This window comes from Aminobacter sp. 01T433 (assembly GCF_056398585.1).
Map to the genome: position 1 here is coordinate 1 of NZ_JBFTPR010000003.1, position 55758 is coordinate 55758.

The window sequence follows — 55758 nt, forward strand, 5'->3', positions numbered from 1 at the left end:
CCGCGAGTCCACCACATGTCACCCGGCCCAGACCGCTGGCGCGAGCGCAGCCGGTTCTTCACCGGCATTGCCGAAGCCATGGCCGATCAATGGTCGGATCACGTCGAGCAAGCGAGGTCCGCAGCATGACCGCCCTCCCCACCGACAGCACGAGAACAGCAATGACCGCTGAGAAGATCGCCGAGGAACGAGAGACCGCGTGGCTAGCTGCCAAAGCGGAAGCCCGGAAGGCTATCTATGACACAGGCCGGGGCATGATCGGTCGCGAACGCAACTACCTCGAAGATCGCGTGGCTCGGGCGATCCGCGCAGCTGAGAAGCGCGCCGACGACCGCCTGAAAGCGCGTGTAGCGGAGATGGAGCGCAAGCTTCTGCTCACACCAATGGCCGAGCGCGTTGCCGAGCTTCCCGACTTCATGGCCGCGATGTCCGAATGGGGCTGCGAAGACCCGAACGAGCAGGCCGACGCGATCACTGCGTTTCTCAACTCGGCGGTTGGTCTTCGCGAATACCTGGAAGACCAGAGCAAGGCAGGAGGTCGCGATGGTCACTGACCTCCCTCCCGTCCCCTCCCCACCAAAGGAGACTCGAATGAATGAGCGCGTGACCATTGCACAAACGATGGCCGCTCGGATGGGCGAGCTTCGGGCATCCCATGGGCTAACCCTTCAACAGGTGGCCGACCGCGCAAACACCGGGAAATCCCATATCTGGGAACTTGAGAACGGTCGCTCGAAAAACCCTTCCATTGAAATGGCTGTCAGTCTTTCCCGCGCCTTCGGTGTGTCGCTCGAATATCTGATCGGATTGTCGCCGGCCAAGCCAAACCTGCACCCGGAGGCCCTTCGCATCGCCGCCGAGATCGACGCGCTGCTAACCCCAAAGTACGCGCCTGGATCTATCCGCGAGATGATCCAGATCGGCCATCTAAGTGGCGACGAGCCCTGCGAATGCGGCGAAACGACTGTCGAAGAATGTGACGACTGCTGCGCCCTTCCCGCCCGCCCCGCAGCGAAGGACGAGGCATGACGAGAGCAGCCGACATCAAAAGCGTGTACACCCCGACCACGCTAGCAGAGCGCTGGGAGTGCTCAGAACGACATGTCCGCAACCTTATTGCGGCCGGCGACTTGCGGGCTTTCCAATTGGGAGGCAAGTTGCTGCGAATTCGCGGTGAGGAAGTGGAGGCATTCGAGTGCCAGAGTGGCGAATTACCAGACTCCGAGGACAATTCGCTCTCACCTTCGATCGGGGCGGTAAACGTCACCGATATACGCTCAACACCGATGATGCGGGCGAAGCTCAACGCATTGCGCCCGCGCTCTATGCGCAGCTAACCCGCCCTACCGGCCGGAAGGTCTCCGATATCTGGGAGGCGTACCGCCAAGACAAAGCCGCCAAATCGATCGCCACGACCATGAAATACACGTGGGTGGCGATCGGGCCGCATTTCGGCCACTGCGACGGCGAGGACATCACCAAAGTTCAATGCGATGCCTATACTACCGCCCGGCGAAAGCAGGGGCGGTCGGATGGGGCAATCCATACTGAGCTCGGCCACTTGCGCACCGCGTTAGTCTGGGCCGTCAAGAACAAGATCATCAACCACGCACCAGACATCGCGCGCCCGACCAAGCCCTCTCCCAAGGACAGGCACCTGACGCGCGATGAGGCTCGACGTATCATCGCCGCGGCACCCTTGCCTCATGTTCGCCTAGCTATGCATCTCATGCTCGCTACCGCGGCCCGCGTGTCGGCAGTCTTGGATCTGACCTGGGAGCGTGTGGACTTCAAGCGCCGGCTCATCCACCTCATCGACCCAGAGAACAACGCCAACAAAAAGGGCCGAGCAACAGTCCCTATGAACGACACCCTATTTGCCGCACTGAAGGATGTGCGCAAAGGCGCGTTGAGCGACTACGTCGTGGAATGGGGCGGCGAGCGCGTCAAATCGATCAAGCGCAGCATCAGCACCGCCGCGAAGGCAGCGGATCTTGAAGATATCTCCCCGCACGTGTTCCGGCATACCTCGGCTGTCTGGCTAGCTGAGGCAGGCATTCCGATACCGGAGATAGCCCAGTATCTCGGCCACTCGAACCCGATCATCACCTATCGGGTCTATGCGCGCTACAGCCCGACCCACCTGCGAGGCGCTGCAAAGGCGCTGGAGATGGGCGTATACGAAGTTCCCGCTGTCACGCATGAACCTGTGAACCTCGATCTAGGGCGTTCGTAGTTCCAAAGCCTGCCAAACAAACCCTTTTGCGAAGCGGCCTTTCTCCGATCCAGTGCCGGTTGCAGGTGTGGGGAAAAAGTTTACACCGAAGATGTCGGCGGTTCGAGCCCGTCATCGCCCACCACCCCCCTCTCCCAGTAAACAGCCGCATCGCGGCTCCCCGCGGCCTTGCATTCGACATTTGCCCGCCGCCGACCTGGGATGACGCCCCCCCAACATGGTGGCGTAAGTCGAGCCAGCGTGGAATCTGGACTGCTTGCAAAAAATGATGCAGAAAATCGAAGATGAGGAACGCCAAAGCAATCACGGTTTGCTTTCCCTTCATCGGTGACCTTTTCGGTGGGAGTCACCTGTCGGCACTTGGCTTGATAAAAAACCTCGATCGGTCGCGCTTTAGGCCGCTTGTTGTACTGCAATTGCCCGACGGCCCGGTCGCCGAGATCTTCAGGCGAGAAGGTATCCAGTTCGAGACCGCCCCCGCCCAACACCATCTGGCCCGCGGACAAAGACGCGATGGTGCTGCTGCCGCGACTGTTGCCCGCACTCTTCCGGCGTTTGCGCGATTCTTGAAGTCCAGGGATGTGGCGATCGTGCACACGAATGATGGCCGCACGCACATTGCCTGGGGGCTTGCGGCACGATTCGCCGGAGCAAAGCACCTTTGGCACCACCGCAACGACGCATCGTCATTTGGACTACGCCGCGTAGCGCCATGGCTTTCCAACCGCGTGGTGGCGGTATCGAAATTTGCCTCGCCGCGCCCTGCTCTCTTTTCGGCCGCGAGCAAATGCAGCGTCGTTCACAGCCCCTTCGACGTGAACATGACGGCCGGGATGGAGCGCTCGGACGCCCGAAGCAAGGTTCTTGCTGAAATTGGAGCCGCGCCCGACACGCTGCTTTTCGGATACGTCGGAACTCTGGTTGAGCGCAAACGGCCGGTGCTGTTTGTCGAGGCGATCGCTGCGCTGAAGCGAATGGCGCCGGAAACAAAGCTGGCAGGTCTGCTCCTCGGAAATTCGCTCCACGGCATGGACGAACAGGCGAAATCGCGTGCCGAAGCGCTTGGGATTGCCGATCATGTCCACTTCCTGGGTTTTCGCTATCCCGCCGAGCCCTGGATCGCTGCGCTCGATGCGCTTTTGGTAACTGCGGTGGATGAACCCTTGGGCAGAACCCTTGTCGAGGCGATGTTGCTGGGCACACCGGTTGTCGCCGCCGACTCAGGTGGAAACCCGGAGGCGATCGAAGATGGGCAGACCGGGCTTCTTGTTCGACCAGATGAGCCCGACGCGTTCGCCAAAGCGGGCCTGAAGCTGCTGCAGGATGCCCAGTTGCGCCAGCACATCGTCGAAACCGCTCGCAGCAACGCACGCTCGCGTTTCAGCGTCGAGCGGCATGTGCGCGAGATCACGCGGGTCTACGATGAACTCCTCGCTTCCGATAATCCGAAGGCGAAGGCATACGGGTGATTGTGGTAAGTTCGCGCAGAAGCGTCGCGCGAGACTGCCGTGGCAGAAACCGGACAATCAATCTCGGCCTGGCGACGATGCGACCGCCTTTCGGGCAAGACATCCAGTCTAGCGGCCTTTGAGCGTTTCGTTGTGTACGCCGGTGTCTTCTTCGCGCCGTATGCCAATCTGCGGTTGCCGCAGGTGTTTTTTACCCTCAGCGATTTTTTCTTCTGCCTGAGTTTTTTCATTCTTTTGATTGCCGGCCTTATCCCCAACAGGCCGCTTGGCAGAGCAACATCGACGTGGCTGCTGGCCTTCACGCTGCTGTTCGTTGGGCTGATGGCCGGAAGCCTTTTGCGTGGAAGTGCCGAACGCGGCCTGATCGTCACCACGCAGTATCTCTTCTCCTACATCATTCTGATGGTCGTGCTGTTGCGCAACGACCCGCAAGAAGCACATCGTCTGGCCGCCATTTTTGTGGCGAGCATCATCCTGGTCGATATCCACGGCATCTATACGTTCTATGCCGTGGGCTATGTGCCGGGCGACGGCAAGGGCGTGGTCACCGGCGGGCTGCGCCTAGCTACGGTGCTCAGGAACCCCAACCTCGCCGCGTCAATGAACGCGCTGATCATGCCGATCCTGCTCTATTTTTGGGCATCCGGGCGAATCAAGGCGTTTAAAGGCACGGCCGAAAGAGCAGCTCGTCGCCGTCAGGGAGTTCATTGGGCTGCCCCCTGGTCAAACGGTTACCTTCGTTCAATCGAAGGTAAAGGACAAAACGACGCCGATGGTAAGCCCGGGGCTACGGCGCGCGCTGCGCCCTTTGAAGCCGGTCGTGGCCTACTTTCGCGACACGGCCACCTTCCGCACGATGCATGGGTTGCTGGGGCGCGAAACCAGCTACGCTCCACTGCCCGCTAGCGTTCACCAACAGCTGATCGATTATTACGCCCGCGATGTCGAGGCGCTGGGACGCATGATCGGCAAGGACCTTTCAGCCTGGCTGACTGACGATCCAGCATGGCCGGAGCCAAAGGTGCCTGATGCGACACGCAAATTGCGCAAAATCGGAACTTATCGAAGGGTTTAACTGACACGCCCCGCGTTTCGTGCGCATTTCCAATAAGTTACCGCGCCCTCAAGATGCACGCCATGAATTGAACCGCACGGCTGCATTCGCTCTCCACCTACTGTGAATTCTGAGACAGCCCGTCGCGTGGTTCCAAAGCCATCAAGTGCCAATGCCGACCAGCGGGGGCTGACATGCGTGACAACGAGAGCGCTGCGAAAAGAGCGCGGCTGCGGGATTTCGGTGCAAACAGCAAGGTTGAAACCGGCACAGCTCGCCAGCCCGGTGGTATCATCCTTCTGGACATCGCGGCGGCGCTGGCCAAGAGGCCACCCTTTCGGCAAGCGAGATCGCGGATCGCCTCCGCTGTAAAGTCGACAATCAGCAATCGGTATCTCTACGCAGTCGACCTGTCGCTGGCAGCCTTTGCGCTGATACTGGCTGCATGGCTCCGTTTCGGCCCGCAAATGTTCTTAACCGACGCCCGTGCCGCCAAAGCGCTCGCGATCCTCACCGCCGTGTTCGTGATCATCTGCGCCGTGACCTTTCCGGCTGCGGGCCTGTACAAGCGCAAATGGAAATATGCCTCGATTCCCGACTACGTCGTCCTTGTGCAAGCGATCCTGATTGCCTCGCTGGTGCTCATGACCTGCGTCTTCTTTTATTCGCACTTCGCCATCATCCCGCATTCCATCATCGCGATCGAGATCCTGGCTCTGGTGTCGTTGCTGGCGGCCGTTCGGCTTAGCTTCCGGCAGGAAGACTTCAGAGCCCTTGTCGCTGCCCTGCATTGGGCGCCGGCCGATCTCAGCCCGCGCATTCCGGTGCTGCTTGTCGGCGCGGGCCACGAGGCAGACCTCTATTTGCGCGCGCTGCAGCGCGACTCGACATCGACGCACGAACCGGTGGGGTTCCTCAACAATTCTCCTGATGAGACCGGGTCGATGATGCGCGGCGTAGCTGTGCTGGGCTCGACAGATGAATTCGACGCTGTCGTGGCCGAACTTGACGGCCGAGGCCAGCGGCCGCGCCACCTCATCTTCACAGCACCGCTTTCTTCATTTGAAAGCGGCGAAGCGGAGCGGCTGATCGCCTGCGCTGACCGGATGGGCATGGCCGTTTCACGGCTGAACCCCGCGACAGAATTGCGCAATCCCCGTGTTGCGACCGAGTTCGAACTGCGGCCTATCGAGCTCACCGACCTGCTGGAGAGGCCGCAGGCTGCGCTCGATATCGCCGCCATGCAGCGCTTTGTCGGCGGCCGTCGCGTCATGATCACAGGCGCTGGTGGCTCGATCGGCAGCGAATTGGCAAGGCAGGTGGCGGGGCTAGCGCCTTCGCGGCTGGTTCTTGTCGATAACAGCGAGTTCAACCTCTATTCGGTCGACCTGGATCTTGCGGAAAATTTCCCTGCCATCGAGCGCTCTGTACATCTGTGCGATGTGCGCGACAGGCGTCGTGTCGAAGGCGTATTCGCGCAGCATAGACCGGAACTCGTGTTCCATGCCGCGGCCCTCAAGCATGTGCCGATGGTCGAACTCAACCCGTGCGAAGGCGTGCTCACCAACGTGTTCGGCACGATGAATATCGCCGAGGCGGTGAAGCGCTGGGGGGCGCTCGGCATGGTGCAGATCTCCACCGACAAGGTGGTGAACTCGCCGAACGTGATGGGTTCCACGAAGCGGCTTGCGGAGCTCTATTGCCAGTCACTCGACCTGGAAGGAGTAAACGACGTCGACGCCCCACGCTTCATGACCGTGCGCGTCGGCAACGTGCTTGGTTCCAGTGGATCGCTGATCCCGCTGTTCAAGCGGCAACTTGCACGCGGTGGGCCACTGACAGTCACGCATCCTGAGATGATGCGGTTCTTCATGACCATTCGCGAGGCGGTCGAACTGACGTTGCAGGCGTCCGCCTATGGACTCGAGAAAAAACTGGGTAGCGGCGAAATCTTCGTTCTCGACATGGGCGAGCCGATCAAGATCATCGATATCGCGCGGCGGATGATCCGTCTGGCCGGCTTCGTGCCCGATGAGGATATGCATATTCAAATCGTCGGCTGCCGACCCGGAGAAAAGCTGTTCGAAGAGCTTTTTGACGTCTCCGAGAAACGGGTCAACCCGCCTGTTCCTGGTGTCCTGGGGGCTGTGCCCACGCCGGTGCCGCTGTCCGTGCTTTATGAAGGCTTCGAGCATCTGCGGTCGGCGGCAACCGAAGGCGACACCAGTTCCGTTTTTGAGACGATGAATTTCATTCTATGCCAGAGCAGCGGACACGGCAGTGGGATGAAGCCATGAGCCCCTTGACGCTCCCCTCCGATCCCATCTCGCAAACACACCCCAACATCAGACAGAGCCATCTCGACCGGCTGGAAGCCGAGGCTATCCACATTCTTCGGGAAGTCGCTGCGACCTTCTTGAAGCCGGTGATGCTGTATTCGGTCGGCAAGGACTCTTCGGTTCTGCTGCAACTGGCGATGAAGGCGTTTTATCCCGCCAAGCCGCCATTTCCGTTCCTGCATGTCGACACGACGTGGAAGTTTCGCGAAATGATCGCTTTTCGCGATGCCATGGTGGCCAGACACGGCTTCGATCTCCTGGTGCATATCAATGAGGATGGCGTTCGCGACGGTATCAACCCCTTCGTTCACGGTTCCAACACCCATACGCATGTAATGAAGACGGTCGCGCTAAAGCAGGCGCTCGACAAATACGGTTTTGATGCGGCCTTCGGCGGCGCCCGCCGCGATGAGGAAAAGTCCCGCGCCAAGGAACGCATCTTCTCGTTCCGCAATGCCAACCACGCCTGGGACCCGAAGAACCAGCGGCCGGAAATGTGGAAAATCTACAACACGCGGGTCGCGCCGGGGGAATCGATCCGCGTCTTTCCGCTGTCGAATTGGACCGAGCTCGATATCTGGCAATATATCCTGCAGGAACAAATCCCGATCGTACCGCTATACTTTGCGAAATTGCGGCCAGTCGTCGAGCGCGACGGCATGCTGATCCTGCGCGACGACGAGCGCATGAAATTGCTGCCGGGCGAATCCGTCGAGGATCGCCTCGTTCGCTTCCGTACGCTCGGCTGCTACCCGCTGACCGGCGCCATTGAATCGGACGCTTGCGACCTCCAAGCCATTGTCAGGGAAATGCTGACTGCGCGGACTTCCGAGCGTCAAGGCCGTCTCATCGACAAGGATGAGACCGGCTCCATGGAGAAGAAAAAGCGCGAGGGCTATTTCTGATGACGAGGCACGACCTTCCCGTTTCCGCCGCGCCTTTCGACTATGGCGATTTCATTACCGACCAAAACGAAAAGTCGCTGCTGCGGTTCTTGACCTGCGGGTCGGTGGACGACGGCAAGTCGACGCTGATCGGCCGCCTGCTCTACGACACCAAGCTGATTTTCGAGGATCAGCTTGCCGCGCTGGAAAAGGATTCCGGCAAGCATGGAACCAATGGCGCGGACATCGACTTCGCGCTTCTTGTCGACGGGCTGGAGGCGGAGCGTGAGCAAGGCATCACCATCGACGTCGCCCACCGCTTCTTCGCCACGCCCAAGCGCAAGTTCATCGTCGCCGACACGCCTGGCCATGAGCAGTACACCCGCAACATGGCGACCGGAGCTTCGACCGCCGATCTAGCCGTTGTGCTTGTCGATGCCCGCCGGGGCATTCTGCAACAGACCCGCCGCCACTCCATCATCGCCTCCCTGCTCGGCATCCGCCACGTCGCCCTTGCGGTCAACAAGTTCGATCTGGTCGATTTCGACCGGGAGGTTTTCGAGCGCATCTCAGCTGAGTATCGCGACTTTGCGTCCAGTCTCGGCTTCCAGTCGATCGAGCCGATCCCGATGTCGGCGCGCTATGGCGACAACGTCACCCGGCTGTCGGATGAAATGGGCTGGTATGCTGGAGCTACGCTGCTTGAACACCTCGAGACGATTGCGATAGACGGCGACGCAGTCGACAGGCCGTTCCGTCTCCCCATTCAATATGTAAACCGCCCCAACCAGGATTTTCGCGGCTTCTCGGGCACAGTCGCGTCTGGGTTTGTCAGCACGGGCCAGGTCGTGGTTGCGGCGAAGTCCGGACGCCGCTCGCGCGTGAAGCGGATTCTCGTCGGTGCAGCGGATGGTCCATTGGCTATCGCCGGCCAGTCGGTGACCCTTTTGCTGGAGGACGAGATCGAGATCTCGCGCGGCGACGTGCTGTCCGCCGTCGATGCACGGCCTGAGGTGGCGGACCAGTTCCAGGCTACAATCGTCTGGTTCGACGACAAGCCGCTGCTGCCCGGCCGGCCTTACATTCTGCGCACGGAGACCGACCAGGCAGGAGTGACCGTGACTGCACTGAAACATCGGATCAACGTGACGAGCTTTGCCAAAGAAGCCGCAGCACATCTCGACATGAACGAGATCGGCATGTGCGATTTCTCAGTCCAGGCCCCAATCGCTTTCGACCGCTACAGCGACAACCGTGTCACCGGCGCGTTCATCCTGGTCGACCGCATGACCAACGCCACCGTTGCCGCCGGCATGATCAACCATCCGCTGCGCCGCGCACGCAACATCCACTGGCAGATGCTCGACATCAACCGCAGTCAGCACGCGGCGCAAAAATTTCAAAAGCCAGCGGTGCTGTGGTTCACTGGCCTGTCGGGATCGGGCAAATCGACCATTGCCAACCTGCTCGAGAAAAAGCTGAACGCGGCTGGCCGGCACACCTATCTGCTCGACGGCGACAACATCCGCCACGGACTCAACCGGGATTTGGGCTTCACCGAGGAGGATCGCGTCGAAAACATTCGCCGCGTGGTCGAGGTCGCCCGGCTGATGGCAGATTCCGGGCTCATCGTGCTCGTTTCCTTCATTTCACCATTCCGCGCCGAGCGGCAGATGGCGCGCGAACGCATGGAGCAAGGTGAGTTCGTCGAAATCTTCGTCGACACACCATTCGAGGAATGCGCGAGGCGCGATCCCAAGGGGCTCTATGCCAAGGCGCTCAACGGCACGATCAAGAACTTCACCGGCCTCGATTCGCCCTACGAAGCTCCAGAAAACCCCGAACTTCACCTCCAAACACTCGGCAAGGACGCCGAGGCGATGGTGGACGAGCTGGAGAGCTGGCTCGATGACAATAACATCGTCAGCCGCTCGGACGAACGACACAGCTAACCCTGCCTACAAGCCGTAACGCGCACAATTTGTTCGGTGCCCCTAGTCCGGCACGATGCCAGGCCATGGCCCTGTATCCGCTCGTAGATACAAAACATCATCTTACCTATCGTCACTTGCAAATCCCTCCACAAGATGTGGATTTTCTTGTCCCTGCAGGCCAATAACTGCGAACCACTGTGCATGGTCTTGGCCGATGGCAGGCGAAAAAGTGTTGACCTTTGATCCGTCTGGCCTTCCGATCACGACCAGCCGGAACCAATAGGGCAAGATGCGGGATTCATCAGGGGTGAGCAAAGAAAGTTCAGCGGAGCGTCATGCGATCAGCGCAGACCTGATCGCGGTGCTTGTCGCTGCCCCCAATGGCAACCCGATGGTGCTGACGATCAAGGACGCGACCGCCCTGCCCTCCGGGCCGTTCGCGCTCGGCCACCGGTCGTTGCAATCGGGCTTGCGAGACTGGGTCGAGCAGCAGACTGGCCATCCGCTCGGCTACATCGAACAGCTCTACACCTTCGCCGACCGCGACCGCGACAGCGACGAGCTGGCCAGCCGGGTGATCTCGATCAGCTATCTCGGCCTGACCCGCGAGGAGCCGGCGCATGGCACGCCGCCCGGCAGCTGGCGCAGCTGGTATGAGTTCTTCCCATGGGAAGACCACCGCACTGGCGCGCCTGAAATCATCCAGGACATCATCGTGCCGCGCTTACGCCAATGGGCCGATAAGGCCGGCCAACAGGACAAGCGCCAGAACCGTTTGCGCCGCGCCGCAAGCGCCTTCGGCTTCGACGACCGTCAATGGAACGAAGAGCTGGTGTTGCAGCGCTACGAGCTGCTCTACGAAGCCGAACTGGTCGAGGAAGCCATTCGTGCCAAGGGCATCGGCAACGCGTCTGCCGTTCCAAGCCGCTCGATGAGCGGCGACCACCGCCGAATCCTCGCCACCGGCATCGCCCGTCTCAGGACCAAGATCAAATACCGGCCCGTGGTGTTCGAGCTCATGCCACCCGCATTCACGCTGCTGCAGTTGCAGCGCGCTGTTGAGGCACTGGCCGGGCTTACCGTTCACAAGCAGAATTTTCGCCGCCTGATCGAGCAGCAGGATCTGGTCGAAGAAACGGGCGACATGAGCTCCGACACTGGCGGGCGGCCGGCAAAACTGTTCCGCTTCCGCCACGCCGTTCTCGATGAACGCTCGGTCGCTGGAACCAAATAGCCGAAATCGACCTTGACAGGCCTTATGCTCATGATAAGCATATATCCTTATTATACTCAATACGAGCATAATAAGGATAACGAATGTCTGGCTTATCTCTCTCCGCCGCCTCGCTCTATGACCGCGTCCAGCGCGTCATCCCCGCCATCGAATGGCCGGTGTTTTCCCAAGACATCGACGCTATCCTGAGGCTCAAACGCGAGCGCAACGCCGTCATCCTGGCGCATAACTACCAGACTCCCGAGATATTCCACTGCGTTGCCGACATCGTCGGCGACAGCCTGGCGCTGGCCCGCAAGGCAATGGAGGTCGAGGCGGAAATCATCGTCTTGGCCGGCGTGCATTTCATGGCCGAGACCGCAAAGCTGCTCAATCCCGGCAAGACGGTGCTGATCCCCGACATGGCTGCCGGCTGTTCGCTGGCCGATTCGATCACGCCTGAAGACATCCGCCTGATGCGGCAGCGCTATCCCGGCGTGCCTGTGGTCACCTATGTCAACACCTCGGCTGCGGTGAAGGCGGAGTCCGACATCTGCTGCACGTCGGGCAACGCCAAGGCGGTCGTCGAATCGCTCGGTGTGCCGCGCGTGCTGATGCTGCCGGACGAATATCTGGCGCAGAACATAGCCGCCCAAACCGATGTCGAAATCATTGCCTGGAAAGGCCATTGCGAGGTGCATGAGCGCTTCACGCCCGCCGACATCCGCGAAATGCGCGCCGCACATCCAGGTGTCACTGTACTTGCCCACCCCGAATGCCCGCCGGAAGTGGTCGCGGAAGCCGATTTCGCTGGTTCGACCGCCGCGATGTCGGACTATGTCGGCACGAACAAGCCATCGCGCGTGGTGCTGGTGACCGAATGCTCGATGAGCGACAACGTCGCTGTCGAGCACCCCGATGTCGAGTTCATCCGCCCCTGCAATCTTTGCCCGCACATGAAGCGCATCACGCTCGGCAACATCCGTTCGGCACTCGAACTGAACCAGCATGCGGTGACCATCGACCCTGCCGTTGCCACTCGCGCCCGGCTGGCGGTCGAGCGGATGCTGGCGGTATGAGCGAGGACCTCGCGGGCCGTCCCGTCATCATCGGCGGTGGGCTCGCCGGGCTGATGACGGCGCTGGAACTGACGCCGGAACCCGTCGTGCTCCTGTCAGCCACACCGCTTGGCGGTCAAGCATCGAGCGTGCTGGCACAGGGCGGGCTCGCCGCATGTATCGGCTCTGACGACAGCCCTGCCCGGCACATTGCCGATACGCTCGCCGCCGGCGACGGGCTGTGCGACGAGGCTACAGTCCGGCGCATTGTCGAAGCTGCACCGGAGGCCATCGAGAAGCTGGAGCGGCTCGGCGTTGTTTTCGATCGAGTGCCCAATGGCGAACTGCATCTTGGGCTGGAGGCAGCCCATAGCCGCCGCCGTATCGTGCATGCTGCGGGTGCCGCGACCGGAGCCGAGCTGATGCGTGCGCTGGTCGCAGCTGTCAGGCGCACGCCCTCGATCATAGTGATCGAAGGCTTCGAGGCACGACGTCTGCTGCTCGAGGACGGCGTCATTGCCGGTGTGCTCGCCGCAGGAGATAGCAGCCATCTCGTGTTGGCGACCGGACGCGTCGTGCTCGCCACCGGTGGGGTCGGCGGCCTGTTCCACGACACCACCAACCCGCTGGGATGCTTCGGCCAGGGTCTGGCGTTTGCCGCACGCGCTGGGGCCGAACTCGCCGATCTCGAGTTCGTGCAGTTCCACCCGACCGCGCTCGACGGACCACAGCGGCCGATGCGTCTGATCAGCGAAGCTGTGCGTGGCGAAGGTGCCGTGCTCATAGACGAAACCGGACGGCGTTTCCTTGCCGATCTTCCGGGCGCCGAACTTGCCACCCGAGATGCGGTGTCGCGCGGTGTCTACCGACATCTTGCCCGTGGACATCGCGTCCTCCTCGATACCAGGCAATGCCTCGGCCAAGCCTTCGCGAGACGCTTTCCGGCAATCGAAGCTTTCTGCCGCGAAGCAAGCATCGACCCTGCGGTTCAGCCCATTCCGGTACGCCCCGCGGCGCATTACCACATGGGTGGCGTCGCCGTGGACGCGGAGGGCCGCAGTTCGGTGACTGGCCTGTGGGCCTGCGGCGAAGTTGCCTCAACCGGGCTGCACGGCGCCAACCGGCTCGCCAGCAACTCGCTGACCGAGGCTGTTGTGACTGCAAGTTGGGTGGCAAAAAGCGTGGCGGCTTCGCCAGCCGCCAACCGGAAAGCCTCGGCGACACCGGCCATACCCGCACCCGCTGACCCGTCGCTTGTGCGCGACATCGTCTCGTCTACGCTGGGAGTCCTGCGCGACGGCGACAGCCTGCGCGAGGCAGCCGCCGCCTTGCTGCCGCTTGCAATAGGCAATTCTGCTGCTGCCGATCCGACAGCAGTGGGGTTGATGATGGCGGTCTCAGCACTCCAGCGCGAGGAAAGCCGGGGCGCGCATTGCCGAACGGATTTCCCTTTCCACGACGCTGTCGCACGCCGTTCGAAAATCACCCTCGATGCTGCACTCGATGCGGTAGCCGAACTCGATGCCACGCCGCTTGCCCGGAGCGCCTGAATGAACCTTACGCCCCTGCCCCAAATCATGCTGGAACCGCTGGTTCGCGACGCCTTGCTCGAAGACCTCGGACGTGCCGGCGATCTGACGACCGATGCCATCGTACCCGCCGACCTGCGAGCGACGGTTGTGCTCGCGGCGCGTCAGCCGGGTGTCGTTGCCGGGCTCGATCTTGCCGCCCTTGCCTTTCGTCTGATCGATCCAGCGATCGAGATGAAAGTGGCAAAACCAGACGGCAGCGCGATCGCAGCGGGCGAAACCATCGCCACGCTGAGCGGCCCGGCGCGCGGCATTCTGACCGCCGAACGCGTCGCGCTCAACTTCCTCTGCCATCTCAGCGGCATCGCCAGCGCCACAGCGGCGATTGTCGACGCCGTGCGCGGCCACAAGGCGAGCATCGTGTGTACGCGCAAGACCACGCCCGGCCTGCGCGCGCTCGAAAAATATGCCGTCCGTGCCGGTGGTGGTTCCAACCACCGTTTCGGATTGGACGATGCCATGCTGATCAAGGACAACCACATTGCCATTGCCGGCGGCGTCCGCTCGGCGATCGAACGCGCCAAGGCCAGCGTCGGCCATCTGGTGAAGATCGAAGTCGAGGTCGACACGCTCGACCAGTTGGACGAAGCGCTGGCACTCGGCGTGGATGCGGTGCTGCTCGACAACATGACCACCGAGCAACTTTCCCGCGCCGTGGACATGGTCGGCGGACGCGCCATCACCGAGGCATCCGGCCGCGTGACGCCTGCCACAGCACCGGCAATCGCCGCCACCGGCGTCGACCTGATTTCGGTCGGCTGGCTGACCCACAGCGCGCCGATCCTGGACATTGGGCTGGACACGATCGGCTGATCGGGGCAATTGTCGCGCCCCGGGTGGGGAAGCAACGCTGGCGATGGAGACCGCATGACCGCCGAAATGCACTTGAACGGGGCCGCGCAACAGCTGAATGGCATGCGCCCGACCTGGACGCTTGAGGATGCGCGAACGATCTATGATTCGCCATTCAACGACTTGCTCTTCCAGGCCCAGACGGTCCACCGCCAGAATTTCGACCCCAATCGCGTCCAGCTTTCGCGGCTGCTTTCCATCAAGACCGGCGGCTGCCCCGAGGATTGCGGCTATTGCAGCCAGTCGGCGCATCACGAATCCGGGCTCAAGGCCTCCAAGCTGATGGAAGTTCAGCGCGTCCTCGCTGAAGCCAAGAAGGCGCGCGATGCGGGTGCCACGCGCTACTGCATGGGCGCGGCCTGGCGCAGCCCCAAGGCGCGCGACATGGATGCGGTGGTGGCCATGGTCGAGGGCGTGAAAGCGCTCGGCATGGAGACCTGCATGACGCTCGGCATGCTCGATCTCGACCAGGCGCAGCAACTGAAGCGCGCTGGCCTCGATTATTACAACCACAACATCGACACGTCGGAACGCTACTACAACGAGATCATCTCGACGCGCAGCTTCGCTGACCGGCTCGATACGCTGGCCAATGTCCGCGACAGCGGCATCAAGGTCTGCTGCGGCGGCATCGTCGGCATGGGCGAGCAGTCTGTCGACCGCGTTGACATGCTGGTGACGCTGGCGAACCTGCCCGAGCATCCCGACAGCGTGCCGATCAACATGCTGATCCCGATCGAGGGCACCCCGCTCGCCGAAGCCGCACCCATCGAGCCGATCGAGTTCGTCCGCACCATCGCCCTCGCCCGCATCATGATGCCCAAGTCGCATGTGCGCCTGTCGGCCGGCCGCACGGCGATGAGCGACGAGATGCAGGCGCTGTGCTTCTTTGCCGGAGCGAACTCGATCTTTGTCGGCGACACGCTTTTGACCGCCGAAAACCCTGAAGAAGACAAGGACACAGCGCTGTTCCGCCGCCTTGGCATCGAGCCGATGGAGCGCGACATCAAGTGAGTGGACGAGCCTTGCTCGACCGCTACGACGCCACCCTGCGCGGCTTGGCGCGAAAGAGCCGGCTGCGGACGCTCAGCGCCCGCGCCGGGCTCGACTTCGCCTCGAACGATTACATCGGGCTTGCCGGTTCGAAACGGCTGGCCGATGCGGTTTCGACCGCCCTTGCCAACGGCACGCCGGTCGGCGCCACCGGCTCGCGGCTGCTGCGCGGCAACGACCCCGAGCATGAAGCGCTGGAAGAGAAAGCGGCGGCCTTCTTCGGCACCGAGCGCGCGCTGTTCTTCGGCGGCGGCTATGTCGCCAATTTTGCAGTGCTCACTACCCTCCCACAAAAGGGCGACCTGATCGTCCTTGATGAACTGATCCACGCCAGCGCCCATGAAGGCGCGCGTGCCGGCCGTGCCGAGGTGGTGGAGGCAAAACACAACGATTCTGAAGCGGTCGAAGATGCGATCCGGGCATGGCGCGCCAGCGGCGGCATCGGCCGTGCGTGGATCGTTGCCGAGAGCCTCTACAGCATGGAAGGCGACATCGCGCCGCTGGCCGAGTTGATGGCCGTTGCCGACCGGCACGACGCTTTCCTGTTCGTCGATGAGGCGCATGCCACCGGCGTTTACGGACCCGAAGGTCGCGGGCTGGCGCATCATCTCGAAGGCCGCGACAATGTCGTGGTGCTGCACACCTGCGGCAAGGCACTGGGCGGCTCGGGCGCGCTGGTCACCGCACCGGCTACGCTCGCCGATTACCTCGTCAACCGCTGCCGGCCCTTCATCTATGCCACGGCGCCTTCGCCGCTGATGGCGGTGGCTGCGATGGAAGCGCTCGATATTCTCGCCGACGAGCCGGAACGACGCGAGCGGCTGGCTGCGCTCGTTGCACTGGCGGGCGAAAGGGCCGAGGCACTTAGCTTCAAGCCAATCGGCTCACAGATCCTGCCGATCATCGTCGGCGACAATGGCCGTGCGATGGCACTGGCGGACGCACTTCAGCAACGCGGCTTCGACGTGCGCGGCATCCGCCCGCCGACAGTGCCTGAAGGTACGGCGCGGCTCAGGATCTCGCTGACCCTCAATGTGAGCGAAACGGATGTTTCGGCGCTGTTCGACGCACTTGCCGAGGAATGGAAGCGATGAGCAACACCATCATTGTCACGGGAACCGATACCGGCATCGGCAAGACCGTGTTTTCGGCTGGACTGACTGGCCTGCTCGACGGCACCTACTGGAAGCCGGTGCAATCGGGCATCGACGACGAGACCGACAGCGAGATTGTGGCACGGCTTTCCGGCCTGCCGGCCGAGCGCGTCCTGCCCGAGGCCTATCGCCTCAACGCACCGCTTTCGCCGCATCGCGCCGCTGAGCTGGACGGCGTCGAGATTGACGCTGGCAATCTCGCATTGCCAGTCACCAAAGGACCGCTCATCGTCGAAGGCGCTGGCGGCCTGATGGTCCCGGTCAACAGGCGCTCGCTCTACATCGACGTCTTCGCTCGCTGGGGCGCGCCGGTCGTACTATGCGCCCGCACCGGTCTAGGCACGATCAACCACACACTGTTGTCGATCGAAGCGCTGCGCAGCCGCGCCATCCCGTTGCTCGGCATAGCCTTCGTCGGCGACGAGATGGCAGACACGCAGCAGACGATTGCCGAGATGGGCAAGGTGCGCGTGCTCGGCCGCCTGCCCCGGCTCGACCCGCTGACGCCTGATGCGCTGGCCAAGGCCATGCGCGCGAACTTCGATGCCGCCGATTTCCTGGAGGCCAGGCCATGAGCCGTTCCGCCGTCTGGCACCCTTTCACCCAGCACGCCACCGAGCCAGCGCCGCCCATGATCGCGCGCACCGATGGTGCTTATGTCGAGACGGTTGATGGCAAGCGCATCCTCGATGCGATCTCGTCATGGTGGGTCATCACCCACGGCCATCGCCATCCGAAGATCGTCTCGGCGATCCGCGAGGCGACCGAAACGCTCGATCAGGTGATCTTCGCTGGGCTGAGCCACGAACCGGCAGAGCAATTGGCCTCGGCTCTCGTCCAGATGGCACCGGATGGACTCGACTGGGTGTTTTATTCCGACAGCGGCTCGACCAGTGTCGAAGTGGCGCTCAAGATGGCGCTCGGCTTCCACCGCAACAATGGCGACGCGCGCTCGCGCATCGTCGTCATGGAGCACAGCTATCACGGCGACACCATCGGCACGATGAGCGTGGGTGCGCGCGGGGTGTTCAACGCCGCCTACGACCCGTTGCTGTTTGAGGTCGACACGATCCCCTTTCCCGCTCCTGATAGCGAGCAGGAGACGCTTGACCGCTTCGAGGCGCTGACGCGCGACGGGAAGGCGGCGGCCCTCATCGTTGAGCCATTGGTGCTCGGCGCCGGCGGCATGCTGATGTATCCGGCGCGGCTGCTGGCCGAGCTCAAGCGTATCGCCGAGAAATCCGGAACGCTCCTGATCGCGGACGAAGTGATGACCGGCTGGGGCCGCACCGGGACGATGTTCGCCTGCGAGCAGGCCGGAATTGCGCCCGACATCTTGTGCACCTCGAAGGGCCTGACCGGCGGATCGCTGCCGCTGGCGGCAACGCTTGCCACCGACGCTGTTTTCCGTGCGCATTTTTCGCAAGACCGCGCCAAGACCTTTTTCCATTCGAGCTCCTACACCGCCAACCCCATCGCCTGTGCCGCCGCACTCGCCAATGTCGCGATATGGCGCGACGAGCCTGTGGCCGAGCGCGTCACCGATCTGTCGCGCATGCAGGCGGAGAGGGTTTCGCGGTTTCGCAACGACGAGCGCTTCGAAAACATACGCACGACCGGCACGATTGCGGCACTCGACATGCGTGTCGGCAAGGCGGGATATCTCGCCGAAGTCGGGCCCAAACTGCGCGCGTTTTTCCTCGAACGCGGACTGCTGGTCAGGCCGCTCGGCAATGTCATCTATGTGCTGCCGCCCTATTGCGTGACGTCAGCCGAACTCGACCGGCTGTATGATGCCGTCGACGAGGCCGCCGACCTGGTGGGACCTGCCGGGTGACCCGGTCGGCCCGCATCCTTGGCTTCGGCCACCACGTTCCCCAGCGAAAGGTGCCGAACGCCGACATCGAGGCCAGTCTCGGACTGGAAGCTGGCTGGATCGAAGGGCGTACTGGCATCCGCTCGCGCTATTGGGCTGAGACCGACGACACACTGTCGGGGCTCGCAGCCAAGGCTGGCGAGATGGCGCTTGAAGCTGCCGGCATCGACCGCAGCGAAGTCGGACTGTTGCTGCTGGCGACGTCGACGCCCGACCATCTGTTGCCGCCAAGCGCCCCGCTTGTCGCGCATCGGCTTGGCCTCACCGGCGCGGGCGGTGTCGACCTTGCCGGCGCCTGCGCCGGCTTCATCTATGCCATGACTTTCGCCGACGGGTTCGTGCGCCTGCACAACAAGCCGGCACTGGTGATCGCCGCCAACATACTGAGCCGCCGCATCAACCCGGAAGAACGGGCAAGCGCTGTGCTGTTCGCTGACGCTGCCGGTGCGGTTGTGCTTGGTCCCTCAAACGATCCCAATCAGGGCATTCTCGGCGCTTCGCTCGCCTCGGACGGTTCGGGCTACGGCCTGATCCAGATTCCAGCCGGTGGCAGCAGCCGGCCGTTTTCAGACGAGCTCGACATCGCCGAAACGCGCATGACCATCGCCAATGGCCGCGAGGTATTCATCAAGGCGGTGGAGATGATGAGCCGCTGTTCGGTCGAGGCGCTGGATGCGGCAAGCCTGGGTGCTGCCGAGATCGACCGCTTCGTGCCGCACCAGGCCAATGCCCGCATCTTCAACGCGGTCGGCAAGTCGCTTGGTATCGAGGACCACCGCATCGTCAAGACAATCGCCGACTATGGCAATTCGTCAGCCGCCACCATCCCGATGACGCTGTCGGTGGCGCATCGAGCCGAAGCGTTCCGCCCCGGCGACAAGCTCTTGCTCGCGGCAGCCGGTGCTGGCCTCACCGGAGGTGCGCTGGTGGTGGGAATGTGAAAAGGCCGAGTCGCCATGCGACCCGGCCAGATCATGTTTTAGCGGCGTTCGAGGTGCTCGACCGCTAGGAAGGCGGTCTTGGCAGCCAGCGACAGCTGGTGAGCTGCTTCGACGCGCAGCGGCGTGTAGAAATGCTCTTCGTGCAGCATGTTGACGGTGCCGAGCATGGTGTCGCCGACGAAGACCGGCCAATTGAGCACCGAGCCACAGCCGAGCGACCAGATCGTCTCGTGATCGGGGAACACGTCGGCGATGTCCTTGATCGTATTGGCGACGAACGGCTTGCGCTGGACGTGGATCGTGTCGAACCAGTGCGTGCGGTTGATCGGCTTGGTTCCGGAAACCGGATAGGCGTCGGGGTGGCTGGTGTAGGTGCGGCCCGAAACCTCGTTGGCCCAGTCGAGCTTCATGACCGTGAACAGCTTGGCGCCGACTACGACGTCGGCCAACGCCTGAAGCGCCTTCCACACGCCCTCGACTTCGGTCGTGGTCGCAATGGCGGCATCGAAGGCGGCCAGCGCCTCGGCGAAATTGGTTTCTGTCATGACTTACCTCTATTTCAGTTCTGGAGATGAGCCGCGCTGACTTTGGTCAGTTCGCGCGAATAGGGATCGACAAGCGCGCCGCGCTTGAGCTGGTCGACATCGGCGATCTCGACGATACGGCCGTGGCGCATGACGGCAAGGCGGTCGCACAGGAACGAGACGACCGGCAGATTGTGCGTGACCATCAGATAGGTCAGCCCCTGCTCGCGGCGCAGGCGCTTGAGCAGGTTGAGAATTTCCGCCTGCACCGACACGTCGAGCGCCGAAGTCGGCTCGTCGAGCAAAAGCATCTTGGGCTTGAGGATCAGGGCGCGCGCAATCGCCACGCGCTGGCGCTGGCCGCCCGAAAGCTGGTGGGGAAAACGAAACCGGAAGCGGCGGTCGAGACCGACCGACTGCATCACTTCGTCGACGCGGGCACCGCTGTCGCCGATGCCGTGGATGGTAAGCGGCTCGCTGAGCGTGGCGTCAACTGTCTTGCGCGGATGCAGCGAACCGTAAGGGTCCTGGAACACCATTTGGCAATGCTTGGCAAAACCACGGTCGATGCCATGGCTGCGCGGCTCGCCGAAGACCGAGATGGAGCCTGTCCAGCTCTTGGCCATGCCGGCAATCGCCTTGAGTACTGTGGTCTTGCCCGAGCCGCTCTCGCCAACCAGCGCGAAGCTCTCGCCCTCGGCGACCTTGAAACCAATGCCGTGGGTGACCTTCGAATCGCCGTAGGAGATGTCGAGATTGTCGATCGCCAGCGCGCTCATGTCGAAGCCCCAGTACGTTCGAGGACAGGAAGCTCGTCGCGGCTTTCGTCGATGCGCGGGATCGAGGCGAGCAGACCGCGCGTATAGGGATGCTTGGCGTTCTTGAGCTCGCCGGCATTGCACTGCTCGACCACCTCGCCGCTGCGCATCACCAGGATGCGGTCGCAATAGGCCGAGACGAGGTCGAGGTCATGGCTGATCAGGATCAGGCCCATGCCCTTGCGCTTGACCAGATCGTCGATGATCTCAAGCACCTGGGCCTGCACGGAGACATCGAGCGCCGATGTCGGTTCGTCGGCGATCAACAAGTCGGGCTCGGGGATCAGCATCATGGCAATCATGACACGCTGGCCCATGCCGCCCGAAACCTCGTGCGGGTAGAGCCCTAGCACGCGCTCCGGATCGTTGATGCGCACGGCTTCCAGCATGGCGAGCGTGCGGTTGCGGATGTCGCTGCGGCCAAGCTTCTGATGGGTCAGAAGGGCTTCCGCGATCTGGTCGCCGATGGTCATGACCGGGTTGAGCGAGAATTTCGGATCCTGCATGACCATCGAAATGCGGGCGCCGCGAATGGCGCGCATCTGTTTTTCAGACAGCGACAAAAGGTTGGTGCCGTTGAAGCTCATTTCGTCGGCGGTAATCCTGCCGGGCGAGCGGATGAGCCGCAGGATCGCGCGGCCGGTCATCGACTTGCCAGAGCCGCTCTCGCCAACGATGCCGAGTCGTTCGCGGCCAAGCGTCAGCGACAGGCCCTTGACCACGTCCACCGGGCCACGGGCCGTCGGGAACGTGACCTTCAGATTACGGATTTCAAGCAGCGCGCTCATTGCCGATCTCCATGCTTGGGATCAAGCACATCGCGCAGGCCGTCACCGAGGAAGCAGAAACCCAGGCTGACGATGACGATGGCAAAGCCTGGCATTGTCGCCACCCACCACTGGTCGAGGATGAACGAGCGACCGCGCGAGATCATGGCGCCCCACTCAGGAAGCGGCGGTTGCGCACCAAGGCCGATGAAGCCGAGGCCTGCGGCGGTCAGGATGATGCCGGCCATGTCGAGCGTGACGCGGATGATCATCGAAGACGTGCACAGCGGCAGGATGTGATTGACGATGACACGGAACGACGAGGCGCCCTGCAGCTCGACCGCAGCGACGAATTCGGAGTTGCGGATCGTCAGCGTCTCGGCCCTGGCGATGCGGGCATAGCCCGGCCAGGTGGCGATCGCGATGGCGATGATGGCGTTCTGAATGCCGGGTCCAAGGGCCGCGACGAAAGCCAGAGCCAGGATCAGCTTGGGCATCGAAAGGAAAATATCGGTGATGCCCATCAGGATACGGTCGGTCCAGCCGCCGAAATAGCCGGCAACGGCACCGATGATCAGCCCGACTGGTGCCGCAAGCACTGCAACCAGCGCCACGATCATCAGCGTGATGCGCGCGCCGTAAACGACGCGGCTCCAGATGTCGCGACCGAGCTCGTCGGTGCCCATCCAGTTGTCCCAGCTCGGCGGCTTGAGCCGCATGGCGAGATCCTGGCCGATCGGCGAATGGGTCGCGATCCAGGGCGCAAACAGCGCCACCAGGACGAGCGTCAGCACGATGACCGCGCCGACCATGGCCAGAGGATTGCGTGCCAGAGCGCGGGTCAGCCGGTAGCTGCGGCCAAGCCGGGCCTGCAGGCGCGAGGACGGCGAATCGTCGAGAAGCCAGTCGCGTGTCGTCGCCATCAGCGTGCCCTCGGGTCGAGGACGCGGTAGAGCACGTCCGAAATCTTGTTGATGCCGATGAAGACAGCACCGATCACCAGCGTGGAACCCAGGACGGCGTTCATGTCCGCGTTGAGCAATGCCGTGGTCAGGTAGTTGCCGATGCCGGGCCAGGAAAACACCGTCTCGATCATCACCGAGCCTTCAAGCAGGCCGGCGTAAGACAGGCCGATGACGGTGATCAGCGGCACGAGGATCGGCCGGAAGGCATGGCGCCACAGCACCAGCCGCTCGGAAACGCCCTTCACCCGCGCGGTGGTGACATATTCCTGCGCCAGCTGGTCGAGCATGAAGGAGCGCGTCATGCGGGCAATGTAGGCCAGGCTGAAGAAGCCGAGCACCGCAGCAGGCAGCGCGATATGGGTCAAGGCGTTGAAGAAGATTTCGGTTTCGCCGGCAAGCAGGGAGTCGATCAGGACGAGCCCGGTAACGGGCGGCACAATACCATCATAAAAGATGTCGAGCCGGCCAGGTCCGCCAACCCATTGCAGCTTGGCGTAAAACAGCGCCAGACCGACAAGGCCGAGCCAGAAGGCCGGGATCGAATAGCCGAGCAGACCAACGACGCGGATAACCTGGTCGAGCAGGCTGCCCTGACGGCTTGCCGCGTAGACACCCATCGGCACACCGAGCAGCACGCCGATCATGATGCCAAGCGTCGCCATCTCCAGCGTTGCCGGGAAAACCCGCTTGAGGTCTTCGACAACGGGCTTGCCAGTGGAGACCGACATGCCGAGGTCGCCGGTCAGGACATTGCCGACATAGTGGAAGAACTGGACGATCAGAGGCTTGTCGAGCCCCATCTCGATGCGTGCGGCCTCATAGACAGCGCGTGGGGCGCGGTCGCCGACAACGGCAAGCACCGGATCGATCGGCACGACGCGGCCGATGAAGAAGGTTATGGCAAGGAGGCCGAGGAAGGTGAACGCGATGGCGACCAGGAAGCCCAGCACGCCTTTTACTGTTTTCCAGGCGTGCCGCGCATTGCGCGAGGAGCCGCCGGGCCCTGCTGGAAGCGCCTGTACGGCGGAGTCGGTTTCTGATGCCACGCGGTCTTTGTTCCCACCACCTCTGGCGCGCCGGCGATGCGGCACGGATGTCTTCTGTCGCTCAAAATTCCGCTTGGACTATACAAATAATTTTGCTTAGATCAAAAAAATTTTGATGGGAGCAAAAAAGCGTGTCCTCGGAGGCCAGCAAAAACGCGGCATCGATGCAGCCCAAAGTGGGCGCGCTGATCCGTGCGCGCCGCCGCAAGCTGTCGATGACACTGCAGGAATTGTGTGACGCCGCAGGCATTTCGGTCGGTTACCTCAGCCAAGTGGAGCGCGATCATGCCACCCCTTCGCTTGGCACGCTCGCCCAAATCGCACGTAGCCTCGATGTAGGTGTGGATTACTTCATCGCCACGCCCAGCATGGAGGACGGGCTGACCCGTTCGGCCGAACGCAACCGATTCTCCGTCGACGGCTCGTCGATCGTCTACGAGCGCATCGCCGCCGACTTCACCGGCAACGTCCTGTCTTCTTTCGTCCTCAACGTGCCACCGGGCTATCGCTCCGAGACTGTCAGCCATGAAGGCGAGGAAATCCTGTTCATTCTCGAGGGCTCGATTACCCAGCGCCTCGAGGACCAGGAGATGGAACTTTCGGCTGGCGACAGCCTGCATTTCCGCGGCAATAGTCCGCATTCATGGTCCAACGACACTGACAAGTTCGCGCGCATGCTCTGGACCGGCACCCTGCCGATGTTCAGGTCACGCACGGAGCATCCGGCCCTGCGCGGTTCAAGGGCCGAAGAGACAACAACGGGAACCAAAAAGGAGAGAAAATGATGAAACTGTTCAAGGCCGCGCTGCTTGCAGCGGCGCTGGCGATGCCGATGACGCCTGGAATGAGCCTGGCAGCGACACCGGCGGGCGTGCTCGTGGTGGCGCAGAACATCGACGACATCGTCAGCATCGACCCGGCAGAGGCTTACGAGTTCTCGTCGGGCGAATATGTCGCCCAGACCTATGACCGTCTGGTCCAGTATGATGCCACCGACACCAAGACGCTGGCAGCTGGCCTGGCCAAGGAATGGACCGCCGACGACGCCAACAAGACCATTACCTTCACGCTGCGCGACGGCGTCAAGTTCACCTCCGGCAACCCGCTGCGCGCCGAAGACGTCGTCTATTCGTTCAAGCGCGTCATCGTGCTCAACAAGGCACCGGCCTTCATCCTGACCCAGCTCGGCTGGACCCCGGAAAACATCGATTCCATGGTCAAGGCCGACGGCAACAAGGTCGTGCTCAAGTATGAAGGCGACTTCGCTTCGGCCTTCGTGCTCAACGTCCTTGCAGCTCGTCCGGCTTCCGTAGTTGACGCAGTGACGCTTCAGGCCAACGAAGCCAATGGCGACATGGGCAATGGCTGGCTGAAGTCCAACTCGGCTGGCACCGGCCCGTTCGTGCTCAAGGCGTTCCGCCCTGGCGAAATCATCAACCTCGCCGCCAACCCCGACTATTTCAACGGCGCACCTGAAATCAAGGGCGTCATCATTCGCCACGTCGCTGAAGCCGCGACCCAGCAGCTGCTGCTGGAATCGGGTGACGTCGACATGGCCAAGAACCTGACGTCGGACCAGATCGCAACGATCGCCGGCAAGGACACGCTGGTCACCGAGACCTATCCGCAGGCCGCCGTGCACTTCTTGAGCTTCAACCAGAAGGACGCAGCCCTGCAGCCGGAAGCCGTGTGGGATGCCGCGCGCTACCTCGTCAACTACAAGGGCATGACCGACACCTTCCTGAAGGGCCAGATGCAGACGCATCAGGCGTTCTGGCCGTCGGGTTTCCCCGGCTCGCTCGACGAGACGCCCTATACGTACGATCCGGCCAAGGCCAAGCAGATCCTGGCTGATGCCGGCATCAAGACCCCGATCAACGTCACGCTCGACGTCATCAACTCAACGCCGTTCACCGACATGGCGCAGTCGCTGCAGGCAAGCTTCGCCGAGGCCGGCATCAACTTCAACATCGTCCCGGGCACCGGCTCGCAGGTGATCACCAAGTACCGTGCCCGCACCCATGAGGCGATGCTGCTCTACTGGGGCCCCGACTTCATGGACCCGCACTCCAACGCCAAGGCATTTGCCTACAACGAAGACAACTCCGACGACCACTACCAGTCGACCACCACATGGCGGAATGGCTGGGCCGTGCCGGAAGAGCTGAACAAGGCAACCAAGGCGGCACTTGCCGAGCCTGACCAGGCAAAACGCAACGCCATGTATGTCGACCTTCAGAAGAAAGTGCAGGAGAAGTCGCCGATCGTCATCATGTTCCAGGCCGCGACCCAGGTGGCGCGGGCGAAGAACGTCGAAGGCTACGTCAACGGCGCGACCTCAGACTTCGTTTACTACCGCCTCGTCAAGAAGAACTGACGAACCTACAGCTACCGGGACCGCTCACGCGGGCGGTCCCATTCCCTCCCCCTCCCCAACACCAAGAAGGTAGAGACAATGTACGAAGAGCGGATGGCGCGGCTGCGCGAGCGCATGGCTGAAACCGGGACCGACCTTGTGGTCGTCGGCCCCTCTTCGCACCTTGTCTGGCTTGCCGGCATGTCGCCACATGGCGACGAGCGCCCGGTGCTGCTGATCGTCGCCAAGGACCATGCCGGCTTCCTGATGCCCGGACTCAATGTCGACAGCCAGCGCCCCTATACCAAGCTGCCGTTCTATCCCTGGAGCGACGCGGACGGCCCCGGTGCAGCACTTGCCAAGCTGCTCAAGGATTGCGGCGCTGAGCGTGGCAACCTCAAGATCGCGCTTGACGAAACCATGCGCGCCGATTTCGCGCTTTTGGTCATCGACGCCTTGCCAGGTGCCAAGCGTGGCTTCCTCACCGATACAGTGAGCTTCCTGCGCGGCCAGAAGGACGAGGCCGAATACGCGCTGCTCAAGATGAACGCCGTGCTCAATGACGGCGCCATGAAGGCCGGCTTCGCAGCCCTCAAGGAAGGCGTGACCGAGCTGGAAGTGGCGCAGGCCATCCGCGACTTCTACGCCGCCAATGGCGCCAAGCCGGAGTTCACCAGCGTCTGCTTCGGCGAGAACGGCGCCTTCCCGCATCACCACACCGGCGGTCGCAAGCTCAAGGCCAACGAGGCCGTGCTGATCGACATCGGCGGCCGCAAGGACGGCTACCCCTCCGACATGACGCGGGTCGGCGTGTTCGGTGAGAAGCCGGAAGGCTTCGATGAGGTTCATGGCGTTCTGGAGCGCGCCGTGCAGGCAGCGATCGCCGCCGCCAAGCCGGGTGTCGCCGCCAAGGAGGTCGACAAGGCCGCGCGCGACGTCATCGCAGCCGCAGGCTATGGCGACTTCTTCCTGCATCGCACGGGTCACGGCCTCGGCATAGATATCCACGAGCCGCCTTACATCACCGGTACGTCGGAGACGATCCTGACTGAAGGCAACGTCTTTTCGATCGAACCGGGTATCTATCTGCAGGGCCGTTTTGGGCTCAGGCTTGAAGAGATCGTGATCCTGCGCGGCAATCGTGCGGAAGTGCTGTCCGATCTGCCGCGCGAAGCGTTCCGCGTGAAGGCCTGACCACGCTGGGCGGGCAGCCTGGCGGCACCGCCCAGCAAACTATTATCGCATCATCTCGAGGGGCCGCGGTCTGACCGCGGCCCCTCTTTGTTTTGGTGCGTGCTTTGCGGTTCGCTTTCGCTTTTGCTCAGCTACCGCACAAAAAAGAAAAGCCGGGCGAACCCGGCTTTTCACACATTACATCGGCTGCAGAGCGATCAGTTGACCGCGTCCTTGAGGCCTTTGCCAGCCGAGAACTTCGGTACCGTGCGAGCCGGGATCTTCACTTCGGCGCCGGTCTGCGGGTTGCGGCCAGTCGACTCTGCGCGCTGCGACACGGTGAAATTTCCGAAACCGACAAGCCGGACGTCGCCGCCGTTCTTCAGTTCGCCGGTGATGACGGAAAAAACAGCGTCGACAGCGGACTGCGCGTCACCCTTGGAGAGCTTGGAAGCCTCGGCGACGGCGGACACTAGTTCGTTCTTGTTCATTCAAATTCCCTTCCATGAGAAAACCGGGACATAAGACTCAGCCGGTAGGACACGGACTGTAGAAAAAAGCACAGCCACAACCAAGTCGAAAAGGCTCACAAAGCCCGGAATTCCGGGGTTTTTCACATGAAAAAGCCGGGCGCGTGCCCGGCTTTTTCATTTTTCAACGCAACTTTAGATGCGACTTAATGAGCAAAGCCCTTACCGGCATCGTCGCCAGCATCCGACTTGGATGCGGGCACGTCGACCGGCTCAGTCCATTCGATCGGCTCGGGCATGCGCACGAGGGCGTGCTTGATCACTTCGCCCATGCGGCTGACCGGGATAATCTCCATGCCGCTCTTCACGTTTTCCGGAATATCCGCCAGATCCTTGGCGTTTTCTTCCGGGATCAGCACCTTCTTGATGCCGCCGCGAAGCGCTGCAAGCAGCTTCTCCTTGAGGCCGCCGATCGGCAGCACACGACCACGCAAGGTGATCTCGCCCGTCATCGCAATGTCGGCCTTGACCGGGATGCCGGTCATTACCGACACGATCGCGGTCGCCATTCCAACGCCGGCCGAAGGGCCATCCTTGGGCGTAGCACCCTCCGGCACGTGCACGTGGATGTCGCGCTTGTCGAACAGCGGCGGCTCGATGCCGAAATCGATGGCGCGGCTGCGGACATAAGATGCCGCCGCCGAGATCGACTCCTTCATGACTTCACGCAGGTTGCCGGTGACGGTCATGCGGCCCTTGCCGGGCATCATCACGCCTTCGATCGTCAGCAACTCGCCGCCGACCTCGGTCCAGGCAAGGCCCGTGACCACGCCGACCTGATCGTCGGCCTCGACCTGGCCGTAGCGATAACGCGGCACGCCGAGATACTCGTCCAAGTTGGCGGCGGTGACCTTCACCGACTTCTTCTTGGTCTTGATGATCTCGGTGACCGCCTTGCGCCCAAGCTTCATCAGCTCGCGCTCAAGGCTACGGACACCTGCTTCACGCGTGTAGGTCTGGACGATGCCGCGGATCGCATCCTCGGAGACAGAGAACTCCTTCGGCTGCAAGGCATGATCCCTCATGACCTTGGTCATGAGATGCCGCTTGGCGATCTCGACCTTCTCGTCTTCGGTGTAGCCGGCGATACGGATGATCTCCATGCGGTCCATCAAGGGCGCAGGAATGTTCAGCGTATTCGCCGTCGTCACGAACATCACGCTCGAAAGGTCGTATTCGACCTCCAGATAGTGGTCCATGAACGTTGCGTTCTGTTCCGGATCGAGCACCTCGAGCAGCGCCGACGACGGGTCACCACGGAAGTCCTGGCCCATCTTGTCGATCTCGTCGAGCAGGAAGAGCGGGTTGGACTTCTTGGCCTTCTTCATCGACTGGATGACCTTGCCGGGCATCGAGCCGATATAGGTGCGGCGGTGACCGCGGATCTCGGCCTCGTCACGCACGCCGCCGAGCGCCATGCGCACGAACTCACGGCCGGTCGCCTTGGCGATCGACTTGCCGAGCGAGGTCTTGCCAACGCCGGGAGGGCCAACGAGGCACAGGATCGGGCCCTTCAGCTTCTTCTGGCGGCTCTGCACGGCGAGATACTCAACGATACGGTCCTTGACCTTGTCGAGGCCGTAGTGGTCGGTGTCGAGCACCTGCTGGGCAAAGTTCAGGTCCTGCTTGACCTTGGAATTCTTGCCCCACGGGATCGACAGGATCCAGTCGAGATAGTTGCGCACGACGGTGGCTTCAGCCGACATCGGCGACATCGAGCGCAGCTTCTTCAACTCGGCGTCCGCCTTTTCGCGGGCCTCCTTGGAAAGCTTCGTCTTCTTAATGCGCGCCTCAAGTTCGGCGGACTCGTCGCGGCCGTCCTCGCCTTCGCCGAGCTCCTTCTGGATCGCCTTCATCTGCTCGTTGAGGTAGTACTCGCGCTGGGTCTTCTCCATCTGCCGCTTGACGCGGCTGCGGATGCGCTTTTCCACCTGCAGGACGGAGATCTCGGCTTCCATGAAGCCCATGGCCTTCTCGAGCCGTTCCTTGACGGACAGCGTGCCGAGCATTTCCTGCTTCTCGGTGATCTTGATGGCGAGATGCGAGGCCACCGTATCGGCGAGCTTGGAATAATCGTCGATCTGGCTGGCAGCACCAACCACTTCGGGCGAGATCTTCTTGTTCAGCTTGACGTAGTTTTCGAAGTCGGAAACCACCGAACGCGAAAGCGCCTCAACCTCGACCGCTTCCTCCTCCGGCTCGCTCAGGATGAGAGCGTGGGCCTCGTGGAAGTCGGACTTGTCGGTGAAGGACTGAATCTTGGCGCGCGTCGTGCCTTCGACCAGCACCTTGACGGTGCCGTCCGGCAGCTTCAGCAGCTGCAACACATTGGCGAGCGTGCCGATGTCGTAGATGGCGCCCGGCTCGGGATCGTCGTCGGCGGCATTCATCTGGGTCGCAAGCAGGATCTGCTTTTCCTGACCCATCACCTCTTCCAGAGCCTTGATCGACTTTTCACGTCCCACAAACAGCGGGACGATCATGTGCGGGAACACGACGATGTCGCGTAACGGCAGGACCGCGAAGGTACCTTCGCTGGAAGAGCGGGATATTTTGGCCATTGTCCAACCTTTCATATCGCGGCCGCGCAGGGCCAACCGCGAATCTCATATTAACGACCATGGACGGTTCCGCCTACCGCCGATTACCGCGCGGCATTACAGCACGAAAGCCAACCCATCGCCTCTTCTCCGTTAGTTGGAGGTTCGCCGGGTAAACATCAAGGCCGAACACGCTGCCGTGTAGCAAGCCGGTACGCAAAACCTCCAAACGCCAAACGGCGCCGCTGGGGCGCCGTCGCTGGAGCGGTTCAAAGGGAAACTGCCAGGGCTTTAGGCGCTGACGTTGCCCTTCATTTCCTTCTGCTCGGAGTAGATGTAGAGCGGCCTGGCACTGCCGGTCACCACCTCTTCCGAAATCACCACTTCCTGGACGCCTTCGAGGGCCGGAAGCTCAAACATCGTGTCGAGCAGGATCGCTTCCATGATCGAACGCAGGCCGCGTGCGCCGGTCTTGCGCTCGATCGCACGCTTGGCGATCGCCGACAGCGCGTTCTCGTGGAAGGTGAGATCGACATTTTCCATCTCGAACAGGCGCTGGTACTGCTTGACCAGAGCGTTCTTCGGCTCGGTCAGGATCTGGATCAGCGCGGGCTCGTCCAAATCCTCAAGCGTCGCCAAAACAGGCAGACGGCCGACGAACTCGGGGATCAGGCCAAATTTCAGCAAATCCTCCGGCTCGACGAGGCGGAAGACTTCACCGCTGCGCCGGTCTTCAGGCGAAGCCACTGTGGCGCCGAAGCCGATCGAGGTCTTGCGGCCGCGATCCGAAATGATCTTGTCGAGGCCGGCAAAGGCGCCGCCGCAGATGAACAAGATGTTGGCGGTGTCGACCTGCAGGAACTCCTGCTGCGGGTGCTTGCGGCCGCCCTGAGGCGGCACGGAGGCGACAGTGCCTTCCATGATCTTCAGCAATGCCTGCTGGACGCCCTCGCCCGACACGTCGCGGGTGATCGAGGGGTTGTCCGACTTGCGCGAGATCTTGTCGATTTCGTCGATGTAGACGATGCCGCGCTGTGCGCGTTCGACATTGTAGTCGGCCGACTGCAGCAGCTTGAGGATGATGTTTTCGACGTCCTCGCCGACATAACCGGCTTCGGTGAGCGTCGTTGCGTCCGCCATGGTAAACGGCACGTCGATGATGCGGGCAAGCGTCTGCGCAAGCAGCGTCTTGCCGCAGCCGGTCGGGCCGATCAGCAGGATGTTCGACTTCGACAGCTCCACGTCGTTGCTTTTGCTGGCATGCGCTAAGCGCTTGTAGTGGTTGTGGACGGCCACCGACAGCACGCGCTTGGCGTAGGGCTGACCAATGACATAGTCGTCCAGAACCTTGAGGATTTCCTGCGGCGTCGGCACGCCCTCGCGCGACTTCACCATCGAGGTCTTATTTTCCTCGCGGATGATGTCCATGCACAGTTCGACGCACTCATCGCAGATGAAGACGGTCGGACCGGCTATGAGTTTGCGTACCTCATGCTGGCTCTTGCCGCAGAACGAGCAATAGAGCGTGTTCTTGGAGTCGCCGCCGCCGTTGCTGACCTTGCTCATCTTGTCCAAGTCCTTTCACTGCCGCCCGGCCGAACGTTTGGCTTTCGGGCGCATATGCAATCTAACGACGGACGCCGCCACCGCCATTCCCTGGCCGCCGCAACGAGCTCCGCAAACTCACATTCCACAAGTCGCTGCAACGAGTCGCGCCACCCTTGAACAACGCTAAGCCGTCGAAGCTCAACGCAGCCTTAACGTAGGCCGACGCTTTCGCTGTGGGAACAGCAAAATGTGTCCGAAATGCCGCAGGGCACCTCAAAAAAGCGAGATGTGACCCCTGACGGCAGGTCGAAGCGTCCAATCACGAAGCGGTAGCACCCTCAACCGGGTCGCGGCTTGCGATCACCTTGTCGATCAAACCAAAGTCGCGCGCCTCGTCCGCAGTCATGAAATGGTCGCGGTCGAGCGTCTTTTCAATGAGCTCGTAGTCCTTGCCGGTGTGCTTGACATAGATCTCGTTGAGACGGCGCTTGAGCTTGACGATGTCCTGGGCGTGACGCTCGATATCCGAGGCCTGGCCCTGGAAGCCACCCGAAGGCTGGTGCACCATGATGCGGGCGTTGGGCGTGGCAAAACGCATGTCCTTTTCGCCGGCGCACAGCAGCAGCGAGCCCATCGAGGCGGCCTGGCCAATGCACAACGTCGAAACCGCCGGCTTGATGAACTGCATGGTGTCGTAGATCGCCATGCCCGAGGTCACCACGCCGCCGGGCGAGTTGATGTAGAGATTGATCTCTTTTTTCGGGTTCTCTGCTTCGAGGAACAGAAGCTGGGCGCAGACCAGCGTTGCCATGCCATCTTCAACCGGGCCGGTGATGAAGATGATGCGCTCCTTGAGGAGGCGCGAGAAAATATCATAGGCGCGCTCGCCTCTGTTGGTCTGCTCGACCACCATCGGAACGAGGTTCATGTATGTTTCGACGGGGTTCTTCATCGACTATCCCTTTTTCGTGATGGGATTCCGGCGCCGGATGGGCAGAATCGGTTCAGAGGCTTTGCCTTGTAATTAGGATGCCACCTTAGCGTTGCGCAAGGCCAGTAAGGGCGCTTGATTTCAGCTACCGCTAACTTTCGCAGCGGGAGCTGGCAGGTCAGCACTGGAACTTTCCGCAACTGCTGCGGTAATGAATGCGACCAAACGATGCCCGTCAGTCATAGCGGGCAAGGACAACGACCGAGCCTGAGATCATGGCCAACTAATTCGAGAGCCCATTTCGCACATATTTTGGAAAGTGCAGCGATCATGATCGAAGCCAAGGATCACGAGACGATCGAGTTCTACTCGAACGAGGCGGAAGCCTACACCACGCGGGGCGTAGCGGCGAGCGAGCGCCATCTCCGCAGCTTCATGGCGCGCCTACCGGCAGGTGGCCGCGTGCTAGAACTCGGCTGCGGCGCTGGACAGGACAGTGAAGCCATGCTGGCCAGCGGGTTCGACGTCATACCGACTGACGGCACCCCCGAGATCGCGGCCGCCGCCGCGAAACGCCTCGGACGGCCGGTCAAAGTGCTTCTCTTCGAAGACATCGACGAAAAGGAAAGTTACGTCGGCGTATGGGCCAACGCCTGCCTGCTGCACGTGCCACGCGAGCAACTGCCGTCGATCATTGGTCATGTGCACGCAGCACTCAAGCCGGATGGGGTGTTCTACGCCAGTTTCAAGGCGGGCAAGGCGGAAGGCCGGGATCGCTTCGGCAGGTACTACAACTACCCCTCTCCTGAATGGCTAATGCAGGCCTATCGAGCCGACCGCTGGAACTCGCTGGAGATCCAAGAAGAAACCGGCGGCGGCTATGACGGCTTGCCGACTGACTGGCTCCATGTCGTCGCCACCAAGGCTGAATAATTCGCACCCAATGGAATGTCCGTGATGAATGAACCAACTCAAGCAAACAAGCACTGGTCGAAGGTGGAGTATCTCCACGAGACCGTCAGCAACCCGAATATCCATATTCGGGGCACACGCAGCTATTACAGCGATGCCTGGTCGGGTTCGTTCGAACAAAGCGTAGTGCGTTATCTCTACGGCGACGACTACAGCCGCAAGGCGTGGGAACCCGCCTGGCCCATCGACCAGTTGCACGTTGGCGACTATGTCTGCATTGGCGCGGAGGCGGTGATCCTGCTCGGCGGCAACCACACGCACAGGACTGACTGGTTCAGCCTCTACCCCTTCCCCGAGTTCATCGTCGACGCCTATGCCGGCAAGGGCGACACGGTCATCGGCGACGGCGCCTGGATCGGCATGCGCGCCATGATCATGCCCGGCGTCACCATTGGCGAAGGCGCCATCATAGCCTCCGGAGCTATCGTGACAAAGAACGTCGCGCCCTACACGGTCGTGGCGGGCAATCCGGCCGCGCCGATCAAGACCCGCTTCCCGGATGCCGTGGCAGACAAGCTGCTCGCGCTGAAGGTCTACGACTGGCCGACAGACAAGTTCGAGGCGCTGAAACCTTTGCTTTGCGCAAGCGACATCAACGCCCTCGCCATCGCTTCAGTACGGTATGACGAAGCGCGCCCCGGCAAGGGAACGCATTGAACAACAATGCTTATGCTAGCTGGCTGCGCTAGAGCCGTCAGCGCAGCCAACGCTCGATGCGATCCATTGCCTCGGCCATGTCGTCATGGCTGCCGGCATAAGAGAACCTGATATAGCGGTGGCCGGCGAGCGTATCGAAGTCCCTGCCGGGCGTTGCCGCGACATGTGCTTCGGCCAGCATGCGGCCGGCAAATTCCATGCTGTCATTGGTCAGGCGCGAGACGTCGCAGAAGGCGTAGAACGCGCCGTCCATGGGGGCCGCGAAGCTGAAGCCCAGTTCAGGTAGCCGCTTGGCCAGAAGTTCGCGGTTCCAGGCGTAGCGCGCCTTGATGACCTCGAGTTCGTCGGTGACGTTGAACGCTTCGATGGCCGCGACCTGCGAAAGTTCGGGCGCCGAGATGTACAGCGATTGCGCGATGCGCTCGACCGGCCTGACCAGGCGCTCGGGCAGCACCATCCAGCCAATGCGCCAGCCGGTCATGCAGTAATATTTGGAGAAGGAGTTGATGACCGTGACATCGTCATCATAGGCGAGTGCCGTCAGGTCGGGCGCGCCATAAGCCAGTCGGTGGTAGATTTCGTCCGAAATCACCGCGATTCCCAGTTCCCTTGCCGTGTCGATCAGCGCCTTGAGATCGCCTGCAGGCACCACAGCCCCGGTCGGATTGGCCGGGCTCGCAAACAGCACGCCCTTGAGCGGCTTTTGCCGATGGGCTTCACGCAGGTGCTCGGCATGAAGGAAGGCAGAGCCATCGAGTTCGATCTCAACGACGTCGAGGCCGAGCGCGCCCATGATGTTGCGATAGGCGGGATAACCTGGAGCAGCGATCGCCACCCGGTCACCGGCATCGAACATGGCGAGGAACGCAAGATTGAAGGCCGCCGACGAGCCGGTGGTGACAGCGATTCGCGAAACCGGCACGTCGATGCGGTAATGTTCGGCATAATGGGCCGAAATCGCCTTGCGCAGTTCGGCGAGCCCGAGCGAGTCGGTGTAGCCGATGCGCCCGACCTTGAGTGCCCCAGCCGCAGCGTCACGTACCCGTTGCGGTGCAGGATCGGACGGCTGGCCGACCGCCATCGAAATGACCGGCGCCCCCAAGGCCTTGAGCCTGTTGGCTTCTGCCAGAATGTCCATCGCATGGAACGGCTCAACTTCGCCGCGCCGTGAAATCGCTACCGCCATGTTCGTTCACTCTTCCTGCCGTACATAAGGCAATGCGCCGCACAAATGCCTGATTGATATGGGGATCACAAGTTGATGAGATTTCTCAGCCTGTCTTTTCACAGCCCGACGGCTCGTTTACGAGTGTTTCCCGCTATGCAGAGCTTCAATAACCTTTCGCGTTTCATCGCAAGATCAACGCGCGCGGTCACCGCGCTTGCGCTCTCGGCCGGGCTCGCGCTCGGATCGACGGGCACGGCGCATGCGCAGGGCGTGCCGATCGTCCGCGATGCCGAAATCGAGGCCTTGGTGCGCGATTACGCGCGACCTATCCTCAAGGCTGCGGGGCTCGGCAACTCGAACATCAACATCGTGCTCGTCAACGACCCGGCTTTCAACGCCTTCGTTGCAGGCCGGCGCATTTTCATCAACACCGGCACTCTGATGACATCGGAGACGCCGAACGAAGTCATCGGCGTTCTCGCGCACGAAGCCGGTCACATCGCCGGCGGCCACCAGGAACGGTTGCGCGACCAGCTGGCACGCGCCCAGACCATGGCGATCGTCGCGGCGCTGCTTGGCGCGGGTGCCATGGTTGCAGGTGCTGCAACCGACACCAAAGGCATGGGTGCTGCGGGTGCTGGCGTCATTGCAGGCGGTTCCGAAATGGCCCGGCGCAGCCTGCTCGGCTACCAGCGCTCGGAAGAAGCGACCGCCGACCGCTCGGCGATCACCTATCTCAATGCCACCGGCCAGTCGGCGCAAGGCATGCTGAAGACCTTCCAACGCTTCCAGACCGCATTGTCGCTGTCGGGCGCACGGGTCGACCCCTATCAGGTCAGCCACCCGATGCCGCGCGATCGTATCGCCAATCTCGAAACGCTGGCGCATGCCAGCCCCTATTTCGACAAGACCGATCCGGAAGCCCTGCAGCTGCGCCACGACATGGCGCGGGTGAAGATCGCGGTCTACACACAAGGCCAGGCCGCCGCCTCGCGCCTGTTGCGCAAGGATCCGGGCGGGCTTGCCAGCCGCTATGGCGATGCGCAGGCGACCTATCTGTTCGGCGATTTGCGCTCGGCACTTTCCAAGACCGACGCGCTGATCAAGTCGCAGCCCAAGAACGCCTATTTCCAGGAATTGCGCGGCGACATCCTGATGAAGTCCAACAAGCCGGCAGCCGCAGCAGAAGCCTATGCCACCGCGGTGCGGCTCGATCCGGCCAATTCGGGCATCCTGCCGATCGCGCTCGGCCAGGCATATCTCGCCATAGGCACGCCCGACGCGCTGAAGAAGGCTGTGGTGGAAGCACGCAAGGGCCTCGACCGCGACCGCGAAAACGCCGCCGGCTACCGCTATCTGGCACAGGCCTATGGCATGCTCGGCGACGTCGCGGATGCCGATCTGGCCACTGCCGACGGCCATTACTACAGCGGCGCCTATCAGGACGCCAAAATCTTTGCGATGCGTGCGCAAATGAAGCTCAAGCGCGGTTCGCCGGGCTGGGTGCGCGCCCAGGACATCATCAATTACAAGCAGCCGGGCAAGAAGAAATGAACCTTCGCACGGCGGCAGGCGACATAGCCAAGAGGGCTGGAGACTAGGACCATGAAAAAAGCAATTCTTCTCGGCACAACAGGCATCGCCGTCGCCTTTGCCATGCTGGCTTTCGGCTACATCGCCGGCACTCCCGGCACGGCACATGCCGAAACTGCCCAGCCGGCTGCAGTCACTGCCGCAGGTAACCTCGACAAGAAGCAGGTCGAAACCATTGTGCGCGAATACCTGCTCGACAACCCCGAACTGCTGCTCGAAATGCAAGGTGCGCTCGAAGCCAAGCAGAAGGAAGAGCAGCGCGTCGCCCATGTCGAGGTGATCAAGCAGAGCAAGGACGAGATCTTCAACTCGGCCTTCGACGGGATCGTCGGCAATCCCAACGGCAAGACCACCATCGTCGAGTTCTACGACTACAATTGCGGCTACTGCAAACGCGCCCAGGCAGACATGACTGCCCTGACCAAGGCGAACCCGGACTTGCGCTTCGTGCTCAAGGAATTCCCGATCCTCGGTCCGGATTCGCAGAAGGCCCATGTCGTTTCGATGGCCTTCCGCAAGCTGATGCCGGAGAAGTTCGGCGAATTCCATGACAAGCTTATCGGCGGCGAAGGCCGTGCGGGCGAAGACAACGCCATCAAGATCGCCATCGGGCTGGGCGCAAACGAAGCCAAACTGCGCGAAGCGATGAACGATCCGGCGATCGACGAAGCCTTCAACCGCACCTACGAGCTTGCCAATAAACTGCAGATCAGCGGTACGCCGTCCTATGTCGTGGGCAACGAAGTCATCTTCGGTGCGCTCGGCCAGGATGTGCTGGCCGAGAAGATCGCCGAGGCCAAGGCCTGCCAGGCCGATTCCACCTGCTGAACAGGTTTGTTCAGCGCGAGCCGTTGTGGACAGCGCAAGAAGTCGCTTGCGCTCTTTTCGCGACGGCTTATGCCGATTATAGAGGGTCCGCCGCGCCAGAGAGGATCTGGCGGGTGGAAGGGTCTGTACATTGAAAACGATTTTCGTCCTCAACGGTCCGAACCTTAATATGCTGGGCAAACGCGAGCCCGGCATTTATGGCGGCAAGACCTTGGCCGACATCGAGGCCGACTGCCAGGCGGCAGCCGCTTCGCTGGGGCTGACGGTCGACTTTCGCCAATCGAACCATGAGGGCGATCTGGTCGACTGGATTCACGAGGCTGGCGAAAAAGCTGCCGGCATCATCTTGAATGCAGGCGCCTATACCCACACCTCGATCGCGCTGCAGGACGCCATTCGTGCCGTCTCGCCGTTGCCGGTCGCCGAGGTGCACCTTTCCAACATCCACGCCCGCGAGCCATTCCGCCATAAATCGATGGTGGCGCCGGTGGCGGTGGGCATGATCTGCGGCTTCGGGCCGCTCGGATATACGCTGGCGCTTCAGGCGCTGGCCGCCCGGCTCTGACCGGAAACAGGAAGAGAAAAGGCTTGAACATGGCGACGAAGAAGACAGACGGTGTTGACCAGCAGCTCGTCCGCGACCTCGCAGGAATCCTGAACGACACCAACCTGACCGAGATCGAAGTCGAACTCGGCGACCTCAAGGTGCGCGTCTCGCGCCAGACGCAGGCCGTTCATGCGGTCGCAGCACCAATGATGGCAGCACCCGCGGCAGTGAATTCGACGCCGGTCGCGGCAGTCGCCGCCCCTGCCGTCGTCGACATCTCCAAGAACGCCGTGCCCTCGCCGATGGTGGGCACCGTCTACCTCGCGCCGTCGCCCGACGCCAAGCCGTTCATCGAGGTTGGCTCGGTGGTCAAGGAAGGCCAGACGCTGCTGATCATCGAAGCCATGAAGACGATGAACCAGATTCCCGCGCCGCGCTCCGGCACGGTCACAGCGATCCTCATCGAAGACGCGCAGCCTGTCGAATACGGCATGCCGCTCGTCGTCGTCGAATGAGCCGGAAGGCTGCGCGCATGTTTCAGAAAATCCTTATCGCCAATCGCGGCGAAATCGCGCTTAGAGTGCTGCGCGCGGCCAAGGAACTCGGCATCCAGACGGTTGCCGTGCACTCCACCGCCGACGCCGACGCCATGCATGTGCGCCTTGCCGACGAAAGCGTCTGCATTGGCCCGCCGCCGTCGCGCGACAGCTATCTCAACATCCACCAGATCGTCGCGGCCTGCGAAATCACCGGTGCGGACGCTGTCCACCCCGGCTACGGCTTCTTGTCGGAGAACGCCAAGTTCGCCGACATACTGGCCGCCCACAACATCACCTTCATCGGTCCCTCGGGTGACCATATCCGCATCATGGGCGACAAGATCGAAGCCAAGCGCACCGCAAAGCGCCTGGGCATCCCGGTCGTTCCCGGTTCGGAAGGCGCTGTCAGCGACGAGAAGGAAGCCAAGCGCGTTGCCGCCGAGATCGGCTATCCGGTCATCATCAAGGCGTCCGCCGGCGGTGGTGGCCGCGGCATGAAGGTTGCGCTCACAGAGGCTGACCTTGAAGTTGCGCTGCAGACTGCGCGCACCGAAGCCGGTGCGGCCTTCGGCGACGACGCCGTCTATATCGAGAAGTATCTGCAGAAGCCGCGGCATATCGAAGTCCAGATCTTCGGCGACGGTGCTGGCAAGGGCGTCCATCTCGGCGAGCGCGATTGCTCGCTGCAGCGCCGTCACCAGAAGGTCTGGGAAGAAGCCAATTCGCCTGCCCTCAACGCGGAAGAACGCTCGCGCATCGGCAATATCTGCGCCAAGGCGGTGGCAGACCTCGGCTATTCTGGCGCAGGCACCATCGAGTTCCTCTACGAGAATGGCGAGTTCTATTTCATCGAGATGAACACCCGCCTTCAGGTCGAGCACACGATCACTGAAGCGATCACCGGCATCGACCTCGTGCACGAGCAGATCCGCGTCGCCTCCGGTGGCGGCCTGTCGGTCACGCAGGACGATATCCGCTTCCATGGCCATGCCATCGAATGCCGCATCAACGCCGAGGATCCGCGTACGTTTGTGCCCTCGCCCGGCACGATCACGCATTTCCACACACCTGGCGGTCTCGGCATCCGCGTCGATTCGGGCGTCTATTCCGGCTACAAGATCCCGCCCTACTACGACAGCCTGATCGGCAAGCTGATCGTGCATGGCCGCAACCGCGTCGAATGCATGATGCGTCTGCGCCGCGCGCTCGACGAATTCGTGGTAGATGGTATCAAGACGACGTTGCCGCTGTTTCGTGAACTCGTCGGCAACCCCGACATCGCAAATGGCGACTACGATATCCATTGGTTGGAAAAACATCTCGCGAAAGGCGAGTAGACTGGGGGTCGCATGACCCGTCCTTATGCGCCCGGCTACAGCATACCCACGGACCTTCTGCTGAAGGCCTATGCGTCGGGCGTATTTCCCATGGCCGAGAGTGCGTCGGATCCGGAGGTTTTCTGGGTCCGACCCGAGACACGCGGCATCATCCCCTTCGATTCCTTCCATGTGCCCCACAGCCTTGCCAAGAAAATACGGCAAGGCCATTTTGAAATCCGTTTCGACAGCGACTTCGAGGCGGTCATAGACGCTTGTGCAGAGCGGCGCTCGGGGCGTTTGTCGACCTGGATCAACGCCCCTATTCGCGAAGCCTACACGCACCTCCACCGCATCGGTCACGCGCACTCGGTCGAGGCGTGGCGCGACGGCAATCTGGTCGGGGGGCTCTATGGCGTGTCGCTGGGCCGTTCCTTCTTCGGCGAAAGCATGTTTTCACGCGAGACCGACGCTTCGAAGGTCTGCCTCGTTCATCTTGTCGAGCGGCTCAAGCAGCGCGGCTTCCTGCTGCTCGATACACAATTCACCACCGACCATTTGAAACGTTTCGGAGCGGTCGACGTACCGCGCGACAAATACGAAAAGATGCTGGCCAAAGCACTTGTCGGCGAAGCCACGTTCTCGCCCTAGTCCAGGCTGCGTCAGCTCTTGGCGGTTTCCGGCTTGGTCGGTGCATGCGCATGAAACATCATCTTCCAACCCTGAAGCCGGTGCACGTAACCTGAACTGACGAGCGCTGAATACGGTTCGCCGTTTTCGCGGATTGCCTTGGCCTCATAGGTCAGCATGGCGATATCGTTGCCGGGCTGGACGATGCCTTGCAGCTTCATCTCCAGGTTCCGCCAGCGGCTAGGCTTGCTGGCGGTCGCGGCAATTTCGGCATTGCTCATCACACCGGCCATATCGGGAAAGGCGACGAGGCACTCCTTGTCGGCGTGTTCGGCAAAGAAATCCTGATTACCGGTCCAGAATGCCCGTTCGAGTTCGAGCAGTTCGTCGCGATTGACGGTCACGGCACGATCCTCCGTTGGCGTTGTTGACAAGGACAAACGCCGAGGACCCGATGCAGTTCCGAAAGAAGATCAGTTGGTCTTGGCAGCTTCCGGTGCCGGAACGTCCGACTTCTGCTTGCACGCCTTCAGCCACACGTCATAGACGGCGTGCTCGACGGCGTTGAGGCCCGGGCTTTCGGCAAACATCCAGCCGGTGAAGATGCGCCTGATCTTGCGGTCGAGCGTGATCTCGTCGACCTCAACGAAGGAATCCGTCTTGGGCTCCTCGTTTTCCGGCCTTGAATAACACACGCGCGGCGTCACCTGCAGCGCGCCGAACTGTACCGTTTCGTCGACATAGACGTCGAAGGTGATGATGCGGCCAGTGATCTTGTCGATGCCGGCGAACTCGGCGATCGGATTCTTGATGCGCTGGGGTTTGGGTGCTGCCTGCGGCGCTGGCTGTGCTTCGCTTGGGGCCGGCTGGGTCTCGCCAGGTATCGGCTGAACATCGATCGCTGGCAGATCGTCGCCCTGCTCGACCTGTTGATCAAGCGGCAGCCGCTGGATGCTGTCCTGGGCCATCGCTTGGCCAAGCCCTGCGCACAGCGCAACCGTGGCAAGCAGAGCTTTCGCCTTCGATCGTCCGTTCGACGGAACCCGGCCAAGAAATGTCATTGAGTCGTTACCGCCGTTGCGCCCGGAGTGTTTTGCACTCGCTGATTCCCACGCGCCAAGGCTAATCGCCTGGCGCCAATGGGCAAGGAGTTAGCCGCCAATTGTGGCGACAAATGTCCGCGCCGATGTGCTGTCTTATGCGCCGGGCGTCCAGGCGTCGTAGTCGCCCGTCACCTGTGGGCGGTGCGTATTGCCCAGCACCGAGCCCTTCGGACGGTAGGCGCCGCCGGTTCCGGTCAAGTTAGGCTGATGCGACTTCTGCCAGTCGCGCGGAATGTAGTTGTCGCTTGGGGGCGCCACATCGACGCGATGGTGCATCCAGCCGTGCCAACCGGGGGGAATCATCGAAGCTTCGGACACGCCGTTGTAGATCACCCAGCGACGCGTGCGACCCTCGGAGTCCTGGCCGCCTTCGTAATAGACGTTGCCGAACTCGTCCTGGCCCACCTTGGTGCCTTTGCGCCAGGTGTGGAAACGCGTGCCAAGCGTCTGGCCGTTCCACCAGGTGAAAAACTGGACAAGGAATTTCTTCATCGGATCCTCGCGGCAGGCGCGTAAAAGTCTCCTGCTTATGGCGTCAGGCCGTCGCGAAGGCAAGGCTTTAGACGCCCAATCTTGGGGTCTGCGACGATTGGCAGGCAACCAATGACAGCTTGCATGGGGTGGGCAAGCTCGGGGGAACTCGACGCGCACTGCCCAGCACTATAATCTGTGGGCCAGGCGGTGGATCCATCTTTGGCGCGGAGGTTCGAAATGGCCGTAAGCGGGGAAAGAGTTCACCCTTTGATGAACAAGCTCACCGGTCTGATCGCTATTATCATTGGTTTTCTTGTAGCCGCGCAAGGCTACAGGTCCGGATCGAACTGGTTGATCTTCGTGGGAATCGTGGTGCTTGCGGTCGGCTTGGTTCTGCTGGCGCTCAAGATTGCTCGACGCAACCAGCTCTAGGCCGGACGTATAGGTTAACATTGCGAGCTTGGTTCAGGCTCGCAACCAGGACCCGCGCGAACCATGGCCGCATAGCCGATGCCCTTCATGCAGATCCTCGAAATGCTGAGCATGCTGGTCACGATCTTCGGCCTGCCGCTCGCGATCTTCATCTTCGTCTACGAGCAGCGCAAGGCGCGCGTCAACGAGGAGGAAGAGATCTACCAGATGCTGTCAGACGGCTACACCAACTTCTTGACGCTGACGCTCGACCATTCTGACCTCTATTTGCAATCGCATACGGCCACGGAAGGTCTGACCGCCGAGCAGAAGGACCGGCTGCTCGCCATGTTCGCTATCCTCATCTCGCTGTTCGAGCGCGCCTACCTCGTCATCTACGAAGCAGACATGCCCGAGCGGAGAAAGCGCCGTTGGGCGTCGTGGGAGGATTTCATGCGCGAATGGTGCCGGCGCGCGGATTTTCGCGATGCCCTGCCCCAGTTGCTGCCGGGCGAAGACCCCGAATTCGCTGTCTACATCCGTAGGCTCGCACAAGAGGAAACAGCGCGCCGCTCGTCCTGATGGACGATGCCATCTCGCAACTGCTCACGTCTTCATCTCGCACTTGCAAAATCTTTAGCCGGTCCGTAATGGATTCTGGCCCAATTCGGGCTCTCGGACTGGCTTGCTGGGCTGAACCGGGCATGGGAGGAAACGACATGGCTTCTGACGCGCCTGCCGGCCGCATCACGCCCGCCGAGCTGTTGGCCCGCAAGGGCGGCGAGCCCATCGTCTGCCTCACTGCCTACACCTACCCCATTGCCCGCCTGCTCGATCCACATGTCGACCTTCTACTTGTCGGCGACAGCGTCGCGATGGTGTTGCATGGCCATGCGACGACGCTCGGCGCAACGATGGACATGATGATCGCGCATGGCCAGGCGGTGATGCGCGGCTCTGCCCGCGCCTGCGTCGTCGTCGACATGCCCGCCGGCAGCTACGAGGATACGGTCGAAAACGCCGTCGCTTGTGCCATGCGCATCATGCGTGAAACCGGCTGCGATGCGGTCAAGCTTGAAGGCGGGGTGGCCATCGCGGCCCAGATCGCCGCGATCGTTGCATCAGGCATCCCCGTCATGGGCCATATCGGGCTTTTGCCGCAGTCGGTCGAAAAGGAAGGCGGCTACAAGATCAAGGGGCGCTCCGAAGCCAATGCCGAAGCGCTTTATGCGGACGCCAAGGCTGTCGAAGCTGCTGGTGCGTTCTCGGTTGTCATCGAAGGCACGGTCGAGCCGGTTGCCGCTGAGATCACCGGGCGTATCTCGATCCCGACCGTCGGCATCGGCGCCAGCGCTCAATGTGACGGGCAGATTCTGGTCATCGACGACGCCATCGGGCTGACCGTCGAGCGTGTACCGAAATTCGTGAAGGAATACGCACGTCTGCGCGACACGGTGTCTGAAGCAGCGGCCGCCTATGCCAAGGACGTCCGCAGCCGCGCTTTCCCCGGCCCCGAGCACCTGTTTTCCCTGAGCAAGGACAAGGCATGACCGTTGTCGTCGAAACCATCGCCGCCCTGCGCGCGCAAGTGCAGGCATGGCGCGCCGAAGGCCTCAAAGTGGCGCTGGTGCCGACCATGGGTGCCTTGCATGACGGCCATATCTCGCTGATGCGTGCCGCCCTTGAGCGTGCTGACCGCTGTGTCGTTTCGATCTTCGTCAATCCGCGCCAGTTCGCGCCGACCGAAGACCTCGACAAATATCCTCGCCAGCTGGCGCAGGATCTCGCGCGCCTGACGGAGGCCGGCGTCCATCTCGCCTTCACGCCCGGTGTCGACGAGGTCTATCCACAGGGCTTTGCCACCGCGATTGCGGTGGGCGGCCCATCCGCAGGCCTCGAGACCGCCTTCCGACCTGCTTTCTTCGACGGTGTCGCCACCGTCGTTGCCAAGCTGTTCATCCAGGCAACACCCGATCTGGCCGTCTTTGGCGAGAAGGACTACCAGCAGCTCTGCGTGGTCAAGAAACTGTGCCGCGATCTCGACCTGCCGGTCGAAGTTCTGGGCTCGCCGACGATCCGCGATGCCGAAGGCCTCGCCATGTCGTCGCGCAACGCCTATCTCAGCCCCGCCGAACTCGCGGTCGCGCAACAGCTCAACAAGGTACTGCGTAAAGCGGCGTCTGCCCTTCAGTCCGGCGCGGACGAGCAGGCCACGATGACGGCTGCGCGGGCAGAAATCCTCAATGCCGGTTTCGACACTGTCGATTATGTCGAAGCGCGCGACAGCCTCACACTCGCGCCTTGGCAGAAGAACAAAGTTGGCCGCGTGCTGGTTGCAGCGCACCTCGGCAAGACGCGCCTGATCGATAATGTGGAGATCGCTGCCAGCTAGGCGGCCACTTCAGCTCAGGTTTTTTTCCAAAACCAGCGACGATATCCCCGTTTCTGCGGTCTCAGGCTCTGGATCGGCCCCTGATTTCACAAAACCGTTGGCGAGATAGAAGCCCAACGCCTGGGTGTTCGCCTCTTCGACTTCGAGGCGAATCGAATGCGCTTCAGGAAAGCTCTGCTCGACCTCGTCGAGCAACATGCGGCCGATGCCGGCGCGCTGATGTTCGGGATGTACATACAGCTGGTAGAGCACCACGACCTTTGAACCGCTGGTCGCAGCGGCAAAAGCCATGCCGGCAATCTTCTTGCCGTCATCGGCGACGAGGAATTCGGAATGAGGTCTCGTCAGCCGCGCCTTGAGCGCGGCCAGCGAATGCCATTCGGTGGTGATTTCATTGACCCGGTCGATGCCGTAGATCGCATCGTAGGTCACGTGCCACGTGTCGGCGAGCAGCGCCTTGATCTTCTCAAGGTCGCGTTCGCTCGCCGTGCGGACAAACACCGCCTTATTCCTCGATGCCGAGCTTGGCCTTGACCAGGTCGTTGACGGCCTGCGGATTGGCCTTGCCACCCGTCATCTTCATCACCTGGCCGACGAACCAGCCGGCCATTGTCGGCTTGGCGCGGGCCTGTTCGGCCTTGTCGGGGTTGGCGGCGATGACGTCATCGACCGCCTTTTCGATGGCACCGGTGTCGGTCACCTGCTTCATGCCACGGCTTTCGACCAGCTCACGCGGGTCGCCACCCTCGTTCCAGACGATCTCGAACAGGTCCTTGGCGATCTTGCCGGAAATCGTGCCTTCCTTGATCAGGTCGATCACGGCCCCCAGCTGATCGGGCGTTACAGGAGCGTTTTCAATGTCCTTGCCGGCCTTGTTCAAGGCGCCGAGCAGGTCGTTGATGACCCAGTTGGCGGCAAGCTTGCCGTCGCGACCGGCGGCCACCTTCTCGAAATAGTCGGCAATCGCCTTTTCCGAGACCAAGATCGAGGCGTCATAGACGGACAGGCCGAGGCTGTTGACCAGCCGTGCCTTCTTGTCATCAGGCAGTTCCGGCAGATCCTTGGCGAGCGCGTCGACATAGGCCTGGTCGAATTCGAGCGGCAGAAGGTCCGGATCGGGGAAATAGCGGTAGTCGTGCGCTTCTTCCTTCGAGCGCATCGCGCGCGTCTCGCCCTTGTTGGGGTCGAACAGGCGGGTCTCCTGGTCGATCGTGCCACCATCTTCGATGATGGCGATCTGGCGCCGCGCCTCATATTCGATGGCCTGGCCAACGAAGCGGATCGAGTTGACGTTCTTGATCTCGCAGCGCGTGCCGAACTCGCCGCCGGGACGACGCACGGACACATTGACGTCGGCGCGCATAGAGCCCTCGTCCATGTTGCCGTCGCAGGTACCGAGATAGCGCACGATGGTGCGCAGCTTGGTGACATAGGCCTTGGCCTCGTCCGACGAGCGCATGTCGGGCTTGGAGACGATCTCCATCAGCGCCACGCCCGAGCGGTTGAGGTCGACATAAGACATTGTCGGATGCTGATCGTGGATCGATTTGCCGGCGTCCTGCTCAAGATGCAGGCGCTCGATACCGACTTCGATGTCCTCGAACTCGCCCTTGCGGTCGGGGCCGACCGAAATGGTGATTTTGCCCTCGCCGACGATCGGCTGCTTGAACTGCGAGATCTGGTAGCCCTGCGGTAGATCCGGATAGAAATAGTTCTTCCGGTCGAAGACGGACTTGTGGTTGATCTGCGCCTTGAGGCCGAGGCCGGTGCGGATCGCCTGCTTGACGCATTCCTCGTTGATGACGGGCAGCATGCCGGGCATCGCTGCGTCGACGAGGCTGACATTGGCGTTGGGCTCGGCGCCGAAGGCGGTCGAAGCGCCCGAAAACAGCTTGGCTTCCGACGTCACCTGGGCATGGACCTCCAGGCCGATGATGACTTCCCAGTCGCCGGTGGCACCGGGAATGAAGCGCTTAGCGTCGGGCGTGCGGGTGTCGATGAGGGTCATGGTAATCCGAATACGTCCGTGTCTGTTTGTCGCCTTCTGGCGAACGACAAATCGTACCGTTTCGCTAGATCAATCGTTGCCTTGTTGCAACCGTCGCGTTGGAAATGCGCGCTCAAGCCGCGATCTCTGGCACTTTCGAACAGACTATCCTATATCGGTCCCATCCCGATGGAGTTTGGATGTTCAATTCGTTTGAGTCCCGCTAAAGCCCCGACCTTCTCCTGAAGGCGGGGCGTGAAAACCAGGAACCACCGTGCTGCGAGCAATCGTGGCTGCGGCTTTTTGTTTTGGCTGTTCAGTCGGTAGGCTGTTCGGCCTGGTTTTCCAGGACTCATCAACCAATGAACATATCGCGCATAGAGCAGCGCATCCTGCACCTGCTCGCCCAGGGCGGGCGGATCGAAATCGAAAAAGACGACAACAACAAGATCGAAGCCGTGATCTGCCTCACCCGCGAGGGCTGGCAATATACGGATTGCGATCTCGAACTTTTCAGGAAGCTACGGCGAAGGAAGGCAGTCGCCTCGTCGCAAGGCGGCCCCTACCGCATCACCAGGGTAGGACTGAAACTTGTCCGTCCCGAACTCGATAACAGATGATGCAAATCATGCCGGATCCGCCTTCGCGGGTCCGGCGCCTTAACCAACAACCTCAAGCCGTGGCGATATAGGCCTTGATCTCCTCGGCCTCGCGCTCGACATCCTCGATGCGGCGCTTGACGACGTCGCCGATGGACACGATGCCGTAGAGATAGCCGTCGCGCTCGACGGGCAGGTGGCGGAAGCGGCCGTTGGTCATGATCTCCATGACCTGGTTGACCGTGTGGTTTTCGTTGCAGATCTTGACCTTGGGGGTCATCACCTCACGCACAGTCTTTTCCAGCGCAGCACCGCCGTCCTTGCCGATGATGCGAACCACGTCGCGCTCGGACAGGATACCGACGATCTTGCGGTCGCCATTGGTGACGACGAGCGCACCAATGCGGTGTTCGGCGAGAATGCGAACCGCTTCCGACAGCTGCACATTGGGCCCAATGGTAAAAACGTCGTGGCCCTTCTTCTCAAGAATTGCCTTCACTGTCATCGGGTTCTCCTGCTGCTATCGGTCAGTCAATTACTCCGTGTGGCCCGTGGGCCAAATGCATCGTGCGCCGCATTAGGCCGCTTTTCAAGTAAAACGCGCTCAGGCGTACTCGTTCTTGCGGTCGAAGAACCTGATGCCCAAAAAGCCCGCCAGGAAACCGCCGATATGGGCTTCCCAGGCGATCTGGTTGTCGACGCCGGGGGTAAACCCGACCACCCCGGTTACCAAATTGATGATCATCCACACCCCAAGGAAAGTCATCGCCGTGCGCGAGCGGAAGACGTCGCGGATCGGTAGCGGCGCGCCAGCGAAGGCCGGCTTGCCATGCGAGCGGTCGATCTGGAAGCTGAAGCGCGCGGCAGCCCCCATCATGCCCGAAATCGCGCCCGAAGCGCCGACCAGCGGTGCCTGGTCCATTGAATGCAACACATAATGCAGCGCAACCGCCGCAAGCGACGTGACGGCGAAGAACAGCGAAAAGCGCAAGACGCCAAGCCGGTTGGCCAACGGCGACCCGAACGCTGCGAGCCACACCATGTTGATGGCCAGATGCGCAAAGCCGCCATGCAGGAAGGCGTAGGTCAGCGGGCTTGTGAAGGCCCAGATGTCGAGATCGTATTGCCCGGAATAGCGAATCGGGATGAAGGCGGCGCGAAGGAGCAGCGCAAAATCCTGGTCGGGGCTGAGAACGTATTCGCGCATCAAATGGATGACGACGCATGGGCCGATGATCGCAACGACAATGGGCGGCAGGTTGAACATCGGCTCGCGCCGCTGCGGTTCGTTCTCGACGATTTCAGCATTGTCGCTCGGGCTTGCTGGTTCGCTCATGCGCCTCTGATCCAGTTGTCGCGGGCAGATGACGCCCGGACCCCATCTAGAACAGCACGGCTGAAAGCGCAAAAAAGAAAGCCGTCCAGGGTTTCCCCTGGACGGCGGGTCGAGCCCCCCTGCCCGTTCCCCAAAAAACTCTGACTGAAGTGCTGCCGGCCGCCTGAGCGGCCACTTCTGGAGTGACTTGAACGTGCCACGGATCTTTTCCGGCGGCAACGTAAACCCTTTGTTAACCTTAACGTCCCCGACCCGTTAACAACTGTTACTGAGACTGGCACGCGTCCTGCTCCGCACCTCATGTAGTCCTCAAGATTGAAGCGATTCTGTCCAACGATGGGACATCAGGCACAGAAGCGCTCGGAGCGGAGCAATATGAAACAGAAAGGATCGCTGGCACTGTTCCAATACTGGAACCGCCTTCGCGACGGCCGACCCGCGCCCAAACGCACGGAAGTCGAGCCGGCCGATATCAAGGCGCTGCTTGCTGACACTTTCATACTCGAGCGCGACACCCGTGGCGAAGCGGTCTTCCGACTCGCCGGCACGCGGCTGTGCGCTACCTTCGGCCGCGAGCTCAAGGGGTTTTCGTTTCCCTCGCTGTGGCGCCAGAAGGACCAGCGGCTGATGGCCCGCCTCGCCTATGGCGTGTTCCAGCAGAAGTCGGTGGTCGTCATCAATTTCGAGGGCTTCACCGCGAGCCTGCGGGCAACGACCTTCGAAATGCTGCTCCTACCGCTCGATGGCGGCGTCGAAAACCCGCGCAGCCTGGGCGTGCTGTCGAGTGTCGACCGGCCGTTCTGGCTCGGCTCCGACCCGCTCACTGACGCCACGATCGACAGCGTGCGTGTCGTCGACCCAGACCTTGAGCCGATGTTCCTCAGGAACCGCCCAGCCGTCACGGTGCCTTCGCTTGCACCAAGCGATTCAGCCGTGGAGGGTGGCCCGAACCCGCTCGATGGCGCACGCCGCATTCGCCACCTCTTCGTCCTTGAAGGTGGGCGCGAAGAATAGCGCCCGCACACCTCCCGCAAGGGCAGCCCTTACGCGTTTTATTAACCTCTCTGGCGGTATTTTTCCGCAATAGCTCCCCGATGCGGTTCGATGGGAGTTGACAGATATGAGGGTAGCATGAGGCCAGCGGCGATTGACTACGCGCCGTCACGGGCGGAACGGCGCAACTTCCAGCGCGTCCGCGTGAAGATTTATGGACGCTTCATGCTTGAGGATCGCACCGAGCATGCCGGCCAGGTGGTCGACATGTCGCCTGGCAATGTTGCTTTCCGCACCGATCGCTCAGGTGCTGCGGGCGAAAAGGTGATCGCCTATATCGATCACATCGGACGCATCGAAGGCGTCATCACCCGCACCTTGCCGGATGGCTTTGCCATGACGGTCATCGCTTCGGAGCGCAAGAAGGACAAGCTGGCCGCCCAGCTCACCTGGCTTGCCAACAAGCACGAACTCGACCTGCCCGAAGACCGCCGCCACGAGCGTGTCGCGCCGCGCAACCCGATCAACGTCTTGCAGCTCATCGACGGCCGGCAGTATCCCTGCCGGATCATCGACCTGTCGCTTTCGGGCGCCGCCATCGAAATCGAGGTCAAGCCGGCGATCGGCGTGCAGGTCACGCTCGGCACCATGCGTGGCCAGGTCGTGCGTCACTTCGAAGACGGCGTGGCCGTCGAATTCGCCGTCATCCAGCGGCCCGACTCGCTCGACACCGAGTTCAATCGCCCGCGCACCTGACTGCCGGGCTACCGCCCACATCTCTAGATACCAAGCAAGAAGGCTGGCTTCCTCACGGACGCCGGCCTTCTTGCTTTTCAGCTGTCGCTCCATTCCACACCGGTAGGCGAACATGCATTTCGGCCTCCCACCGCAATGCCATTTCGGCACAGCTTGCGCGCAGCGGCCAATCATAGCCCGGCATCGCCCCAATCGATAAAATTGTAATCAAATTTTCTGCAAATTTTATTCTTATTCTCTTCTTTGTTTACGAGATTTCTCCCTTGTTTTTACTCAACATCTACTGCGTTGCTTTGCGTGAAATAAATCCGCGCCTGTCATTGTCTCCCTCAACAAGGAGACTACAAAATGATCAAGCGTCGGGGATGGCTGTTGGTTCTGGCTGCGGCACTTCAGGCTGGCGCCTTGGGCAGTGCCCTTGCTGCCCCGACCGTCATGAAGACCAATGGCCGCACGACGCAGCCTATCGGCCATTACGAGCTGTGCAAGCGTTCGCCGATCGAATGCAATGAAAAGACCGCCAGCAAAGCTCCGGTCGAACTGACCCGCACGCTGTGGAAGGCAATGATCGCCATCAACAACGAGGTCAACACCGCTGTTGCGCCGCGCACCGACATGGAAGCCTGGGGACAGGAAGAATACTGGTCCTATCCCGACAATGGCGTTGGCGACTGCGAAGACTATGCCATGGAAAAGCGGCGCAAGCTGATGCAGCTCGGCGTGCCGGCCGGCAGCCTGCTGATGACGGTGGTTCGCCAGCCCAATGGCGAAGGCCACGCGGTGCTGACCGTGCGCACCAGCCTCGGCGAATACATTCTGGACAATCTCGACACACGGGTCCTGGCGTGGAACGAGACGGAATACACCTATCTGAAGCGCCAGTCGGAGCAGAATTCAGGCGTCTGGATTGGCATCAATGACGGCCGCGCCGACGCAGTCGCGTCGGTCCGCTAAGCTTCAGCGGAAAAACCCGGTCGCGTCCCACCCTCCCCGTCCCCAACGACCGGGTCTAGGAGCCGGCCCAATTCCCCGGGCCGGCTCCGCCTTTTTGGGCGGATGCCTTGTTCTTAATCGGCGACCTTCACCAATCCGGCGCGAAACCTGCGCTGGTTGGCGACATAATGATCAGCCGATTTGCGCAGCCGCTCGGCTGCGGCGTCGTCAAGGGTGCGGATGGCCTTCGCGGGCGAGCCGACGATCAGCGAATTGTCCGGGAATTCCTTGCCTTCGGTCACCAGAGCGCCGGCACCGACAAGGCAGTTCCTACCGATCTTGGCGCCATTGAGCACGATCGCCCCCATGCCGATCAGCGAATTGTCGCCAACCGTGCAGCCATGCAGGATGGCGCGGTGGCCGATGGTGCATCCCTCGCCGATGGTCAGCGGAAAGCCCGGATCGGTGTGCATCACCGTGTGCTCCTGGACATTGGAGCGCGCACCGATGGTGATCGGCTCGCGGTCACCGCGAATCGCAGCCCCAAACCAGATGCCGACATCGCGTCCGACCCTCACGTCGCCGACAATGGCAGCGTCTGGTGCGATCCAGTTGCTGTCGCGGTCCTCGAACTGCGGTTCAACCCCATCGAGAGCGTAAAGCGGCATCATCTTTCCTTCCTGTGCACGTCGCGCGCAAACTATGGAGCGGTCGCCAGCAAGGCAAGCGCGACGAGCCTTTAACGCAGCATTAACCATGCGCGCGCAATGTCGGCCCATATCGGTTCCCTGGAGCACTGCTGCGCGACGCGCGGCGATTGCGGAAATCCGATGCTCGACCATACGAGCCGCCGGCGACCCTGGAGAAAACAGATGAAGCAAGAGGCGACTGACAGCTCCGGCTTTGACGTTGTCAATTCGGCGCTGATGATGAAGGTCTTCTACGGTTTCGCCGTGCTTGCCATTCTCTCGGTGGCGATCAGCCTCGGCGGCCGCTGGTTCGGGCACACCATCGCGCTCGCCGGCTATACCGACGACACCACACCGCACGAGGTCGTCATCGGCAACGACGTCATCGCGGTCCCCTCCAACATGATCCGTTTCGAAAAGGCCCGACACAACGGCGTCGCGAGCCGGCTCGACCTTTATCTGCGCTGGCCTGAGATGGATGGTTACAGCGAGGCGGCGCGTGCGGCCTTCAACAATACCGACGGCAACAAACGCATCATCTTCCTGGGCCTCGAGCCGCGCATGATGACACGCGACATGAGCGGTCGCCTCGCACCCATCTACAATGCGCTGACAGTCAAGCCCGGCGTTCCTGGGCCTGAAGGCATGACGCTCTACGGCTTCAGGGAAAATTCCGGCTATCTCAACGAGGTTCTGGCAGTTGCGGCACGCGCGGGCGAGCCGGCTTTTGTTGCCCGCTGCCTCAATGGTGAAGAGGCCGAACAATCACTCGCGCCGTGCGAGCGCGACGTCTTCGTCGGTAAGGATCTGAGCCTGACCTACAGATTTCCTAGGGAGCTTCTGGGAGCGTGGCGTGCGCTGGATCGGGCGGTTATCGCCAAGACGAATGCCTTGCTGCACGTCAAATGACGCCACGCGACGAGCCGCGCGGCGTCAGGCTTGATCAAAATCAGGCCAGATCGATGTCGAGAATCGCCATCGAGAAATTGTAGTCGCCGTCATCCTCGTCCTTGAAAACGATGCCGAGGAATTCGTCGCCGATATAGACCTCGGCCGAGTCGTCCTTGCGAGGACGCGCCTTGACCTGAAGCGTGGGGTTCTGGAACTGGCGCTTGAAATAGGCGTCGAGTTTTCTGATTTCTTCCGGCTTCAACTGTTTTCTCCGGCTTGTGGCTAGGAGCGTCATGCGTCCGTTCCGACGCGCTTGGGACGCTCCACATTGCAATGACTGCGCATCGAACTTTGCCCGAAAACCAGACCCGATTTTCGGCCCGACGCGTTTAGAGACGCGCTTCTGACACGCCAAGCATGGCCATGTAAAGGCAAGGCTCGGCTTACTCCGTGCAATTCACACAGGCATCCCAGACATCAGGATGCCGGTGCTTGCCCGCTTCAAATATCGAAGCTGACGACGTGATCCATCGTCTGCGACGGCAGCAACTGGTCCATCTGGCTCGACGGACGGTCGCAACCGGTTTCGCCGACAACGCGCGCCGGAACCCCAGCCACTGTCTTGTTGTGCGGCACGGGCGACAGCACCACGGAACCTGCGGCGATCTTCGAGCAATGGCCGACCTCGATATTGCCGAGGATCTTGGCGCCTGCGCCAATCAGCACGCCGTAACGAATCTTGGGATGGCGGTCGCCGCCTGCTTTACCGGTTCCGCCCAGCGTGACGCCGTGCAGGATCGAAACGTCGTCTTCGATGACAGCGGTTTCGCCGACAACGAGGCCGGTGGCGTGATCGATGAAGATGCCCTTGCCCATGCGCGCGGCAGGGTTGATGTCAGTCTGGAACACCGATGACGAGCGGCTCTGCAGATAGAGCGCGAAATCCTTGCGGCCACGGTTCAACAGCCAGTGCGCCAGCCGGTGCGTCTGGATGGCGTGGAAGCCTTTGAAATAAAGCACCGGCATCAAATAGCGGTCGCAGGCCGGGTCGCGGTCGTAATAGGCCTGGATGTCGGTGCGCACCGTGTCGCTCCAATCCGGCCGGTCTTCGAGCATCGCGTAAAAGGTCTGGCGAATGAGGTCGGCGCCGAGATCCTGATGCGCCAGCCGCTCGGCCAGGCGATGGATCACCGCCTCTTCCAGAGTGTCCTGGTTGAGGATCGTGGCATAGAGGAATGCCGCCAGCAGCGGATCGCCCGCCACGGCATCTGCCGCTTCGTCGCGCACCGACTTCCAGATCGGGTCGACCGGCTTCAACGAGCCGTGGCGCGCAGCGGATATGGTGTTCATCAACGGTCTCCGTTCACTGCCGGCTTGTGCAATCCCGCGCGGGACATATAAGCCAGATATTAGCACGAATGAACTCAATTTTCCTTAGTGCTGGTTCAAGTGGATTTGGTTCGCGGAATTTCAAGGCGTCATGGAAACTGAACCCTTGCTGGTCACAACGGCCGATGGCGTCGCGACCATCGTCATCAATCGCCCGGCGCGCAAGAATGCCGTCACCCAGGCGATGTGGGTCGATCTGGCCAGCCATGTGAACCGGCTTTCGGCCGAGCCCGCCATAAGGGTCATCGTCCTGCGCGGCGCGGGCCAGGATTTTTCCGCCGGCGCCGACATCGGCGAGTTCGATACCTTGCGTGGTGATGCCGACAGCGCCCGCGCCTATGAGGCGACCAATTCCGCCGCTTTCGCAGCACTGCGCAACGCCGCTGTGCCAGTCATCGCCGCTATCAGCGGCATCTGCTTCGGCGGCGGCTTTGGGCTTGCAGCTGCTTGTGACCTGCGCGTTGCCTCATCGGAGGCGCAGTTCGCCGTGCCTGCGGCGCGCCTTGGCCTTGCCTACCCGCAAGATGCGATGGCCGACATCGTCTGGGCCGCGGGCGAACAGATGGCCAGATATCTCACCTACACCGCCGGCCGTATCGACGCGCAGGCAGCTCTTTCAGCCGGTTTCCTGCTCGAAATCGTCGAAACCCCGCGTTTCGACGCCCGCATCAACGAAATCGCCCGAACAATCGCCGAGAATGCGCC

57 protein-coding genes and 2 pseudogenes (1 of these 59 only partly in view) are annotated in these 55758 nt (G+C 61.7%); 39 read left to right on the top strand and 20 right to left on the bottom strand.

Translation table 11 applies throughout. The features are described from left to right. Positions 1-161 precede the first annotated feature (161 nt). From AC1DLV_RS05255 to AC1DLV_RS05340, 18 genes and pseudogenes are all read left to right on the top strand, one after another. The gene (locus tag AC1DLV_RS05255; RefSeq protein WP_476798529.1) at positions 162-554 is read left to right on the top strand and encodes a hypothetical protein; all 393 of its coding nucleotides are present in this window, start codon (positions 162-164) and stop codon (positions 552-554) included. Continuing rightward, positions 544-1029, top strand: coding sequence for a helix-turn-helix domain-containing protein (locus tag AC1DLV_RS05260; RefSeq protein ID WP_476798530.1), 486 nt, complete (start codon positions 544-546; stop codon positions 1027-1029). The genes AC1DLV_RS05255 and AC1DLV_RS05260 overlap by 11 nt, the downstream gene beginning before the upstream one ends. Continuing rightward, a pseudogene (locus AC1DLV_RS05265) lies at positions 1026-1181 on the top strand (hypothetical protein); the annotation flags it as partial. The gene AC1DLV_RS05260 and the pseudogene AC1DLV_RS05265, both read left to right, overlap by 4 nt. Before the next feature lie 14 nt (positions 1182-1195). Beyond that, positions 1196-2236, top strand: a complete 1041-nt coding sequence (locus AC1DLV_RS05270) for a tyrosine-type recombinase/integrase (RefSeq protein ID WP_476798531.1) — start codon at positions 1196-1198, stop codon at positions 2234-2236. A gap of 284 nt (positions 2237-2520) precedes the next feature. Continuing rightward, positions 2521-3705, top strand: a complete 1185-nt coding sequence (locus AC1DLV_RS05275; protein WP_476798532.1) for a glycosyltransferase family 4 protein — start codon at positions 2521-2523, stop codon at positions 3703-3705. Positions 3706-3765: 60 nt separating this feature from the next. Next, positions 3766-4368: pseudogene (locus AC1DLV_RS05280) on the top strand (O-antigen ligase family protein); the annotation flags it as partial. A 585-nt stretch (positions 4369-4953) separates the two neighbouring features. Then, on the top strand, positions 4954-7056 hold the full coding sequence (locus AC1DLV_RS05285; protein WP_476798533.1) for a polysaccharide biosynthesis protein: 2103 nt from the start codon (positions 4954-4956) through the stop codon (positions 7054-7056). Further along, positions 7053-8003: a sulfate adenylyltransferase subunit CysD gene (gene cysD / locus AC1DLV_RS05290; RefSeq protein WP_476798534.1), complete on the top strand. Its 951-nt coding sequence runs from the start codon at positions 7053-7055 to the stop codon at positions 8001-8003. Before AC1DLV_RS05285 ends, cysD begins: the two co-directional genes overlap by 4 nt. Next, positions 8003-9934, top strand: a complete 1932-nt coding sequence (gene cysN / locus AC1DLV_RS05295) for a sulfate adenylyltransferase subunit CysN (RefSeq protein WP_476798535.1) — start codon at positions 8003-8005, stop codon at positions 9932-9934. Before cysD ends, cysN begins: the two co-directional genes overlap by 1 nt. Before the next feature lie 271 nt (positions 9935-10205). Beyond that, positions 10206-11150: an NUDIX hydrolase gene (locus AC1DLV_RS05300; RefSeq protein ID WP_476798536.1), complete on the top strand. Its 945-nt coding sequence runs from the start codon at positions 10206-10208 to the stop codon at positions 11148-11150. An 83-nt stretch (positions 11151-11233) separates the two neighbouring features. After that, on the top strand, positions 11234-12208 hold the full coding sequence (gene nadA, locus AC1DLV_RS05305) for a quinolinate synthase NadA (RefSeq protein ID WP_476798537.1): 975 nt from the start codon (positions 11234-11236) through the stop codon (positions 12206-12208). Next, positions 12205-13737, top strand: a complete 1533-nt coding sequence (locus AC1DLV_RS05310; RefSeq protein ID WP_476798538.1) for an L-aspartate oxidase — start codon at positions 12205-12207, stop codon at positions 13735-13737. The genes nadA and AC1DLV_RS05310 overlap by 4 nt, the downstream gene beginning before the upstream one ends. Further along, positions 13738-14589, top strand: coding sequence for a carboxylating nicotinate-nucleotide diphosphorylase (nadC, locus tag AC1DLV_RS05315; RefSeq protein WP_476798539.1), 852 nt, complete (start codon positions 13738-13740; stop codon positions 14587-14589). It begins immediately after the preceding gene. A gap of 102 nt (positions 14590-14691) precedes the next feature. Further along, positions 14692-15642: a biotin synthase BioB gene (gene bioB / locus AC1DLV_RS05320; protein WP_476798888.1), complete on the top strand. Its 951-nt coding sequence runs from the start codon at positions 14692-14694 to the stop codon at positions 15640-15642. Then, a complete protein-coding gene (locus AC1DLV_RS05325) occupies positions 15639-16775 on the top strand; it encodes an 8-amino-7-oxononanoate synthase (RefSeq protein ID WP_476798540.1) in 1137 nt (378 codons plus the stop codon). The genes bioB and AC1DLV_RS05325 overlap by 4 nt, the downstream gene beginning before the upstream one ends. Beyond that, the gene (gene bioD, locus AC1DLV_RS05330) at positions 16772-17410 is read left to right on the top strand and encodes a dethiobiotin synthase (protein ID WP_476798541.1); all 639 of its coding nucleotides are present in this window, start codon (positions 16772-16774) and stop codon (positions 17408-17410) included. Before AC1DLV_RS05325 ends, bioD begins: the two co-directional genes overlap by 4 nt. Continuing rightward, positions 17407-18672, top strand: coding sequence for an adenosylmethionine--8-amino-7-oxononanoate transaminase (locus AC1DLV_RS05335; RefSeq protein ID WP_476798542.1), 1266 nt, complete (start codon positions 17407-17409; stop codon positions 18670-18672). The genes bioD and AC1DLV_RS05335 overlap by 4 nt, the downstream gene beginning before the upstream one ends. Next, positions 18669-19652, top strand: a complete 984-nt coding sequence (locus AC1DLV_RS05340) for a beta-ketoacyl-ACP synthase III (RefSeq protein ID WP_476798543.1) — start codon at positions 18669-18671, stop codon at positions 19650-19652. Before AC1DLV_RS05335 ends, AC1DLV_RS05340 begins: the two co-directional genes overlap by 4 nt. A 38-nt stretch (positions 19653-19690) precedes the next feature. Here the strand turns inward: AC1DLV_RS05340 and AC1DLV_RS05345 are convergent, their stop codons facing one another. Genes AC1DLV_RS05345 through AC1DLV_RS05365 form a run of 5 tightly spaced genes read right to left on the bottom strand, consistent with a single transcriptional unit; the run spans position 19691 to position 23676 of the window. Next, positions 19691-20197: a GAF domain-containing protein gene (locus AC1DLV_RS05345; RefSeq protein WP_476798544.1), complete on the bottom strand. Its 507-nt coding sequence runs from the start codon at positions 20195-20197 to the stop codon at positions 19691-19693. 14 nt (positions 20198-20211) lie between these two features. Further along, on the bottom strand, positions 20212-20955 hold the full coding sequence (locus tag AC1DLV_RS05350; protein WP_476798545.1) for an ABC transporter ATP-binding protein: 744 nt from the start codon (positions 20953-20955) through the stop codon (positions 20212-20214). Then, complete coding sequence (locus tag AC1DLV_RS05355; protein WP_476798546.1) at positions 20952-21782, bottom strand: ABC transporter ATP-binding protein; 831 nt, start codon at positions 21780-21782, stop codon at positions 20952-20954. Before AC1DLV_RS05355 ends, AC1DLV_RS05350 begins: the two co-directional genes overlap by 4 nt. Further along, complete coding sequence (locus AC1DLV_RS05360; RefSeq protein ID WP_476798547.1) at positions 21779-22684, bottom strand: ABC transporter permease; 906 nt, start codon at positions 22682-22684, stop codon at positions 21779-21781. The genes AC1DLV_RS05355 and AC1DLV_RS05360 overlap by 4 nt, the downstream gene beginning before the upstream one ends. After that, positions 22684-23676, bottom strand: coding sequence for an ABC transporter permease (locus tag AC1DLV_RS05365; protein ID WP_476783599.1), 993 nt, complete (start codon positions 23674-23676; stop codon positions 22684-22686). Before AC1DLV_RS05365 ends, AC1DLV_RS05360 begins: the two co-directional genes overlap by 1 nt. 260 nt (positions 23677-23936) lie before the next feature. Between AC1DLV_RS05365 and AC1DLV_RS05370 the strand changes: the two genes are divergently transcribed. The 3 genes from AC1DLV_RS05370 (at position 23937) to AC1DLV_RS05380 (ending at position 27322) form a co-directional block, all read left to right on the top strand. After that, complete coding sequence (locus AC1DLV_RS05370) at positions 23937-24557, top strand: helix-turn-helix domain-containing protein (RefSeq protein ID WP_476798548.1); 621 nt, start codon at positions 23937-23939, stop codon at positions 24555-24557. Then, the gene (locus tag AC1DLV_RS05375) at positions 24557-26149 is read left to right on the top strand and encodes an ABC transporter substrate-binding protein (protein ID WP_476798549.1); all 1593 of its coding nucleotides are present in this window, start codon (positions 24557-24559) and stop codon (positions 26147-26149) included. Before AC1DLV_RS05370 ends, AC1DLV_RS05375 begins: the two co-directional genes overlap by 1 nt. A gap of 78 nt (positions 26150-26227) precedes the next feature. Continuing rightward, a complete protein-coding gene (locus tag AC1DLV_RS05380) occupies positions 26228-27322 on the top strand; it encodes a M24 family metallopeptidase (RefSeq protein ID WP_476798550.1) in 1095 nt (364 codons plus the stop codon). A gap of 197 nt (positions 27323-27519) precedes the next feature. Here the strand turns inward: AC1DLV_RS05380 and AC1DLV_RS05385 are convergent, their stop codons facing one another. From AC1DLV_RS05385 to AC1DLV_RS05400, 4 genes are all read right to left on the bottom strand, one after another. Beyond that, on the bottom strand, positions 27520-27792 hold the full coding sequence (locus AC1DLV_RS05385; protein ID WP_476798551.1) for an HU family DNA-binding protein: 273 nt from the start codon (positions 27790-27792) through the stop codon (positions 27520-27522). A gap of 185 nt (positions 27793-27977) precedes the next feature. Further along, the gene (gene lon, locus AC1DLV_RS05390) at positions 27978-30392 is read right to left on the bottom strand and encodes an endopeptidase La (protein WP_476798552.1); all 2415 of its coding nucleotides are present in this window, start codon (positions 30390-30392) and stop codon (positions 27978-27980) included. 270 nt (positions 30393-30662) lie between these two features. Continuing rightward, positions 30663-31937, bottom strand: a complete 1275-nt coding sequence (clpX, locus tag AC1DLV_RS05395) for an ATP-dependent Clp protease ATP-binding subunit ClpX (RefSeq protein WP_476787281.1) — start codon at positions 31935-31937, stop codon at positions 30663-30665. A gap of 301 nt (positions 31938-32238) precedes the next feature. After that, on the bottom strand, positions 32239-32871 hold the full coding sequence (locus AC1DLV_RS05400) for an ATP-dependent Clp protease proteolytic subunit (RefSeq protein WP_476784194.1): 633 nt from the start codon (positions 32869-32871) through the stop codon (positions 32239-32241). Positions 32872-33183: 312 nt separating this feature from the next. On the opposite strand from AC1DLV_RS05400, the gene AC1DLV_RS05405 reads away from it, so the two are divergent. Together AC1DLV_RS05405 and AC1DLV_RS05410 are read left to right on the top strand one after the other, a co-directional pair. Beyond that, positions 33184-33783 (top strand): class I SAM-dependent methyltransferase, encoded by a 600-nt coding sequence (locus AC1DLV_RS05405; protein WP_476798889.1) that lies wholly within the window; start codon positions 33184-33186, stop codon positions 33781-33783. 24 nt (positions 33784-33807) lie between these two features. Continuing rightward, positions 33808-34479 (top strand): CatB-related O-acetyltransferase, encoded by a 672-nt coding sequence (locus AC1DLV_RS05410; RefSeq protein ID WP_476798553.1) that lies wholly within the window; start codon positions 33808-33810, stop codon positions 34477-34479. 37 nt (positions 34480-34516) lie between these two features. Here AC1DLV_RS05410 and AC1DLV_RS05415 read toward each other — a convergent pair whose 3' ends face one another. Next, complete coding sequence (locus AC1DLV_RS05415; protein ID WP_476798554.1) at positions 34517-35665, bottom strand: pyridoxal phosphate-dependent aminotransferase; 1149 nt, start codon at positions 35663-35665, stop codon at positions 34517-34519. A 135-nt stretch (positions 35666-35800) separates the two neighbouring features. Between AC1DLV_RS05415 and AC1DLV_RS05420 the strand changes: the two genes are divergently transcribed. From AC1DLV_RS05420 to aat, 6 genes are all read left to right on the top strand, one after another. Then, entirely contained in the window at positions 35801-37201 is a 1401-nt protein-coding gene (locus AC1DLV_RS05420; protein ID WP_476798555.1) for a M48 family metalloprotease, read from the top strand. Between the two features lie 51 nt (positions 37202-37252). After that, on the top strand, positions 37253-38068 hold the full coding sequence (locus AC1DLV_RS05425) for a DsbA family protein (protein WP_476798556.1): 816 nt from the start codon (positions 37253-37255) through the stop codon (positions 38066-38068). Between the two features lie 130 nt (positions 38069-38198). Beyond that, positions 38199-38633 (top strand): type II 3-dehydroquinate dehydratase, encoded by a 435-nt coding sequence (gene aroQ, locus AC1DLV_RS05430; RefSeq protein ID WP_476798557.1) that lies wholly within the window; start codon positions 38199-38201, stop codon positions 38631-38633. Between the two features lie 29 nt (positions 38634-38662). Continuing rightward, complete coding sequence (gene accB, locus AC1DLV_RS05435; RefSeq protein ID WP_476784203.1) at positions 38663-39130, top strand: acetyl-CoA carboxylase biotin carboxyl carrier protein; 468 nt, start codon at positions 38663-38665, stop codon at positions 39128-39130. A gap of 17 nt (positions 39131-39147) precedes the next feature. Beyond that, the gene (gene accC / locus AC1DLV_RS05440) at positions 39148-40491 is read left to right on the top strand and encodes an acetyl-CoA carboxylase biotin carboxylase subunit (protein ID WP_476789197.1); all 1344 of its coding nucleotides are present in this window, start codon (positions 39148-39150) and stop codon (positions 40489-40491) included. 12 nt (positions 40492-40503) lie between these two features. Further along, the gene (aat, locus tag AC1DLV_RS05445) at positions 40504-41121 is read left to right on the top strand and encodes a leucyl/phenylalanyl-tRNA--protein transferase (protein ID WP_476798558.1); all 618 of its coding nucleotides are present in this window, start codon (positions 40504-40506) and stop codon (positions 41119-41121) included. Positions 41122-41132: 11 nt separating this feature from the next. On the opposite strand, the gene AC1DLV_RS05450 is transcribed toward aat, so the two are convergent. The 3 genes from AC1DLV_RS05450 to AC1DLV_RS05460 form a co-directional block, all read right to left on the bottom strand. After that, positions 41133-41504, bottom strand: a complete 372-nt coding sequence (locus AC1DLV_RS05450) for a hypothetical protein (protein ID WP_476798559.1) — start codon at positions 41502-41504, stop codon at positions 41133-41135. A 69-nt stretch (positions 41505-41573) separates the two neighbouring features. After that, a complete protein-coding gene (locus AC1DLV_RS05455; RefSeq protein ID WP_476798890.1) occupies positions 41574-41984 on the bottom strand; it encodes a DUF2155 domain-containing protein in 411 nt (136 codons plus the stop codon). Positions 41985-42296: 312 nt separating this feature from the next. Beyond that, positions 42297-42695 carry an NADH:ubiquinone oxidoreductase subunit NDUFA12 gene (locus AC1DLV_RS05460; RefSeq protein WP_476798560.1) on the bottom strand — a complete coding sequence of 133 codons (399 nt, stop codon included), beginning with the start codon at positions 42693-42695 and terminating at the stop codon, positions 42297-42299. A gap of 252 nt (positions 42696-42947) precedes the next feature. On the opposite strand from AC1DLV_RS05460, the gene AC1DLV_RS05465 reads away from it, so the two are divergent. The 4 genes from AC1DLV_RS05465 to panC all read left to right on the top strand — a co-directional run bounded on the left by AC1DLV_RS05465 (position 42948) and on the right by panC (position 45480). Further along, complete coding sequence (locus AC1DLV_RS05465; RefSeq protein ID WP_476798561.1) at positions 42948-43109, top strand: hypothetical protein; 162 nt, start codon at positions 42948-42950, stop codon at positions 43107-43109. Positions 43110-43196: 87 nt separating this feature from the next. Then, positions 43197-43670, top strand: coding sequence for a hypothetical protein (locus AC1DLV_RS05470; protein ID WP_476798562.1), 474 nt, complete (start codon positions 43197-43199; stop codon positions 43668-43670). 137 nt (positions 43671-43807) lie between these two features. After that, positions 43808-44638, top strand: a complete 831-nt coding sequence (gene panB / locus AC1DLV_RS05475) for a 3-methyl-2-oxobutanoate hydroxymethyltransferase (RefSeq protein ID WP_476798563.1) — start codon at positions 43808-43810, stop codon at positions 44636-44638. Beyond that, entirely contained in the window at positions 44635-45480 is an 846-nt protein-coding gene (gene panC, locus AC1DLV_RS05480; RefSeq protein ID WP_476798564.1) for a pantoate--beta-alanine ligase, read from the top strand. The genes panB and panC overlap by 4 nt, the downstream gene beginning before the upstream one ends. A 9-nt stretch (positions 45481-45489) precedes the next feature. Here panC and AC1DLV_RS05485 read toward each other — a convergent pair whose 3' ends face one another. After that, positions 45490-45981, bottom strand: coding sequence for an N-acetyltransferase family protein (locus AC1DLV_RS05485; RefSeq protein ID WP_476798565.1), 492 nt, complete (start codon positions 45979-45981; stop codon positions 45490-45492). A gap of 4 nt (positions 45982-45985) precedes the next feature. Further along, positions 45986-47488: an Asp-tRNA(Asn)/Glu-tRNA(Gln) amidotransferase subunit GatB gene (gatB, locus tag AC1DLV_RS05490; RefSeq protein WP_476798566.1), complete on the bottom strand. Its 1503-nt coding sequence runs from the start codon at positions 47486-47488 to the stop codon at positions 45986-45988. A gap of 341 nt (positions 47489-47829) precedes the next feature. Here gatB and AC1DLV_RS05495 point away from each other — a divergent pair, with 341 nt between their 5' ends. Further along, positions 47830-48087 (top strand): YjhX family toxin, encoded by a 258-nt coding sequence (locus tag AC1DLV_RS05495; RefSeq protein ID WP_476798567.1) that lies wholly within the window; start codon positions 47830-47832, stop codon positions 48085-48087. A 52-nt stretch (positions 48088-48139) separates the two neighbouring features. Here AC1DLV_RS05495 and AC1DLV_RS05500 read toward each other — a convergent pair whose 3' ends face one another. Then, positions 48140-48571, bottom strand: coding sequence for a CBS domain-containing protein (locus tag AC1DLV_RS05500; protein ID WP_109577325.1), 432 nt, complete (start codon positions 48569-48571; stop codon positions 48140-48142). A gap of 99 nt (positions 48572-48670) precedes the next feature. Then, positions 48671-49402 carry a rhomboid family intramembrane serine protease gene (locus tag AC1DLV_RS05505; RefSeq protein ID WP_476798568.1) on the bottom strand — a complete coding sequence of 244 codons (732 nt, stop codon included), beginning with the start codon at positions 49400-49402 and terminating at the stop codon, positions 48671-48673. A gap of 375 nt (positions 49403-49777) precedes the next feature. Between AC1DLV_RS05505 and AC1DLV_RS05510 the strand changes: the two genes are divergently transcribed. The 3 genes from AC1DLV_RS05510 (at position 49778) to AC1DLV_RS05520 (ending at position 52105) form a co-directional block, all read left to right on the top strand. Beyond that, a complete protein-coding gene (locus tag AC1DLV_RS05510) occupies positions 49778-50416 on the top strand; it encodes a PAS domain-containing protein (RefSeq protein ID WP_476798569.1) in 639 nt (212 codons plus the stop codon). A 117-nt stretch (positions 50417-50533) separates the two neighbouring features. Beyond that, a complete protein-coding gene (locus AC1DLV_RS05515; protein ID WP_476798570.1) occupies positions 50534-51151 on the top strand; it encodes a PilZ domain-containing protein in 618 nt (205 codons plus the stop codon). Between the two features lie 348 nt (positions 51152-51499). Continuing rightward, positions 51500-52105 carry a transglutaminase-like cysteine peptidase gene (locus AC1DLV_RS05520; protein ID WP_476798571.1) on the top strand — a complete coding sequence of 202 codons (606 nt, stop codon included), beginning with the start codon at positions 51500-51502 and terminating at the stop codon, positions 52103-52105. A gap of 113 nt (positions 52106-52218) precedes the next feature. Here the strand turns inward: AC1DLV_RS05520 and AC1DLV_RS05525 are convergent, their stop codons facing one another. Further along, positions 52219-52752 (bottom strand): gamma carbonic anhydrase family protein, encoded by a 534-nt coding sequence (locus AC1DLV_RS05525; protein ID WP_476798891.1) that lies wholly within the window; start codon positions 52750-52752, stop codon positions 52219-52221. Between the two features lie 204 nt (positions 52753-52956). On the opposite strand from AC1DLV_RS05525, the gene AC1DLV_RS05530 reads away from it, so the two are divergent. Further along, positions 52957-53682, top strand: coding sequence for a hypothetical protein (locus AC1DLV_RS05530; protein WP_476798572.1), 726 nt, complete (start codon positions 52957-52959; stop codon positions 53680-53682). Positions 53683-53722: 40 nt separating this feature from the next. On the opposite strand, the gene AC1DLV_RS05535 is transcribed toward AC1DLV_RS05530, so the two are convergent. Continuing rightward, the gene (locus AC1DLV_RS05535) at positions 53723-53926 is read right to left on the bottom strand and encodes a DUF3126 family protein (protein WP_055970710.1); all 204 of its coding nucleotides are present in this window, start codon (positions 53924-53926) and stop codon (positions 53723-53725) included. 239 nt (positions 53927-54165) lie between these two features. Beyond that, positions 54166-55014 carry a serine O-acetyltransferase gene (gene cysE, locus AC1DLV_RS05540; protein WP_476798573.1) on the bottom strand — a complete coding sequence of 283 codons (849 nt, stop codon included), beginning with the start codon at positions 55012-55014 and terminating at the stop codon, positions 54166-54168. A 130-nt stretch (positions 55015-55144) separates the two neighbouring features. Here cysE and AC1DLV_RS05545 point away from each other — a divergent pair, with 130 nt between their 5' ends. Next, positions 55145-55758 carry the 5' portion of an enoyl-CoA hydratase-related protein gene (locus tag AC1DLV_RS05545; protein ID WP_476798574.1) on the top strand. 169 nt of this gene lie beyond the right edge of the window, so 614 of the gene's 783 nt are visible here — the first part of the coding sequence; it begins with the start codon at positions 55145-55147; the stop codon falls past the right edge of the window.

Bases quoted from the DNA above. Each gene is read 5' to 3' on its own strand.
- AC1DLV_RS05255 (WP_476798529.1), top strand. From the start codon at position 162: ATGACCGCTGAGAAGATCGCCGAGGAACGAGAGACCGCGTGGCTAGCT.
- AC1DLV_RS05260 (WP_476798530.1), top strand. From the start codon at position 544: ATGGTCACTGACCTCCCTCCCGTCCCCTCCCCACCAAAGGAGACTCGA.
- AC1DLV_RS05275 (WP_476798532.1), top strand. From the start codon at position 2,521: ATGAGGAACGCCAAAGCAATCACGGTTTGCTTTCCCTTCATCGGTGAC.
- AC1DLV_RS05285 (WP_476798533.1), top strand. From the start codon at position 4,954: ATGCGTGACAACGAGAGCGCTGCGAAAAGAGCGCGGCTGCGGGATTTC.
- cysD (WP_476798534.1), top strand. From the start codon at position 7,053: ATGAGCCCCTTGACGCTCCCCTCCGATCCCATCTCGCAAACACACCCC.
- cysN (WP_476798535.1), top strand. From the start codon at position 8,003: ATGACGAGGCACGACCTTCCCGTTTCCGCCGCGCCTTTCGACTATGGC.
- AC1DLV_RS05300 (WP_476798536.1), top strand. From the start codon at position 10,206: ATGCGGGATTCATCAGGGGTGAGCAAAGAAAGTTCAGCGGAGCGTCAT.
- nadA (WP_476798537.1), top strand. From the start codon at position 11,234: ATGTCTGGCTTATCTCTCTCCGCCGCCTCGCTCTATGACCGCGTCCAG.
- AC1DLV_RS05310 (WP_476798538.1), top strand. From the start codon at position 12,205: ATGAGCGAGGACCTCGCGGGCCGTCCCGTCATCATCGGCGGTGGGCTC.
- nadC (WP_476798539.1), top strand. From the start codon at position 13,738: ATGAACCTTACGCCCCTGCCCCAAATCATGCTGGAACCGCTGGTTCGC.
- bioB (WP_476798888.1), top strand. From the start codon at position 14,692: ATGCGCCCGACCTGGACGCTTGAGGATGCGCGAACGATCTATGATTCG.
- bioD (WP_476798541.1), top strand. From the start codon at position 16,772: ATGAGCAACACCATCATTGTCACGGGAACCGATACCGGCATCGGCAAG.
- AC1DLV_RS05335 (WP_476798542.1), top strand. From the start codon at position 17,407: ATGAGCCGTTCCGCCGTCTGGCACCCTTTCACCCAGCACGCCACCGAG.
- AC1DLV_RS05345 (WP_476798544.1), bottom strand. From the start codon at position 20,197: ATGACAGAAACCAATTTCGCCGAGGCGCTGGCCGCCTTCGATGCCGCC.
- AC1DLV_RS05350 (WP_476798545.1), bottom strand. From the start codon at position 20,955: ATGAGCGCGCTGGCGATCGACAATCTCGACATCTCCTACGGCGATTCG.
- AC1DLV_RS05355 (WP_476798546.1), bottom strand. From the start codon at position 21,782: ATGAGCGCGCTGCTTGAAATCCGTAATCTGAAGGTCACGTTCCCGACG.
- AC1DLV_RS05360 (WP_476798547.1), bottom strand. From the start codon at position 22,684: ATGGCGACGACACGCGACTGGCTTCTCGACGATTCGCCGTCCTCGCGC.
- AC1DLV_RS05370 (WP_476798548.1), top strand. From the start codon at position 23,937: ATGCAGCCCAAAGTGGGCGCGCTGATCCGTGCGCGCCGCCGCAAGCTG.
- AC1DLV_RS05375 (WP_476798549.1), top strand. From the start codon at position 24,557: ATGAAACTGTTCAAGGCCGCGCTGCTTGCAGCGGCGCTGGCGATGCCG.
- AC1DLV_RS05380 (WP_476798550.1), top strand. From the start codon at position 26,228: ATGTACGAAGAGCGGATGGCGCGGCTGCGCGAGCGCATGGCTGAAACC.
- AC1DLV_RS05385 (WP_476798551.1), bottom strand. From the start codon at position 27,792: ATGAACAAGAACGAACTAGTGTCCGCCGTCGCCGAGGCTTCCAAGCTC.
- lon (WP_476798552.1), bottom strand. From the start codon at position 30,392: ATGGCCAAAATATCCCGCTCTTCCAGCGAAGGTACCTTCGCGGTCCTG.
- clpX (WP_476787281.1), bottom strand. From the start codon at position 31,937: ATGAGCAAGGTCAGCAACGGCGGCGGCGACTCCAAGAACACGCTCTAT.
- AC1DLV_RS05400 (WP_476784194.1), bottom strand. From the start codon at position 32,871: ATGAAGAACCCCGTCGAAACATACATGAACCTCGTTCCGATGGTGGTC.
- AC1DLV_RS05410 (WP_476798553.1), top strand. From the start codon at position 33,808: ATGAATGAACCAACTCAAGCAAACAAGCACTGGTCGAAGGTGGAGTAT.
- AC1DLV_RS05415 (WP_476798554.1), bottom strand. From the start codon at position 35,665: ATGGCGGTAGCGATTTCACGGCGCGGCGAAGTTGAGCCGTTCCATGCG.
- AC1DLV_RS05420 (WP_476798555.1), top strand. From the start codon at position 35,801: ATGCAGAGCTTCAATAACCTTTCGCGTTTCATCGCAAGATCAACGCGC.
- AC1DLV_RS05425 (WP_476798556.1), top strand. From the start codon at position 37,253: ATGAAAAAAGCAATTCTTCTCGGCACAACAGGCATCGCCGTCGCCTTT.
- accB (WP_476784203.1), top strand. From the start codon at position 38,663: ATGGCGACGAAGAAGACAGACGGTGTTGACCAGCAGCTCGTCCGCGAC.
- accC (WP_476789197.1), top strand. From the start codon at position 39,148: ATGTTTCAGAAAATCCTTATCGCCAATCGCGGCGAAATCGCGCTTAGA.
- aat (WP_476798558.1), top strand. From the start codon at position 40,504: ATGACCCGTCCTTATGCGCCCGGCTACAGCATACCCACGGACCTTCTG.
- AC1DLV_RS05460 (WP_476798560.1), bottom strand. From the start codon at position 42,695: ATGAAGAAATTCCTTGTCCAGTTTTTCACCTGGTGGAACGGCCAGACG.
- AC1DLV_RS05465 (WP_476798561.1), top strand. From the start codon at position 42,948: ATGAACAAGCTCACCGGTCTGATCGCTATTATCATTGGTTTTCTTGTA.
- AC1DLV_RS05470 (WP_476798562.1), top strand. From the start codon at position 43,197: ATGCAGATCCTCGAAATGCTGAGCATGCTGGTCACGATCTTCGGCCTG.
- panB (WP_476798563.1), top strand. From the start codon at position 43,808: ATGGCTTCTGACGCGCCTGCCGGCCGCATCACGCCCGCCGAGCTGTTG.
- panC (WP_476798564.1), top strand. From the start codon at position 44,635: ATGACCGTTGTCGTCGAAACCATCGCCGCCCTGCGCGCGCAAGTGCAG.
- gatB (WP_476798566.1), bottom strand. From the start codon at position 47,488: ATGACCCTCATCGACACCCGCACGCCCGACGCTAAGCGCTTCATTCCC.
- AC1DLV_RS05495 (WP_476798567.1), top strand. From the start codon at position 47,830: ATGAACATATCGCGCATAGAGCAGCGCATCCTGCACCTGCTCGCCCAG.
- AC1DLV_RS05500 (WP_109577325.1), bottom strand. From the start codon at position 48,571: ATGACAGTGAAGGCAATTCTTGAGAAGAAGGGCCACGACGTTTTTACC.
- AC1DLV_RS05505 (WP_476798568.1), bottom strand. From the start codon at position 49,402: ATGAGCGAACCAGCAAGCCCGAGCGACAATGCTGAAATCGTCGAGAAC.
- AC1DLV_RS05510 (WP_476798569.1), top strand. From the start codon at position 49,778: ATGAAACAGAAAGGATCGCTGGCACTGTTCCAATACTGGAACCGCCTT.
- AC1DLV_RS05515 (WP_476798570.1), top strand. From the start codon at position 50,534: ATGAGGCCAGCGGCGATTGACTACGCGCCGTCACGGGCGGAACGGCGC.
- AC1DLV_RS05520 (WP_476798571.1), top strand. From the start codon at position 51,500: ATGATCAAGCGTCGGGGATGGCTGTTGGTTCTGGCTGCGGCACTTCAG.
- AC1DLV_RS05525 (WP_476798891.1), bottom strand. From the start codon at position 52,752: ATGCCGCTTTACGCTCTCGATGGGGTTGAACCGCAGTTCGAGGACCGC.
- AC1DLV_RS05530 (WP_476798572.1), top strand. From the start codon at position 52,957: ATGAAGCAAGAGGCGACTGACAGCTCCGGCTTTGACGTTGTCAATTCG.
- cysE (WP_476798573.1), bottom strand. From the start codon at position 55,014: ATGAACACCATATCCGCTGCGCGCCACGGCTCGTTGAAGCCGGTCGAC.